Consider the following 40385-nt stretch of genomic DNA (forward strand, 5'->3'; position numbering starts at 1 on the left):
TAAAGAGAGAGAACATAGACTTTATGAAAATACCTAGCGCAAACGTTTCCAATGCCATAATTGGTGAATATAAAAAAAGGGACTAGCTGTTAACAGCTAGTCCCTTTTCAGTGCCTTTAAATTACGAACCGCAGGCCTCGCAGGCGTCTGGGTTATCCAGGGAGCAGGCCATGTCGGAGGCGTTCTGGGCGGCTACGTTCAGCGGCTCCAGGGTCTCGGCGGCTTGCTTCTGCACCGTGAACTTGATGGCATCCACGGCGGCTTTGGTGCGCAGGTAGTACATGCCGGTTTTCAGACCCTTCTTCCAGGAGTGGAAGTGCATGCTGGTGAGCTTGCCGAAGTTCACGTTCAGCACGTGCAGGTTCAGGCTCTGGCTCTGGCAGATGTACGCGCCCCGGTCGGCCGACATATCAATAATGCGACGCTGGGAAATCTCCCACACCGTCTTGTACAGGTCCTTGATGTTCTGGGGAATGTTCGGGATGTCCTGCACCGAGCCGTTAGCGGCAATGATGGCATTTTTCATCTGCTCGTTCCACAGGCCCAGCTTCACCAGGTCTTTGAGCAGATGCTTGTTTACCACCATGAACTCTCCACTTAGCACGCGGCGTACATAAATGTTGGAGGTGTACGGCTCAAACGACTCGTTATTCCCTAGGATCTGGGCCGTAGAGGCCGTAGGCATGGGGGCTACCAGCAGAGAGTTGCGTACACCGTGTTCTACTACTTGGGCGCGCAGCGTTTCCCAATCCCAGCGGCCGGAGTCGGGCGTTACGCCCCACAGATCAAACTGGAACTGACCCTTGCTTAGGGGGGAGCCGGGGAAGGTCTCGTAGTGACCGTCCTTGATGGCGAGGTCCTTAGAGGCCGTCATGGCCGCGAAGTAGATGGTCTCGAAGATGTCCTTGTTCAGGCCGCTGGCTTCGTCGCTCTCGAAGGGCATGCGCAGGGCAATGAACGTATCGGCCAGGCCCTGCACGCCCAGCCCGATGGGGCGGTGGCGGCGGTTGCTACGCTCAGCCTCTACCACGGGGTAGTAGTTGATGTCGATGACCTTGTTGAGGTTCATCGTGGCGTGGTAGGTTACCTCGTACAGCTTCTGGTGGTCGAAGATCAGGTTGCCAGCTTCGTCGGGGCGCACGTAGCGGGGCAGGGCCAAGGAAGCCAGGTTGCACACGGCTACCTCGTCCTTGTCGGTATATTCCATAATCTCGGTGCAGAGGTTGGAGCTCTTGATGGTACCGAGGTTCTTCTGGTTGCTCTTGTTGTTGGCAGCGTCCTTGAACAGCATGTAGGGCGTGCCGGTCTCGGTCTGGCTTTCCAGAATGGCAAACCACAGGTCCTGGGCCTTAATGGTTTTGCGGCCACGGCCTTCGCGCTCATACTTTTGGTAGAGGCGCTCAAACTCCTCGCCGTAGCACTCATCGAGGCCGGGGCACTCGTTGGGGCACATCAGCGTCCAGTCGCCATTGGCTTCCACGCGCTTCATGAACAGGTCGGGCGTCCAGAGGGCATAGAACAAGTCACGGGCGCGCATTTCCTCCTTACCGTGGTTCTTCTTCAAGTCCAGGAAGTCAAAAATATCGGCGTGCCAGGGCTCCAGATACATAGCGAAAGCGCCCTTGCGCTTCCCGCCGCCCTGGTCCACGTAGCGGGCCGTGTCGTTGAACACCTTCAGCATGGGCACAAGGCCGTTGGAAGTACCATTGGTGCCTTTGATGTAGGAGCCCGTGGCGCGCACGTTGTGCACGGCCAGGCCAATACCGCCTGCGCTCTGCGAAATCAGGGCGCAGTTCTTCAGCGTGTCGTAAATGCCCTCAATGGAGTCGTCCTTCATCGTGAGCAGGAAGCACGAGCTGAGCTGGGGCTTGGGCGTACCGGCGTTGAAGAGGGTAGGCGTGGCGTGGGTAAACCACCGCTCGCTCATCAAGTTATAGGTTTCGATGGCGGCGTTGATGTCGTGCTTGTGAATACCCACGGCCACGCGCATCAGCATGTGCTGGGGCCGCTCTACCACCTTGCCATCGAGGCGCAGCAGGTAGGAGCGCTCCAGGGTCTTGAAGCCGAAGTAGTCGTAGTTGTAGTCCCGGTCGTAGATGATGGCCGAGTCGAGGGTGGCGGCGTGGGCGTGCACGATTTCCCACACATCCTGAGCAATGAGGGAAGCGTTTTCGCCAGTCTTGGGGTCCTCATAGGTATGCAGCCGCTTCATAGTGCTGCTGAACGACTTGCTGGTCACCTTGTGCAGATTGCTCACGGCAATGCGCGCCGCCAGAATAGCATAATCGGGGTGCTTGGTCGTGAGCGAAGCCGCAGTTTCGGCCGCCAAGTTGTCGAGCTCTATTGTGGTTACGCCGTCGTAAATGCCGTCGATAACCTTCTTGGCCACCTCAATGGGCGACACGTACATCATATTGAGCCCGTAGCAGAGCTTCTCAATGCGAGCCGTGACTTTATCGAATTTCACGGACTCGCGGCGGCCGTCGCGTTTGATTACCAACATAGGCGTAGCAGGTAGAAGGGTGTTGGGATATGGAAAGACCGGGCGGAGCCGGTCGAAGCTGTCAGGCTAAATACGGGGCGTTACCGCGCCAGGTGGCAGGGTCAACGGTTCCGAATATATCCGTCCTGGAATCTCAGGACAAACCTTCTCTCTAGAAGTTTTCCACATAAGCTTAAAATGCTGCCAATCAACGCGTTTTTGTAATTCGAGGGCTGCTATATAGCTAACTAAAATGGTTAGAAATAAGGTTGCTGAATTCCGCCAGAAGTGGTATTGTCGGTGGGAGGTGGTCAAGCGTACGCAAGCACATCGGCGCCCAGTTCAACAACCTTGTTGAGCTGCGCCGATGGATAGAGCGGGTTTTGCCCCGCGGCTGGAATGCGTGATTATACTCCCAGGGTCCAGCCTTGGCGGTATTCCCGCTTCACGAAGCGGTTGGCCTCGTCCCAGTTGGTTACCTTCATTTGGCGGGCGTCCCAGTCCAGTTTCAGGTTGCGGCCTGGGTACGTGAAGCCGTTGCCTGCCGCATTGGCGTGACGGACATCGTAGCCCCGGATAGCCAGGTTAGCTACCAGTAGCGCCTCCGTAAGCGGCCCGGCCAGCTCGAAGGGCGAGCTTACCTCTTTATTGCCGTAACCGGCCAAGCACGCCTCCACCCATTGCGCATAGTGACCATCAGCCCCTCCCGGCACGCGGGCCAGTGTGGGCTTCACCTTCACTTTGCTGGTACGGGAAAGGGGTAGCAGCTGCGGGTTGGCAGAATAGGTGCTAGCCATCATCTTGCCTTTCTTGCCCACGAACAGAATGCCGTTGCCTCCATCGCCAAACAACTCGTTGGAGCCGAGTTCGGCGGGCCGTTCAGGCTGAATGCCTCCATCCATCCAATGTACCGTCACGTCGTGCTTGGTTTTCGAGGTTTTGGGGAAGGTGAGTATGACGTGGCTAGAAGGCGGACAGCTCTCGGGGAAGTAGCCGCGCTTGAACTCATCAACATACACGCTGCCCACGCTAGCCTGCACGGCCGTGGGGTACTGCAAATCCAAAACTCGGAAGGGAGCCTCCAGCAGGTGGCAGCCCATGTCGCCGAGGGCCCCGGTGCCGTACTCCCACCACCCGCGCCAGTTGAAGGGCACCAGCTTATCAATATAAGCAGTGTGCGGTGCCGACCCTAGCCACAAGTCCCAATCTAGTTCGGCGGGCACCTTACCCGGCGTGGAAGACCACGGAATGCCCTGTGGCCATACGGGGCGGTCGGTCCAGCAATACACCGTATCCACATCCCCGATAAGCTTGGCATCGTACCACTCCCGCAGCTGCCGCACGCCATCGTTGGAGGCACCCTGGTTTCCCATCTGCGTCACTACCTTGTACTTGCGGGCGGCCTCCGTCAGTACCCGGGCCTCGTAAATGTCGTGGGTAAGGGGTTTTTGTACGTACACATGCTTGCCCAGCTGCATGGCAGCCAGGGTCACGTTGGCGTGGTTGTGGTCGGGCGTCGATACGGAAACGGCATCAAAGTTCTTGGCTTCCTTGTCGAAGAGCTGACGCCAGTCTTTGTAGTATTTGGCCTGAGGAAAAGACTGGACGGATTTAGCCGCGCGACGGTCGTCCACATCGCAGAGGTAGCCAATGCGGGCTTTGCCGCTTTTAAAGAAGCTGGCCAGGTCACTTTCACCTTTGCCGCCCACGCCCACACCTGCAATTACTAGCTGGTCGCTAGGGGCCGTGTAGCCCTTACCGCCCAGCACAAAGCGTGGTACAATCATAATGCCAGCCGCCGCTACTGCGCTTTTGGTGATGAACTCTCGGCGTGAAACAACAGGGGGTGGGTTTTCAAGCTTGTTTTCAGACATGGTGGGACATATTAGAGGGAAGTAAGTTGGAGCAGGTAAGCACGTTGGCGTATCATTCCGAGTAAGTAGAATGCGCCTGTCATATCAGAGGCCAGAAGGTACAAATTTCAGCGAGTTTACCCAGGTCCTTGGTTTCAAGTAGTAGAGTAGCAAGCCCCTCACTAACAGGCCGTATTACCTTCCGCGCCTCAAACATCACTGCTAGCCAACGACCACAGCTGTAGCCCTAGCCACTAGAGCTCCGCGGTGGTGCCGCGCCGGTAGGTGGCGCACGAGCAGTTGGTGAATAGCAGTTCCGTGTAGCAACCGTTAGGGCTGGTTAGGTTGGTGCTTTATTGCGCAGGCGGTGTGTACACTAGTCCAAAGCGCTTAGCGTAGCTGGCTAAGGGTTCCATTCCGATGGCGGCGCGGCGCTCATCTACGTGGGCTTCATCTTCAATGGGGGAGAATACAGTTTTGCCCGTGGCAGAATCGGTGTGGAGTTGGCTGCCATAGATCTGCGGCTTGCCCTGTCCGATTAGAATACGATCCTGTAACAGCGCCAGAGCCGATTTCGACAAGTCGCCCCGCTCGGCCGCCTGTTTAGCCATGGGGAAATACTTCTCCATAACGGGTAAGTTAGAGTGCTGAATCACAAGGAATACGGTTGTCGTACCGGTGTTCCCTACCTCAGCTTTGGTCGGCCATCCATGCGTATCTAGCAGCTTTGTGATGCGTTGCAGGTTATGCGCATCAGTAGCATCTATTTCCTTCCAGAGCGCCGTCATCTCCGGGGACTTCATGCCGTACTGTTTTTCAATGGCATCATACTTCATCCGCCCGCCCTGGTCCAGGACGTGAATGGAGTCGAGCTGCTGCTTAAGGGGCTTGTTGTAGTTGGCCTCTATCTTGGCTACGCTGGCCTGTAGCTTCGTGAGCATGGGCTGCCAGCGCTTGTCGGTGTGCAGGGCCGTTAGATCGGTGTCCTGCTTCACGTGGGCCACGTTTTCCCAGCCGGCCGCGGTAGCTTTATCAAGGTACTGAAAGGCTTTGGTAGCGTCGCCGGCCTGGGACCAGCTGCACGCGGCGTTGTACAGGTCCGCGCTGCTCGGTTGGGCCTTGGATTGCTTAAAAGCTTGGTCGTAGAGCATACCCGAACTCTTATAATTCTTCGCCTCGTAGGCATCAGCGGCTTGCTGGTTTAGCTTTCTGAACTCGCTTTGGGCAAAGGCGAGGCTGCTACTCAGCAGGAAGGTGGCCAGAAGAATAGTGACCTTTTTCATAGGGTACGGAGCGTATAAATTGTGGAAATAAAGGGCAGACTGTCAAAATATTAATGGGCAGCTACTACGTGCTGCCGCGGTAATAATACGATTTTACTATGAACGCGAAAGGGGGCGCCAATCATATGATTAGCGCCCCCTTACATTGGTGGCATTCAGCTGTCTAATGCACTGCGTGTACTACGAGCTACTCCTCAGACTTGCCCCACAGCTAGCCAATTAAAAATCCTCGTCGAGGGAGAAGGCATTAGAAGTCCGCTCACTCATAACCCCAGCTTTCTGGTACTCGCCCACGCGCTTCTCGAAGAAGTTGGTTTTGCCCTGCAACGAAATCATTTCCATGAAGTCGAAGGGGTTAGACGCCCCGTAAATTTTGCTGTAGCCCAGGGCATCCAGCAGGCGGTCGGCCACAAACTCAATGTACTGCGACATGAGTTGGGCGTTCATGCCAATCAGGTTTACGGGCAGCGCGTCGGTCACGAATTCCTGCTCAATAGTCACCGCGTCGCGGATGATTTCGTGCACGCGGCTTTCGGGCAACTTGTTCTGCAAGTGGTCTTTGTAGAGCAAGCAGGCAAAGTCGCAGTGCAGCCCCTCGTCGCGGCTGATGAGCTCATTGGAGAAGGTCAGGCCGGGCATCAAGCCCCGCTTTTTCAGCCAGAAGATTGAGCAGAACGAGCCCGAGAAGAAAATACCTTCCACGGCGGCAAAGGCAATCAGGCGCTCGGTGAAGTTCTCCGAGTTAATCCACTTGATGGCCCACTCACCCTTCTTCGCAACGGCTGGTACCGTTTCCAGGGCATTGAAGAGGTAGTCTTTCTGCTTGGGGTCTTTGATGTAGGTATCAATCAGCAGAGAGTACGTTTCCGAGTGGATGTTTTCCATCATCACCTGGAAGCCGTAGAAGCAGCGAGCCTCAGCCATCTGCACTTCCTGCATGAAATTCACGGCCAAGTTTTCGTTTACGATACCATCGGAGGCCGCGAAGAAGGCCAGCACGTGGCTGATGAAGTGACGTTCGCCTTCATTGAGGTTTTCCCAGTCCTTTTGGTCCTGAGAGAGGTCAATTTCCTCGGCCGTCCAGAAAGAGGCCTCGGCCTTCTTGTACATCTGCCACACATCATTGTGCTGGATTGGGAAGAGGACGAAGCGGTTGGGGTTCTCGGTGAGCAGAGGTTCCATGGCAACAGGGTAAAAGTTGATACGAGAGAAGGATAGGGAGGCCCCAATGGGGGCGGCAGTTCTAACCCCGGTCCGCCGGGTTTGTTTGCGACCGTGTAGCCCGACGGTACTTCGGACAGGAAGCCAAAGATAGGCCCCGCTTCGGGGAAGCAGGACCACGCCCCACCATTTTTTGTGTGTTAATTTTTGGCTATGCCGCTAAGCAGGTGAGCATTAGCCAACCCCGATAAATCAGTGTGGATAAGATAAGAGTAGGGCGTATGAATAAAAGTTATCCACATTTTGCCTGTGGACAATTGTGGTTATCCACAAAAATTCTATTCGCGTACCCGCTGGCGCGTTCCTGCTTAGGTGTTTCTGAAAGCTTGTGGCACAGATGCAGAAGCGGGAGCAATGAGGTTTAATGAGTTAGGGTTTGGATTTGTAAAATCATACTTCTACTTTTGCCTTCCATTTTTCAGAAACCGCGAAGACGCCGATGTACGCAATTGTCAACATAGCCGGGAAGCAGACCAAGGTCGAAGCCAATAAATTTGTATACGCCCACCGTTTGGCTGGCAACGTCGGCGACACCGTAGAGCTGGGCAAAGCCCTGCTGACCGATGATAACGGAACCCTCACCATTGGAGCTCCTGAGCTGGACGTAACCGTAACCGGTACCATCCTTGCTCACGTAAAAGGCGACAAAGTGTTGGTATTTAAGAAGAAGCGCCGTAAGGGCTACAAGAAGCTGAACGGTCACCGTCAGCAGTTCACTAAAGTACTGATCAACAGCATCGGGTAATTGAGCTGCCTGTTTTATGTTGCCAGTTGCTAGTCTGCGTAAGATTCGGCAACACTGAACTGGCGACAGGCAACTAATAACTCTCAACTCAACAATACCATGGCACACAAGAAAGGCGTAGGTAGCTCCAACAACGGTCGTGAATCGCATAGCAAGCGTCTCGGCGTGAAAATTTTCGGTGGTCAAGACATCATCGCCGGCAACATCATCGTGCGTCAGCGCGGTACCAAGCACCACCCCGGCCAGAACGTGGGTATCGGCAAGGACCACACGCTGTTCGCTATGATCGACGGCACGGTGCAGTTCCGCAAAGGCCGCAAAGACCGTTCGTTCGTATCGGTAGTTCCGGCTGGTGTGGAAGAGGTAGAAGCAGTAGCTGTTTCGGCCGAGTAGCACTAAAAGAACTTCCGGGATTGACCGGAATTTTGAGCAAAGGGGACCGTCCATTAGGGCGGTCCCCTTTTCGCATTACGCGGGAATCTGTTTCAGCAGGCTTGTAGGGCTGTAGTATCTTAGCTTATATAAAAGCCAACTAGGGCTGTAAGGCGTACAGTACCGGCTTGCTAGGACTGGCGTCCAGGACTAAGCTAGTGACTTGCAGATTCAGCAGATACAGGCCATCCGCTACCGTATCGGGCACGAAGATGAGCTCAGTGATGGTAGCCGCATGACGGGTAGCGTAAGGGTACTGCCAGAAGGCATGATGTGCTAATAGCTCGCCCCCGTCTTCTTCCCGGTCTACGCTGGGCAAGTCGAGTAGCAGGTGCTCAATACCTTGCGCCACGAGGTAGTGTGCTACAGCAGGCTCCAGATAGGTAGGGTTGGTGCCAGAGTACTGCCGGCTGCGCTTAGCATCGTCGTTGGGTAAGGTGCGCAGGATAAGCGCTTCAGGACAGAAGGTCTCTGTTTGGTTCTTGGCCAACTCTTGGCGTACGTCTTCCAGTAGTACTACCGCGTCGCCATTGGCCAGCACGCGGGGCTGCACGCTTACTAGCCGAGCTACGAACAGAAACCGCCGCAGGCAGCGGTCCAAAGTAGCCTCAGGTGCGGGCGAGATATGTCCGTAGCACTCGGTATGGGTGCCATTGCCGTGTGGGGTCAGGTGCACGCGCTTGTAATTGGTGCTACCACCCTCGGCCACGCTACCCACAAAGCTCCCCACCCGAATTACATCGAACTGCACCGGCTCGGCCCAGAAGCAATTTACTTGCTGCTCGCCGGGCGCTAGGGGCAGGGAGATGTCGAGCGGGGTACTGGGGTCGAAGGAGTAGGTGTGGCCTTGGTAGGGATAGGTAGCAAGCATGGAGCGGGCGTGTGAAATCAACTAGTAGAAGCAGGTTAAAAGCAGTACTAGGTAGCAGGAGGATGGGAAGGGGCTTCTGCCAGCAAAGCTTGGTCTTCTTCTAGCAGTTGGTTTAGAATCTGGCTGATTTCGAGGGCGTGGCTAATCACCATGAAGTGGCCCCCGCCGCGGATTAGATGCTCAACGGGTGTGAGACCGGGCGGAAATACTCGGTCTTCGGTGCCTAGAATCTGGATGCTACGTCCCACGCCTGTGCTGTCCCAGTGCAGCAGGCGGTGAATGGCCCACCGGGTATACACGGGCTCCATGTCGCGAAGGATTTCCTTGAACAAGGAGTACTCGCGCTGCTTTACGCCAAAGTACCACTGTCCAGCCCTGGGAAATAGCTTAAGCCACTGAGGAGGAAACAAGCGGTACACACCGGTAGCTCGGATAAGGCGCAGCAAGGGAGGCAAACAACTTGCATCGGGAATACTGCTGATAAGTACGGTGCGTAGGCCAGGGTGCGTTCGGGTGATTTCTAAAGCCACCACGCCCCCGAACGACACACCCACGATGATGCCTTTCTGCTCCGGTGGAATGATAGCTGCCATGCGGGCAGCATAGTGAGGTAGGGTTTCGTTGGGCTCGGGGGTAAGCCAGAGCAGTACCTGCGTTTTGCCCCGCAGCAGGGGTAGCAGGTTCTGAAACACCCGCTCGTCGGCGCCTAGGCCCGGAATGAGGTAGAACACGGCAGGTCTGGCTAGTAGTAACAGCTAAAAATAGGTGCGCAGTAGCGGCAAAGGCGAACTGTACGAATGGCTCAGGGCTCAATGCGCAAAAACACGTCTTCCAGGTAGAAGATGTTATGCGGTTGGCCAGATTCGTATTCTTCAGCCTCTTCGCTATCGGCGTCGAGGCTAATGCCGAACGATTCCTCGTCGTCTTCCTCATCCTCGTCGCCGAAGGGACCGTCGGCCGGATAGGTACAGGAAAGTTTTAGGGCCACGTTGGGCAAGGCCACGGGCGGGTTCGCCTCTGTGTTGTATTCGAGTAGGCAGGGCCACTCCGTGACGGTAGCCAGGGCATCGGCCACGTCTTCCTGCACCGACTCGGCGCGGGCTCCGGCTAAGCGCAGGAGTAGGTCGAGCTGCTGAAACGGCAAGCCCAGGTGAAAGAAGTGCAGCTCCTGATCAAAAAGGGTAGTAGCCAGATAGTTACGTCGTCCGAGTTGTCGAAGACAATGGCCGTAAGCTGCACCTGTTCCACAAAGAAATCAGTATCATCAGCCAGGGCGTCAATCAATCTTCTCATATACTAGCAGCAGATTAGGTAGCAGGCCGGGGGCGAAAAGTGCAGGTGTGAATAGAAGAAAGGTGCCTCCCGGAGGGGAAATTAGGAGTTTACGGGCGTACTACTGCCTGTCGTTGCCGAATCTGAGCTCTGAAATAATTCTAGGGTGATATGATCTGCTAGTAGCTTGCCCCGGTTGGTGAGGCGTAGGATGCTAGGGGTGAGCTCTGCTAACCCGGTACGGTGCAGCTCCCGCAAATACACGGAGTGCTGTTGGTGTAAGTCTACCCCGAGGGTGTCGCGCAGGTAGGTGAGGTTGCACCCCTGAGCCGTACGGAGGCTGGTCATCAGGTACTCGTTGGCCCGATCCAAGGTAGTCAGGTGTTCTATAGTGGCTGGCACGTGGCCCTGCTCCAGCACAGCCTGTACATACTGGTGGTTGTTGGCGACGGTGTACTGCCGGTTGTGACCATCAAAGGAATGGGCACTAGGACCCAAACCCAGGTAGGGCACGCCCTGCCAGTACGCCGAGTTGTGGCGCGACTCGCGGCCGGGCTGGCAGAAGTTACTGATTTCGTACTGCTGGTAGCCGTGGCGCTGCATTTGCTCCAGAAGCATTTCAAACTGCTGAGCTACAAACTCATCGGGTGGGGGCAAGAAGCGGCCTTTCTTTGCCTGCCGACCAAACACTGTACCGGGCTCAATGGTGAGGGCGTAGCAAGACAGGTGAGGCACCTCCAGGGCGAAGGCGGCCGCCATATCCTGCTCCCAGATGAGATGGTCGGGGGCTGGCACTCCATAAATTAAGTCCACCGAGATATTCTCGAAGCCCGCGGCCTGGGCTTGCTGTACCGCTACCGTCGACTCTTGAGCGGAGTGGGCCCGGTTCATAAGCCGCAAGTGAGGCTCGTGGAAGCTTTGCAGCCCAATGCTGAGGCGGTTGATGGGGGAAGCCGCCAACTCCCGCAGCTTGGGCGGTGTCAGATCGTCGGGGTTAGCTCCAAGGTAATCTCGGCATCGGGGGCTACCGCAAAGTGCTTATGAATAGCCGCAAACAGAGCATCCAGCTCGGCAGTCGAAAGCAGTGAGGGAGTGCCTCCACCAAAGTAAATGGTGTTGAGCACCGCATGTGGCCCTAAGTAGGCATGGCGCAATGCTAGCTCCCGCACCACGGCCTCCACTACGCTGCCCTTCAGCCCCAAGGAGGTACTAAAGTGAAAGTCGCAGTAGTGGCATGCCTGCTTGCAAAAGGGAATATGGAGGTAAAGGCCGGACATGAGGAAAGCAAAAAACAGAAGCCGGCCCTGGATAGGTGGCGGCCAGCGCATACGGTAGTGAGTGGCAGTTTCGCCAGTAAGAGCAAGCCCCGTCCGTTGGTAAAGGTGACGAACGGGGTTTACACATAACACCTGAAACACCAGCGGAAGTTGCTTTTGCTGAGCTACTGCCTACAGCAAGGCCTCATCAGCGGCAGTGGAAGGCTGAGCAGTGAAGGGCAGGAACGTTATGGTAGGCCCCGGCGCAAGCAAGCCGCACTCCGGTGTACTTTCGGGAAATTAAAAGCGCGTTTTTGCGTTTCAGAGCACAAATGTACGTCCGCGCCCTCTTTCTTGCTTGGTTGAGTTGCTTAGTGCTGAGCACTGGGCCGTCGGCGTGGGCGCAGGTAAGCCCCGGCACGCCAGGCCAAACACCGCTACAAACGCCCCCGCTACCCCCTGCTACCGCCCGCCCCGATACGGCAAGCCGTCGGCCTATACCCGTGCGGCGGCCTATTGCTGTAATTGTGGCTGTGGAGGAGGCCGACCGCCCTGTGCTACGCCGCTACCGGTACAAAGCCAGTGCTGCCGATTCGGTGACGGCCCTCCGCGATGTGCGCAGCCTTGTGCTGGCCCTGCAAGCCGATTCGTATCTGACGGCCTCAGCCGATGATTTGCACTGGGGGCACGACTCCCTGCGGGTTCGGCTTTACGTTGGTGAGAAATTCCGCTGGGCGCGTCTGCGCAACGGCAACCTCGGCGACGGGCTGCTTACGCAGGCCGGCTACCGCGAAAAGCTGTTTCGGGGACAGCCGTTCAACCCTGTGGAGTGGGCCAGACTTCAGGAGCGCATCTTGCACGCGGCCGAAAACCAAGGCTACCCTTTTGCTACTGTGCGCCTAGATTCCCTGGAGCTGAACGGTGCCAACATAGCGGGACGCGTGGTGCTGCAGCGGGGCGCTCCCGTACTATTCGACTCCTTACAGGTTCTGGGTACCACCAAAACGCGCAAGCAATTTTTAACCCGCTACCTGCAGATTTTCCCGGGGCAGCCGTTCAGCCAGCAGCGCTTAGACGAAGCCACCCGCCGCCTTCGTCAGCTACCCTACGTGCAGCTCAAGGCCGATCCGGAGGTGCGTTTTGCCCGGGGGCGGGCGCGGGTGTACTTTCTCTTGGAAGATCGGGCCGCTAGTCAGTTCGATGCCATCGTGGGGGTACTACCCAACACAAACCCCGGAGTAGGGGAGAAGCGCGTGCAGATTACCGGCGACGTAACCATCAACTTGCGCAATATCCGGGGTGGGGGCAAGGGTATTGGTATTCAATGGCGCAAGCTCGACGCGCTGTCGCAACTGCTTGATGCCCAATATGTGCATCCCAGCTTTTTCGGAACGCCCTTGGAGCTTGGAGGCACCTTCAACTTGCTCAAGCAAAGCAACCAGTTCCTGACGGTGCGGCCCCGCCTACAGGTCACCTACCCCACGGCCCGCGCCGGGCGGGTTGCGTTTTTCACTGAGCGCCGGAGTTCCCGCCTGCTGTCCAACCCCTCGTTTAAAACGCTCACGGTCCTACCCGAAAACATCGATTCCAAGTTTAACTCCTACGGCCTAGACTACGCTTGGAGTAACCTAGACGATTTGTACTTCCCGCGGCGTGGCACGGCCATTACGGGGCAGGGGGCTATTGGTACCAAAAGCATCAGCAAAAACTCTGAGCTAGACCCTACCCTCTACGAAGGGGTAGCCCTGCGCTCGACGCAGGTGAGCGTGGGCGTGCGGGCCGAGCGGTATGTGCGCATTGGGGGCAATGGCGTGCTCCTTACCCGCCTCCGGGGCGAAGGACTGGTGAATGAACGGCTGTTCTTAAATGACCTGTTTCGGTTAGGTGGATTAGCTACCCTCCGCGGCTTTAGCGAGTTGGCGTTCTATGCCAGTCAGTACGCCGTGGGCACTGCCGAACTCCGCCAGTTCACCGGGGCCGATTCCTACGTGTTCGTGTTCGTTGATCAAGCGTGGCTGCGCCAGCGTATAGCCACGGAAACTGCCCTCGATACTCCTACTGGCTTGGGCGCGGGACTGAGCTTCCGCACCGGCGCGGGCATATTTCAGTTCGTGTACTCCGTGGGCCGCTCGGAAGAACTTAACCAGAAGATAGCCCTGGGCTCCTCTAAAATCCATTTCGGTATCACCAACCGGTTCTGAGGCAGCACGGGCTTCTTAGAATCAAGATCTGTGTATGGCTCATCTTGCTGGCGCTAAGAAGCAGCGCAGCATGTACAGTAATGGCCAGATTTGTCAAAAAGCAAAAAGCCCCGGCTCGGAAGAGCCGGGGCTTTTAGTGCGTGCGTAAGCCTTGGCTTACTGAAGGGCTTTTTTCAACTCGCCAGCGGCTAAGTCTTCGGCCTGCATAGCCTCGGGTACAACGGCGCCCATGCCAAAGAATTCATGGGTCACGTTTTCGTATAGCTTGTAGGTTACGGGAATACCAGCAGCCTGTAGTTTGTCAGCGTAGGTTTTGCCCTCGCTCATCAGCGGGTCGATGCCGGCGCCGATAACGGTAGCGGGTGCCAGGCCTTTCAGGTTAGGCGCCGTTACCAAGGAAATCATGGGGCTCTTCCCGTCGGCGGGAGTGCGCAGGTACTTATCAAAGAACCAGCCCATGAAAGGCTTACTCAGGGGCTTAGCGTTGGCGTTCTTCTGGTAAGAAGGCGTGTTCATGTCGTAGCCAGCAATGGGGTACACCAGCAGTTGGTGCTTAGGCTGCATAGCGCCCTTGTCGCGGGCCATCATGCACACAGCGGCGGCTAGGTTACCGCCGGCGCTTTCCCCTGCCACGGCTACGCGCTTGGGGTCACCCTTGATGGAAGCGGCATTCTTCAGCACCCACTGGTAAGCTGCAAAAGCATCGTTGTGGGCCGTGGGAAACTTGTGTTCGGGCGCTTGACGATACGCTACCGATACGAAAATGGCGCCCGTCTTTTCCGTCAGGGCCCGCACAGACGGGTCGTAGGTGTCGAGGTTGGCAATAACCCAGCCTCCACCATGGTAGTACACCACCACGGGCAGCGGCCCGGTAGCACCTTTGGGCATGTAGATGCGAGCTTTTACGCCCGGAGCTACTTCCTTGCTCATCGTGTCGAGGGGAGAAGGTGGCGAGGGTACATGGAAATCTTGCATCACGGCCATAGTAGCATCGGTAGCGGAAGGAGCCTTGCGCACTTCAGCTACGGGCAGCTTCTCTGGCGGAGTAGGACCTTGCAGCTTTTGCAGCTTTTCAATTACCGTGAGCATTTCCGGACCAATATTGGGTGCCCAGGCTGGTGGCGGGCCAGCAGGCTTCACCGCTTGCGGACCGGCCGTGGCGCTATCGGCGGGGGTAGTAGCCGCGCTATCGGTTGGGGTGGTAGTAGCAGTGGCACCGGCTTCGTTGTTCTGCGCGGAGTTGCAGGCAGCCAGTGAAAGACCAAGGGCAAGCGTTGGGAAGGCCCAGCGCAGCGTGTGAGGGAAGAGGTTCATACAAGTGTGGTTGTTGTTAGTAGTGCAGGTGCTCCCGTGTACGGTCCGGTAAATCAAACTGAGCGCTAGCTGCCAAAATCTTGCACACTTGTATAGTGCGTGTATTTAGATGGAAAATTATTCTGCCTGATAATCAGGTAGAAACCAATCAGGTGGTAGTATTTGTAACTACAAGTGCGGATTTAACGAAAAACTATCTACATTTGCATCACCAAACAGTGCGGGGTGGAGCAGTTGGTAGCTCGTTGGGCTCATAACCCAAAGGTCACTGGTTCGAGTCCAGTCCCCGCTACCTAAAAGGGCGTTTCCAATCTGGAAACGCCCTTTTCTTTTGTTCGTAGCACGCGTTGCACGCCAAATTCTGGCCTTCCAAATGCCTAGGTAGGCCAGCCTCTATAAGCTAGCACTAGGTTAAATCTTACCATGCTACTGGCCTATGTTCTCCTCCCCCAACCGAGTCGCGTCCTACCTGACTGCTGTGCTGTGCGCGGCAGGTACCCAGTTGGCAGAGGCCCAAACCAACGCCGTACCCGACCCGCAGTGGGGCTCTTGGCACATTGGAACGGTGATATTGCCGGGTGGACCGAAGCATTGGGGCGGCTACGCCGAAGTGCAGGCTCGTGCCAATGGCCTCTTTCGGCAGTATTTCTACACTGAGCTAAAGGGCGGAGTCAGCTACGACTTGGCCAAGAACTTCACCTTTATGGTAGCGGGTGGCCGCTACGCCACATCTGACTATCGGGACCTGAGCAATGGCCCGCTGAACGTGGAAAAGCGCCTGTGGGAGCAAGTAACGTTTACTCACTACAGCGCCCGCCTGAAAATAGAGCACCGCTACCGGGTGGAGCAGCGCTGGTTTTCTTTCCGCGACGATATCACGCCGGGAGGCTCTTACCGCTACCGGAACCGTATTCGCTACCGCCTCAACGGCTTCCTGCCCTTGAATCACCCAACCGTCACGAACAAGACAGTTTTTCTATCCGTTTACGACGAGGTGTTTTTCAACACGCGCGGCCCCTTTTTCGAGCGCAACCGGGTGTACGGGGGGGCAGGCTACCAGTTCGACCCGCACTGGACGGTGCAGGCTGGGTGGGTAAACCAAGCCAACTTTACGCCCGCCAGCTACCGGCAACATGTGTTTACTCCCCAAACAACGGCCACCAAAAACAACCTAGTGCTGTCGGTGATGTATCGCATCAACCGCCGCAATGGCGAAGTGCCTGCCGCGAGTACGTGCCTTCGCAGCCGGACTAACCAAGTCTGGGGCAGTAATAACTCAGAAATGGAAGCACTACTTGCCCAGCCCTACCCAGCCGCGCTGCATGGCGTAGTAAAGCGCCGTGCCCACTACCAAGCCAATAAGGTAGCCGTAGGGCGGCAATCCGCTACATAGTAGCCCCACTAGCAGGGCCAGCAGCAGATCGGGACGAGAGGTGCTGATGTCGCGGAGTAGGGTGGCTAGGGTAAGGGCCTCAAACAGCAGCAGAACTCCCAGCAGGGGCAGCGGAAAAATTTGCACCACTTGTTGAAAGCCTTGGCTAAAAAATAGCCCTAGTATTAGAAACAGCCCCCCGTAGAGCACCACCGAACCGCCCGTGCGCCCGCCGAATGTGTAGTGGCCTACCATGCCGCCCGAGCCGTGGCACACCGGAAAGCCACCCAGGAAGGGATTTACAAGATTCATGAGGCCGTAGGTGAAGCTGATTTGCCGCACCGACAGCCGCCGATCAGGAAAATAGTCTTCTACTACCTGCTTTGTAGCCAGCACGGAATTGCCGAGCGACAACGGAATTTGGGGCAAAGCCAGCAGCAAAGCGCCGTACTTTATATTGTCCCAGGTAGGGGCCTGCCAGCCGGGTAGGTGCAGGCCCACGGTGCGATGCGCGGTAGCCAAATCCAGCTTGAACGTTAGGCCATAGGCAACGCCTAGGGCCAATACTACCAGCGCGGCCGGCCAGCGCCGGTTGCCGAGCAGCACCGCCGTTACTAAAAAGGCGGCGGCCGCCAGCCAGTAGCCCGGCAGGCCATCGGCTGGCACATACTCCTTGAGGGCCAGCGTAGCCAGCTGTAAAGCCAGTCCAAACTGAATACCCCGAATAACGGGCTTGGGCACTAGCTGAGCCAGCTTATCAATCAGCCCCGATACTGAGAGCACCAACATGCTGACCCCAATGGCCAGCCCACCCCCAAAAATGACCTTGCCAGGAATCTTTTGGGCAATGACGAGGGCAGCAAAGGCCTTGAGCGGCTGCACCGGCATGGGCATACCGTACCACAGCCCGGAGAAAATTTGCATCACCCCAAACATCACCAGCACGCCCGCACTGTCTACGCCCGAGGCGGCAATGATGCCAATGAGCAGTGGCAAGTCGGTGCCTAAATCGCCAAAGGCCCCAGCCAGCTCATTTCGGTCAAATCGGATACGCGGACGAGAAGGCGGTGTGGCGGTAAGCGGCATTGGGGCAATGGGAAATAATCAAAAGAACGAAAAAGAGGGACAGCTAATTAAGCCGGCGAATGCGGGGCATTCGCCACGTTGAGAGCTTCTTGCCAAGCCAGAAAGCCTCCATCTAGGTTAAGCAGATTGGCAAAGCCGTACTGAGTTTGGAGACGCTCTACGGCTTGGGCGCTGCGGCTACCTGAGCGGCAGTACACTACTACGGGGTGTTGCTTAGGAACTGCGGCCACGCCCTTGTCGAGGTTGCTCAGGGGAAGCAGGGTAGCGCCCGGCAAGTGGCCTGCGGCATACTCGTGGGCCTCGCGCACATCCAGTAGAAACGGGGGAAAGTCGGACTCCAGTTGCTGCTGTAGCTCTGCCACCGAAATGCTCGTGACGCCTACCGCGCACAAGTCGGCGTAGTCTTGGGGGTTGGCATTGGTGAGGTTGATGGCGGCTTGCTCAGGCTGGCGGGCAAACTTGAGCGTGCGGGTTTGAAAAGTGAGGGCATCAAACAGCCACAGCCTACCTGATAGTACCTCGCCAATGCCTAGCACGACTTTGAGGGCTTCCGTAGCCTGGGCCATACCCACTAGGCCGGGCAGCACACCCAGGACACCCGTGGCGTCACAGTTGGGCGCTTCCGCCGACGAGGGTGGCTGCGGGAACAGGCAGCGGTAGGTAGGACCACCTTGGTAGTTGAACACTGAAACCTGCCCCTCGAACTTGTAGATGGCGCCCGAAATCAGGGGGCGGTTGAAGCTCACGCAGGCGTCGTTGAGAAGGTAGCGAGTCGGGAAATTGTCGGAGCCATCCACTACCACATCGTACTTGCTGACTAGCTCGCGCACGTTGCCTAGGGTGGCTCGGCAGCGGAAAACTTCCGTGTGCACCAGAGGGTTGATGCGCTTCACGGCGCGGGCCGCTGCCTCAGCTTTGGGCTGGCCCAAGTCGGCGGGGCCGTACAGAATCTGGCGTTGCAGGTTGCTACGGTCGACTGTATCTGCGTCCGCAATGCCCAGGGTGCCCACGCCAGCCGCGGCTAGGTATTGTAAAATGGGGCAGCCTAGTCCGCCCGCACCCACCACTAGTACGCGGGCGTTTTTTAGGCGGAGTTGGCCAGCTTCGCCAATCTCAGGTAGCTGCAAGTGGCGGCGGTAAATCTGACGTTCTTCGGAGGTTAGCATGTACACAAGATAACAGGTGCCGGGCTGACAACCGGGGCAGAGTACGGATAAATAGTAACTCAGCCGCAGGCTTCTCTCGTTACTTTGGCACGTGTGGGCCCTGGTTGCTTAGCTCAAACTTACTTCCCGCCCATAAGGTTAAAAGGAATATACCACTGCGTTCTGCCTACCCCCGCTTGAGTAAGGATCTGCGCGGTTCCAATACAACTTCAGCCAACTTCCTACCCCGTGCTCGTTGCAGGGTGAGGACCCACCCCGTTACGTATCACCATGTCTGCTCCTGTCTTTCTCCCGCCCACCAGCTACGATTACGTGACTGTGCATAAAGTGCAGGGCACTACCATGACTACCGCCTCCGACGTGCTGGCCGCCGAAGAACCTCTGGAAATCAGGGTGGGCTACGGGCCAACTGGGGAGCGGGAGCACCGCACCCTTTCCATTACCATGCGCACCCCCGGCCACGACTTTGAGTTGGCGGCGGGCTTTTTGCTTACCGAAGGCATCATCCATGGCCGCCAGGATTTGCACGGCGTCATTTACTGCCCTGATGTAGAGAAGGAAGATGAGCGCGAAAATGTGGTGCGCGCCGAGCTAGCCCCCACAGCCACGCCCGACCTGCCCCGCCTGGAGCGCCACTTTTACACCAGCAGCAGCTGTGGCGTCTGCGGCAAAACCAGCATCGACGCGGTGCACGCGGCCGCTTGCCCGGTGCTACCCACGGCCGGCCCCTACATCGACCCTGCCGTAATCCATCAGCTACCGGAGCGGCAGCGGGCGGCCCAGGCCTTGTTTGAGCAAACGGGCGGCTTGCACGCGGCCGCGCTGTTCTCACCGGCCGGCGAGCTGCTGTTGCTACGCGAAGATGTTGGCCGTCATAACGCCCTAGACAAAGTGATTGGCGCGGCCCTTTTCCAGGAAATGCTACCCCTGCACGATGCTGTACTGCTGGTAAGCGGGCGCGCCTCTTTTGAGCTGGTGCAGAAAGCAGCGGTGGCGGGCATTCCGGTGCTGGCTGCCGTAGGGGCTCCCAGCTCCCTGGCAGTACAGGCCGCCAACGATTTCGGGATGACCCTTTGCGGCTTCGCCCGCCAGGGGCGCTACAATGTTTACTGCCACGAATGGCGGCTTCAGTCTGCCGGGCAAGAAGTGGAGTAGTAGATTCCGTTACTGATAGCGCGCAGCCAGTGTCTCGTTACGCGCCGGTTACCACCAGTGGGGCAGCTCTGTTCCGGCCACCTACCACCATAGTGCACCCCAAACCAGGGCTGCTGCCAAGTAGCCAGCCACTAGCCGCCCGCCCAGTGGAAGTGCTGCCCGCAGCAGCAACCGCCGCCCTACCTGCTTCGCAAACAGCAAGCAGCTTGTAAAAAGCAACGCCACGTTCATCAGGCAAGCCGCCGCTACCAGGGTTCCACCCCAATAAACGGTAGTGACTAGTACTGCCATCCACTGGGTGTCAGCAACACGCAAGCCTACTACTAGCCAACAGTAGTGCAATGACTTCGCTATTCAGGGTGAATAGCAGCCAATAGGAGCGTATCGTTGCCACAAATCACACGGGAATACGGGGCAAGAGGAGGTGTACTGCTAGCTAACCCGCTGGATGGAGCCAACAGTACAGTTCTGCTTCCAAATAAAACCGTAAAATCGGTTCGTCTATTTCAGCAGCATGGGCGGGCATTTTACTGATTTTCCGGTCATTTCGCTAAGCGCCACCGCAACATCTGACGTGTTACCTGCGTCTGAATCTCATACCATTTCTTCTCATGAAACTTCGCATTGAAGACAACTCGTTGCGCCTCCGCCTGTCGGCGGAAGAGGTGGAGCAGTTTGCTACTGTGGGGCGGGTAGCCGCCCTGGTACCCCTTGGGCCTGCCGCCGCCGACAGCCTGACTTACGCCTTAGAGCGCGCCGAAACCGAGGAGTTTCGCGTCACTTACGGAGCCGGGGCCCTCACTGTGAAAGTGCCTGCTACGCTGGCCAACCATTGGACGAGTACTGACCAAAATGGCCTTTCGGCTACCCTCATGGTAGCCGAGAATCAACCCCTGAAAATCTTAATCGAAAAAGACCTGGACTGTCTGCATTGACGGGCTGGGCTACCACCCACACTGCTACTTCCCCTCCGCGCTATGGACAAATCTCCTGCTTACGACCCCAATCAGGCCGGTAAAATAGATCAGCAAACTGCTGGCAACAACGTTCCGAAGAGTGGTGAGCGCCCCGATCAGGGTGCCGCCCCTACCAGCGACAACTGGAGTACCTCACCCGAGCGGGAATCAATGGACGAGCGGCCCATGGAGGCGCCTGATACGCTAGGTGCCAAGCACAAGCACCCCATTCTGGCCCAGCCCCCCGAAGAGTTTACGGGCCTTAAGCTGAGCAAGCCTGCAAAAGTAGCGGCTGGCGTAACGGCAGTACTGAAGTCGGGAGCCTTTGCGTTTAGCGAAGATGGCCCCGTGCGTGGTACTCATGCCCTGCTTAAGCTAAACCAGAAGGACGGGTTCGACTGCTCGTCTTGCGCCTGGCCCGACCCCGACGACCACCGCTCCGTGCTGAGTTCTGCGAGAACGGCGCCAAGGCTACTGCCTCCGACGCTCAGTCGGACCCCGTGGGGCCTGATTTCTTTGCCAAGCACAGCCTCGCGGATTTGTCGCGCATGACGGACCGCGACCTGAATAATGCGGGCCGCATTACCCACCCCATGGTGCTACGGCCGGGGGCTACTCACTACACACCCATTGAATGGCCTGAAGCTTTTCAGCTGGTAGCCGATGAGTTGAACGCGCTGAAGTCGCCTAACGAAGCCATCTTCTATACGTCGGGCAAGGTGCCGAATGAGCCGCCTACCTCTACCAGCTGTTTGTCCGGCAGTTTGGCACCAACAACTTGCCCGACTGCTCCAACCTGTGCCACGAGAGCAGCGGCGCCGCCCTGAGCAATACAACGGGCCTGGGCAAAGGCTCCGTGACCCTGAACGACATGTACGAGGCCGAGGTAATCCTTATCATTGGGCAGAACCCCGGCACCAACCACCCGCGCATGCTCACGGCCCTGCAAAAGGCCAAGCGCAACGGAGCCAAGATCATCAGCATCAACCCCCTGCATGAGGCGGGCCTGCTGCACTTCAAGAACCCGCAGGACTTTATGAACCCCATCAAGGCCCTAGGGGTATTGCTGGGCGATGGTACCCCCATTACGGACGTGTACTTGCAGGTACGCATCAACAGCGACCAACTGGTGATGCGTGGGTTGATGAAGTGCTTGCTGGAGGCGGAAGCACTGAACCCCGGCCAGGTCCTTGATCAAGGCTTTATTCAGGAGTATACCACGGGCTACCCCGAACTGGTGGAGACTCTGAACAATACTAGCTGGGCCGATATTGAGGAAGCCAGCGGCGTTACGAAAGCCCAGATTCAGGAGGCCGCCAACTTAGTGGCACAGCACAAGAAAATCATTACCTGCTGGGCAATGGGCCTTACTCAGCAGAAGAATGGCGTGTACACCATTCAGGAGGTAGTGAACATGCACTTCATGAAAGGTGCTATTGGTATCCCCGGCGCCGGCTTGTGCCCGGTGCGTGGCCACTCCAACGTGCAGGGCGACCGGACCATGGGCATCTGGGAGCGGCCCACCGAAACCTTCCTGGCTTCGCTTGACAAGGAGTTCAACTTTACCTCTCCGCGTGAGTACGGCTACGATGTAGTAGAAGCGGTGAAGGCCTTGTATGATGGCCACGTGAAGGTATTTATGGGCCTGGGGGGCAACTTGCTCTCGGCCTGTTCCGACACGGAATTTGTGGCCGAAGGCATGCGTAAGCTGCGCCTCTCGGTGCACGTGACGCCCAAGCTCAACCGCGGCCACTTGGTAAACGGCGAAATGGCTCTAATTCTGCCCTGCAAAACCCGCATCGACATTGATATGCAGAAGTCTGGGCAGCAGTTTATGACCTGCGAGAACTCCATGGGAGTAGTGAGCATGAGCAAAGGCGTGTTAGAGCCTATTTCTGACCAAATGCTGAGCGAAGTAGCCATTGTGAGCGGCATCGCCATTGCTACGCTGGGTGAGCGCAGCACCGTAGACTGGGTGGGTTGCACCGAGAACTACGACCTCATCCGCGACTATGTGGCCCGTACTATTCCGGGTTTCGAGGAGTTCAACACCAAAGTGCGGCACCCCGGTGGCTTCTACCTGCCCAACGGCCCCCGCGAACGGAACTTCACCACCGAAAATGCCAAGGCCAACTTCACCAGCACTCCGTTGGAAAAGCACGTGTTTGAGCCCGGCCAGTTGGTGATGATGACCATTCGCTCGCATGATCAGTTTAACACCACGGTATACGACTACAACGACCGGTACCGGGGTGTGCATAACGAGCGGCGCGTTATCTTCTTAAACCCGAAAGACATGGCCGAGCGCGGTATCAAAGAGAAAGGCTTGGTAAATATTACCAGCCACTTTGCGGGCCAGGAGCGCCACGCCGAGAAGTTCATCGCCATTCCCTACGACATTCCGAAGGGCAACTGTGCCATGTACTTCCCCGAAGGCAACGTGCTGGTGCCTATTGGCTCGGTTGCCTACAAGAGCAATACGCCTACCTCAAAGTTTGTGATTGTGACGGTGGCTCCGGTGGAGCTGCCCATTGGTACCCAAATTCCGACTTCCGACCGAGTAGCAGTGCCAGCTTAGGCTTACCCGGAGTAATCCCAAATAGAGAAGCCCGATTGTGCAAACAGTCGGGCTTTTTGTTGTCTTGCTACTTTGGGCTAGTAGGCTTGCTGCCAAGGTGCTTGAGCGTTGGGCAACGTCACGATATAACGACCAATTCCGTAACCTCCACAGTTACTTCTGCGTCTGACATACTACGTATTGTGGAGTACACACACTGGTAGCGAGCGGTGTACAGGTGGCGTTGGCTGAGGTGGAATGCCGCAGTACGCAACCAACACAAGGTAAAGCGGTGTTGCCTTAGAGTGCTGGCAAACTGGCTCTTCACCTGGCTATCATCAAATGCTGCTTCTGTTGGCGGTTGGTTTGCTCGCTTACGTGAGTTGGTTTTAGAAATTTTCACCGGGAAGAAGGTAGGCCCGTTGCCAAAAAACAGCGGAGTTTCCTTATCTTTTTCCTTTCCCACCTGTTCTGTTTGTCATGGAAGATTCCCCGATCAACGACCCCAGCAAGGCTGGCAAAACTGAAGAGCAAAAGGCCGAGAATGCGCCCAAGAGTGGCGAACGGCCTGACCAAGGTACTGCCCCAACCAATGACCACTACCGCCCCGACCCGCAGCACGACCGGGACCAAACCGTAATACCCGCTCCCGACGTGGCCAACGCTAAGTACCATCACTCAATTTTGGCTCAGCCACCAGAGGGATTTACTGGCCTGAAGTTGGAGGAGCGCGCGAAAGTAGCCGCCGGCGTAACGGCCGTTATCAAGTCAATGGAGTTCAACTGGGGCGAAGCGGGCCTTACCCGTGGCACCAAGGGCCTGTTGAAAATGAACCAGAAGGACGGGTTCGACTGCTCGTCTTGCGCCTGGCCCGACCCCGACGACCACCGCTCCGTGGCCGAGTTCTGCGAGAACGGCGCCAAGGCTACTGCCTCCGATGCCGACGATAAAGCCGCCGGCCCGGAATTCTTTGCTAAGCACAGCCTGGCCCAACTGTCGCGCATGACGGACCGCGACCAGAATAATGCGGGCCGCCTAACTCATCCCATGGTGAAACGCCCCGGCGACAATCATTATTCACCCATTGAGTGGTCGGAGGCGTTTCAGATTGTTGCTGATAACCTGAACTCCCTGGCCTCGCCGGATGAGGCTCTGTTCTACACCTCGGGCAAAGTGCCAAATGAGCCGGCGTTTTTGTTCCAGCTCTTTGCCAAGATGTTGGGTACCAACAACCTGCCCGATTGCTCTAACATGTGTCACGAAAGCAGCGGCGCCGCCCTTAGCCCTACCCTGGGCCTAGGCAAAGGCTCCGTAACGCTCAATGACATCCACGAAGCTGAAGTAATCCTCATTATTGGGCAGAACCCCGGCACCAACCACCCACGCATGCTCACGGCCCTGCAAAAGGCCAAGCGCAACGGAGCCAAGATTATTGCGGTGAACCCGTTGCCAGAAGCCGGCCTGCTGCACTTCAAAAATCCCCAGGACTTCATGAACCCCTTCCGGGCGCTGGGCGCTCTGCTGGGCGACGGCACGCAGATTACCGACCTATTCCTGCAAGTGCGGGTAGATGGGGATATGGCGCTGCTGCGCGGCATCATGAAGCACTTGTTTGAGGCTGAAGACATGAATCCCGGTCAGGTGGTAGACCGGCCCTTCATCGAGAAGTATACCACGGGCTTCGAGTCGTTCGAGCAGAATATCCGCAATACTTCCTGGGAAGATATTGAGGAGCTGAGCGGTATTACGCGGGCCCAGTTGCTAGAGGCAGCCAATATGCTGGCCACTAAGCAGAAAATTATAACCTGCTGGGCTATGGGCGTAACTCAGCAGCGCCAGGGGGTGCAAACCATACAGGAGATTGTAAACCTACAACTCATGAAGGGCGCCATTGGCAAGCCGGGTGCGGGAACTTGCCCGGTGCGCGGCCACTCTAACGTGCAAGGCGACCGGACCATGGGGGTTTGGGAACAACCTACCAAAGAGTTTCAGGACTCCTTGGCAAAGGAGTTCAACTTCAAGCCACCGTATGAGCACGGTTACGACACGGTGGAGGCTATCAAGGCCATGTACAAGGGCAAGACCAAGGTATTCTTTAGCTTGGGTGGCAACCTGCTGGCGGCCGGCCCCGATACCGAAGTCATTGCTGAAGGCATGCGCAAGCAGAAGCTCACGGTGTTCGTAGGCACCAAGCTCAACCGCGGCCACCTGACCACCGGCGAAACCAGCCTGCTGCTACCCTGCTTTACCCACGCCGATATCGACATGCAGAAATCGGGGCAGCAGATGACTTCCTGCGAGAACTCCATGGGGGTAGTAAGCCAGAATAAAGGCGTGCTGGTCCCCTTGGCTGGGCAGATGATGAGCGAGGTAGCCATCTTGGCCGGAGTAGCCATTGCTACCCTGGGCAACAAGATCAACATTGCTGACTGGGTAGCCATGACGGAGAACTACGACGTCATCCGCGACCATATCAGCCGGGTAATTCCGGGCTTCGAGAACTTCAACGAGAAGCTACGCCGCGCCGGTGGATTCTACCTGCCCAATGGCCCGCGCGAACGGAAGTTCACTACCAAAAATGGGATGGCCAACTTCACTACTACCGAGCTGGAAAAGTACGTGAACGAGCCCGACCAGTTGATCCTGATGACAGTGCGCAGCCACGACCAGTTCAACACAACCATTTACGACTACAACGACCGGTACCGGGGCGTGCACAATGAGCGTCGTGTGTTGTTCATGAACCCGCAAGACATTGCCGAGCGGGGCCTGAACGCCAAGGACCTTATCGACATCACCAGCCACTACAAAGGCGAGAAGCGCACGGTAGAGAAATTTATTGCTATTCCCTACGATATTCCGAAGGGCAACGTGGCCGCCTACTTCCCCGAGGCGAACCCCCTTGTGCCGGTAGGTAGCGTTGCGAAAACCAGCAATACGCCCACCTCAAAGTACGTGGTAGTAACGGTGGAGGCCACCCGCAAAACCGTAGGAGCCCCCGTTGAGCTTCGCGTGGGTGCTGAAGCCTAGTACAGTAGCCGAACTACTCATACAAAGAAAAGCCCGACCATTTCCGGTCGGGCTTTTTCTTTGTATGAGTAGTTCGGCTACATCGGCCTTAGAAGGGGTAGCCAATACCGATATTCAGCTTGATGGCTTTGTAGCCGGTTTCGTTTGCACGGATGTTGTCGAGTTGTCCCGGAACAGTGGTGCTGGGTACCGTAAAGGTGCTGTTCTTGTAGGGGTACACCAGCGGATAGGCCGCATCCAGACGAATCACGAAGAACTGCACGTCGATGCGGATACCCGCCCCCGCCCCGATGGCCAACTGCTTCAGAAAGGTATTGAACTTGAACTGACCGTTCTCCCCATCGGCGTTGCCGTTTTCGTCGTACGTGGGGCGGCTTGGGTCGCCATTCACTAGCCACACGTTGCCAGCATCCACAAACAGGGCGCCTTTCACATACGGGAACAAGTCTTGGCGGTATTCTGCGTTGGCTTCTATCCGAATGTCACCAACCTGGTCGTAAAAGCCACTGTTCGACTCATTCTGCGCATCGGTAGGGCGGTAGGTGCCTGGCCCAATGCCGCGGGCGTTGAAGGCCCGTACGCTGTTGGGGCCGCCAATGCCGTACTGCTTCAGGTAGGGCATGGTGCTGGAGTTCAGGTAGGGTACGCCCGCCCCAATCAGCAGGCGGGTAGCAATCTTGTTGCCGCTGGTAGGGTTGGAGGAAGTCCGGTAGTAATTACGGAATTCCAGGTTTACTTGCGTGTACTGCGAGTACTGCTGCCCGAAGAGGCTGTATGCCCGGGTGCCGTCATCGTTGGTGGTTTTGCTAACTCCGCTTAAGTTTTGCAGCAGGTAGGCCAGGTTGCCGGAAAGCTGCAAGCCGCCGCTGAAATAGATTTGGTTGCGGCGCTGCTCTAGTACCTGCTGGTTGTAGGTGTAAGTATAGCCGCTACCCAGAATAAACTGCTGGCGGAAGCTCTGACGCAGGAAGGGACGCTCTTGCAGAAGTTGCTCGAAAACATCCTGCGTGTTGCTGAGGCGCAGGTACTGTAAGTCGATAGGCTGGAAGCGTTGCTCGTTGGTAATCTTGGTTTTCCAGGTGTAGCCGTAGCCCAGGTTGAAAATGTCCTCCCGGAAATACTGTGTGCGCGAAACCAGCTTATAGCCCGCCTCAAAGAAGGTGCGGGGCTGGAAGTCGGAGTTGACCAGCCGGATGTTGAAAGGGGGCGTAATCAGGCGCGGCACCAGCAGTTGGGCATCAAGGCCATACTGGGTAGATGTAACGCCGGACAGGGCACCCTTACCCGTTTCAAAGGAAGCGTTGGCATTAACAAGCAACTGCTCGGCTCCGCGCAGCGCCGACCGGTTGCGGTATTGTACCACAAAGGCCGGGCCGGTGAAGATGTTGGAGGTATTCATTTGCAGCTCCGCCCGAATAGACTTCTTGGGTACCTGCGTCATGCGCACAATGGCGTTCAGGTGCCCATATTCTGCCGAGTCGGGGACGTTGCGAGCGGGGCGGAACTGCATGTCTACGTACCGGAACGTGCCCAGGCTCATGAGGCGGCTCAGGGTTTGGTCGCTGCGGCGGCGTCGGTAGAGGCTGTCGGGGTACAGGAACACGGCATTGGTTATGGCCTTGGCCTTAAACATCGATTCGTCTGGGTAGTAGCGGTAGCCCCGGAACATCATAGGCGTCTTGTTCAGGGTCGTGTCGTTGAGGGTGTAGTCCGTATTCAGCGTCACCCGGTTAAGCACGTAGGGCTGGGCAGCCCGCTTCGGAATACTAGCCTTCACTTTCAGGTACACGTTCACCTGATTATTGAGGGTGCTATCTACTTGAAATAGCAGGTAATCGGGTGCGAAGTAGTAGTAGCCTTTGTTTTTAAGGGCCGCATCAATGCGCGTGCGCTCATTCACGAAGGTTTGCAGATTGTAGATGTCGCCTTCTTTGAGCAGGGTGCCCGCCTGGGTTGAGCGAATGTCGCGGTCCAGTAGGGTGTCGCGTTCTGGGAAGTGAATTTCCTTGATGGTGTAGGGCCGGTTTACGCGGGCCGTGTAATCTACGGAAGCCGTGCGGTCCTTCACCACTACTTTGCTGTGCACTACCGGCTGAAAGTAGCCGTCGTTGTTGAGACGGTTCACCATTAGGCCCTGCACCCGGCTAGTGTCTACCGTGCTCAAGAGCACAGGCTCTTCGCCGTACTTGTCGGCTAGCCAGTGCCCCAGGCCCTTGGTTTTGCCTTCGCCCATGTGCCAGAAGTAGAGCTTAGGCCGCAACCCCAGGATGGAGCTGTTGGGCTTAGGCGTAATTACGGCTTCCAAGTCTGCCTGTACCGTTGCTTCGTTGGGCAGCTTCTCCTTGGTGTTCGACACTAGCTTTACGGTGCTGCCCGTGTAGAGCTTGGAGCCTCCGGGATAAACTTAGTGCCACTACAGCTAGCTAGCAGCCCAAGCAGTAGGGCGCCGGCCACTCGGTGAGAGCGGAACGGAGTAGTGGAGAGCGAGAAAAAAGCAGTTGAAAGCACAGGTGGCAAGTATCAGGTAAATATCGAGGGCTTAGGAAAGCGGTTAGCGGCTGGTGGTCGTGCGGCGGGGCGCCACCCGCGACGAATCACGGCGAGGGTCGGTGGCTACGGTTTGCACCGAGTCTTTAGCGGCCTTGTCTTCCTGCTTTTGGCGCTTACGGGTTTCCTTATTGGCTTGCTTTACGTCCTTGTCGATACCCTTAAACAGGTCGGCCAGGTTCTGGTAGTCGCGCTGGAAAATCAGGGATGCCCCGTTGCGCACATACTGCCCGTCGATGTCGCCGTAGGCGTTATTGCGGTAAGCGCGCAGGCGTAGGCGGCCGTTGGCGAGCACGTCGTATTCCACGCTCACGTCGCCGGCAAAGCTACTCACGCTCTGCTGACCATTCGAGGCTTGGTTGCCGCCGGCCAGGGGCACGTCGGTACCCAGGCGCACCGTCACCCGGTCGTTGAACAGCTGGCGGCGCACGGCCACGTTCAGGTCGGTACGGGTTTTCTCCGAGCCAGATGAGTAGTCGGCCTGAGAGTTCACGCCTAGCTCTACCCCTAGGTTGGAGAGGTAGCTGCCCGTGAGGTTGTTGAGCTGCTGAGTGAGTACCTGACTGGCACTACCGCGCAGTTGGTCGGCCACAATGCTACCACTACTGCTATCGAAGGGGTTATCGGCCAAGAAGCGGTTGAGCACCAGCAGGGAGAACACCTGCTTGTTGAGCGCATCAGTCTGGCTGGGCTGGCGCAGTTGGGCGAGGCGGTTTTCAATTTGGGTGCGCAATTCTGTGCGCGAATCCTCAGGCAGACGAATATCAAAGCTGATGACTGGCTTTAGCAACTCACCCGTCACGTTCAGGAATACATTGAAGGGTAGCTGGTTGCGAGCCGTTGATTTCAGCGTCTCGTCGCTCAGGCCCTGGCCCGACAACAACTCGGAAGGAGCCGCTCGCACACTGTAGATAGCCGATACGTTGGCCTGGGCGTTGTATGGGTCGCCCGACCATACGATGTTGCTGCCCTTGGCAATGGTAAAGTCGCGCTCCGTGAGGTCGTAGAGCGACATGTGGTAGCTGCCGCTGGTCACGTCGAGGCGGCCACTGAGCGTGATGCTACCCACCGGGTCGATGGCCGTGCTGAGCGTACCGTTGGCCCGCACCTTCAGGTTGTCGCCGGAAGCTTCATCAATGATGATGGTGAAGGGTGTTTCATCGGTGACGGTGATGGTAGCGGCAATATCGAAGCCCGCGGCCGTACGCGCCGAGTCAATGGCCAGCTGGCGGGTCAGCATCGTATCGAGCGGGGCGCTCTTGTCCACGAACTCAACAATACCGTCGCTGCTCACCTTGTCGGCTTCGTCATTGGGCACGGCCAGAAACAAGTTAGAGCCATCATCAACGCTAGCCGTTGTGCGCACGCGGGGCAAGTTTAGGTCGCCACTAATGCGGGTGTCGGAGTCTACGATGAGCTTACCCCAGAACAAGGGGTTTTCGCGCTGGGTGCTCTGCACCGCAATAAAGTTCTCCGTTACGGCCCGCAGCTGGAAGCGGTAGTCCGTCACGTAGTCTCGGGTGAGCACGTAGCCGTTTACTACCGCTTCGTTGCGCAGGGAGTCCAGGATGGTGAAGTCATCGAACTTGATGCCCCGCTCATCAAACACCAAGCTCTCATTCGGCAAGGTAAATGGCGCACCCAGTTGCGTGAGCGTAAAGCCCGCCTCGTTGGTAGTCACGGTGCCCCGAATTTGCGGTGCGCTGGTAGTACCGCGTATGGCAAGCTCACCCGTGAGGTAGCCGCTGGTTTGCTGCAGTTGCCCTGCCGAGAATGGCTCGGCCGTATTCAGGTTGAAGCGCTGAATGTTGGCTTGCATATCCAAGGCGCCACTAGTAAAGTAATTGCCGGTTACTTGTACGTTGTTATTGTTTGGCCCCCCGGTGAGGGTGGCATTCACATTGTACCGATCGGTACTCGGGTTGGTAGCTTGCAGGCGCAGGTCGCCGATTACCGACTTATTGTAGGCAAAGCTGCCTAGGGTAGCGTCGGCGGTGAAGGCCATGCGCGGCTGCCCAATAGCTCTTACCACGGCCTGCCCGTTGAGTGTGCCTCCCACTAGCGAATCTTGGAGGCCGCCGGCCTTGGCCAAGGTGTTCAGGTCGAGGTTGGAAAGACGGGCTTGCAGGGGGTAGTCGGCGCCGGCTAGGGTTTGCAGCTCAATAAGCTGATTGCCCTGGCTCAGACGCACGTTTTCAGCCCGGATGGCCCCAGTATTCATGGTGTACTGTAGCCGGTTGTTGGGCTGCACACTCCACTGTTGGTCGTTGAGCACCAGCTTGGGGTCGAAGCTGAAGACGTAAGCCGCTCCTTGGTTGATTACTTGCAGCGCACCGGCCAAGTCGAGCATGGTGGTGCTGTCGTTTTCGGCAATGCGCAGGTGGGTGCCTACCTGGTTGTTGGCAATGCTACCCGAGAGGGTAGGGTTAGGCAGGCGCAACGTGGTGTCTTGGCTGATCTGACGTAGCCCCAACGCGTAGTCCAGCTTCTGTGGGTCAGACTGCACAGCCAGCTTCAAGGAGTCCAGGGCGTAGCCCATGTATACAATGCGTCCCACGCGAGTGTTCAGGCGCAGGTCGGCAGCGCGGCTGTCGTAAGAGCCCGTCAGCTTGAAGGGTGTAAGCTGCTTCAGGTCGGGTACCAGTTGTTGCAGCAGGCGCGGCTGTTTTAGGTTGGCCACGAAGTTGAACTGCCGGTACTCGTTGCTAGGCCGGTATTGCACGCCAGGCAAATCGAAGTACCGATCAATGTGGCGCTGCAGCTCCGTCGCAATATCACCGAGCCGAGTATTACCGCGCAAGGTTAGGTCGGCCACGCTGGAAGCGAAGTCTACCTCCGTGCGGCCCGTGCGCTGCACAATACGCCCACTCACCGAGTCGAGGGCGAAGGGCTGGTTGTTATTGACGATAACAATGCGGCTGCCGCCAAACGTGCCGTTCAAGGAGTTCAGGTCGGAGCCGCTAAGGTTAGCCGTGAGGTCGCCTTGCACGCGTAAGTCGCCGCCGGTATAGAAGCCCAGGGCCGTTAGGTTGGCCCCGCGCAGGTTAAGACGGTCCACGGTGTAGCTCGGGTTGGCGGCGTTGCGCAAGTCAATGGTAGCCAGCAAATCTAGGTTAAGGTTGGGGTCGTCTTTGCTGCTGGCATTCACTACGTAGCGGTTCCGGTCAATGTCCACATTGGCTTTGATACCGCGGTAGGTGTAGTTGTTATAAGTAGCCTGCTGTACGTTGGCCGTGAGGGTGCCGCGGAGCAAGTTGGGGTCAAGGCCACCCCGGCCGGTCAGCGTGCCATTAGCCGTCACTTTCCCAATAGTCGGGTCGCCCATAAACTTGCCCACGTCAAGGCCTTGGGTGCTAAACGTAGCACGTACGGGCTCCTGCCCAGCAGGCCCTTCGCCTACATTCACTTTGGCGGCTAGGTTGCCGTAGGTGGTGGTAGCGCGCAAGTCGGTATCGAAAACCAGCGCGGTGGGGCGGCCCCGGAAGGTACCCGTCACGGACAGGCGAGGGGGGAGGCTGTAGCCAGCCGGGAGGGTGCCGGCCGGTAGCACACCCTTGATATCGGCAGCAGTAGACGTGAACTCCTGAATGTTGAAGTCGGCGTAGAGGCGGCGGTCCGTGTTCGGCAATCCTTGGAGGCGGCCACTAGTACGAATGCGGGTACCTGTGAGGCCCTGGAAGTTGATATTTTGCAGGGCTAGGTTGCTGATGCGCCCCTTCACTTGCCCGCTCATAGTCATAGGGGCGTTGGGGTTGATGGCTAGCTCTGGTAAGGTACCGGCGGGCAACAGGCTGCGCATATCCGCCTCCGTGGTGCGTACGTAGCCCAAGTTCAAGTCGAGCACCAGTCGGTCGTCGGTGTTGGGTAGGCCCTGAATGCGGCCCCCACCGCGCACAATGGTATTGCGGAAGCCTACAAAGTCGAGGTTCTGCACGCGCAAGTCGCCCAAGCGTCCGGTTACCAAGCCTGTAATCAGGAAGGACTGGTTGGGGCCACTGCTGAAAGGCGGTGTATCAATAAGAGTAGGGGTGATGTACAGCACGTCGCGGAAGCCCAGGCGGGCTTCGCGCAAGTCGCCGTTCAGCTTTAGGTTGGGCAGGTCGTCGGCAATGCCCGCCAGGTCTTTGTAGCCAATGCCAATGCGCCGCTTCAGGTGGCTGTGCGGCGTCACTAGGTCTAGGTCGTTGAGTTGAATGCGGTGGTCATCGTAGTGCAGGCTAGCTGCGGCGCGCGTAATGGCAAACCCACTCTGTTCCTGACCTGCTAGCTGAGTAATTCGGCCAGTTGTGCTGTCGGCCGAATAGCGCAGATTCTCAGTGTTTAGAATCAGGTTGTTGAACTTCAGGTGGTTATAGTCCATACCCCGGATTTTGGTTTTCTGCCGGGGCTCATTAAAGTTGTCGAAGGCTACGTCTACACCGTTGATGTCCGACTGCTTCAACGTCACTACCCAACTGGCTTCCTGGCCGGTGGCATTTTCCACGGAGGCGTTTAGGTCGCGCACCGCCTCGGCGGGGTTTACTACGCGTTGCTCTACCGGCACTTCCTCGTTTTGAGCGTAGGCAATGCTGGTATTGCGCAGTTTCAAGGTGTTCAGGGCCACCCGGCTGTTAACCAAGTCAATGTTATCGGCCGTTACGTCGGCTTCCCCAATACGAGTGCTGATAAACTGGGCCGATGGGTCGTTTTTGTACGTGAGGCTGACGTTGTTGAGTAAGGCCCGGTTCAAACCAAACTCCAGCTTCAGAGCCGCCGTGTCCTCGGGAGTATCTGGCGGCACCTTGGTTTGCACAATGTTGATGCCCGTGTTGCGCAACGCCGCCTGATCTACCCGGTACGTAGAGCCATCCACGTCTACCTCGTCCATGTTGACAGCCAGCTCGCCTACCCGCGTGCGCACGTTCATGCCGTCCACTTGGTCGTTATATGTAAGCAGGATGTTAGTCAGGCGCAGGTCGCCGATGTTGTACCTAAAGCCCGAGCCTGTTGTGTCGGCAGGGGTAGTGGCCACAGTGGTTGTGTCGCCAGTATCAAAAGCATGTACAATGAAGTCGTAATTCGATATGCTGTCGGGCTCGGTGCGCGAAATGGCGAGGCGGCCATCATTGAGCTCCAAGCTCTGTAAGTTGATCTGCGACTTGGTAAGGGCCCAAATGTCGAGGTCTACGCCCAAGTGCCCCACAGACAGTAGGGTATCACCTTGCTGGTCTTCAATGTAGACGCCATCTAGGCTGATGCCGTGCTTAAAGTCTGTACGAAATTTGGCGATTCGTACATCAGTCTTAAGCTTATCCCGTAGATAACTTTCGGCTTTGCGGGCTACGAAATCCTGGCCTGCCGGAAACTGCAGAAACAGCACCACCCCACCCACAAGCAGGACGATTAACAACAATAGCCCAAGTAGGGCATAGAGAATACGGCGGACGGCAGGTGTCAAAGTACTGATAGCGCAACAAAGGGAAGATTTCTGCCTCAACCAACGGGAAAACTGGCCTGTAGGTTGGCTCAGTGTGCGTAGTGGGGCAGATGAAAAGGGCTAAAAGATCTACCAACTGGGCAGCCTTATCCACCAAGCACGACAAAAGGCCGATGGGTTGCACTTCGCGGATAAGAGATTGTACGCCTACGGAAGGATTTTATTGCCCGGTATCTACCCTGCCAACCTATCCTAGTATCTTTCCGCCCCAATCCCCGAAGTAACCCCCCAATGACCCTTCGTTTTACTCTGCCCTTTCGCACTGCCTGGGGCCAGCGCCTTGTTGTGTGTGGTTCTCTCCCCAGCCTGGGCCAGTGGAATCTCGATCAAGCGCTCAGCCTCCATTATCAACCTGAGTATGGCATCTGGAGCCAGGAGATTGACCTCCCCGAAGACCAAGCTGGCACAGTAGACTATAAGTACATTCTGCTAGACGACCAGGACGGCGGTAAGCACTGGGAGTGGGCCCAACCGGAGCGTGGCTTACGCGCCCGGCCAGTATGAGCGCATTGTGCTGGAAGATTTCTGGCGTGCCCCCGCCGAACCCGAAAACGAGCTGCACACGGCCGCGTTTACCCGCGCCTGATGCGACGGCCCGCGGCGGCCCCTGCGCCTGCTACCCCATCGGCCGCTCCCGTGGGTAGTTCTGTGGTGCGCTTTCAGCTCTCGGCCCCGCGCGTAGACTCCGACCACCAGATTTGCGTGCTCGGCTCCGATCCGGCCCTGGGCGCCTGGGATGCCACGAAGGCCTTGGTGCTGTCTGACGCTGACTACCCTACCTGGGTAGCGGAGGTAGCCCTGGCTCACCCAGAGCAAACAGCTCAATATAAATATGGTATATGGGAGCCGCGGGAGCAGAAGATTCTGTACCTGGAAGCCGGCGACGACCGATTCATCTACCGCTGGGTGGCCAGCAGCCCCTGCTACGCGTGAAGGCCGATGATCGGTTTGCCTATCCTACCGGCCCTTGGCGTGGTGCGGGGGTAGCCCTGCCCGTGTTTGCTCTGCGCAGCCGCAATGGCTTGGGCGTGGGCGAGTTTCCTGACCTCAAGCTGTTAGTAGACTGGGCGGTAGCCACCGGCCTGAAGCTGGTGCAAGTGCTGCCTATCAATGACACAGTAGCCACGCACACGTGGGTAGACAGCTACCCCTACGCAGCTATTTCGGTGTTTGCCCTGCACCCGCAGTACCTGAGTCTCGATGCCATTGCGCCATTGCAAGATTCGGCTGCGCGTCAGGAAATAGAGCAGCTCCGCGAAGAGTTCAACGCCAAGGACTTCGTAGACTATGAGCCGGTGATGAATGCGAAGTGGAAGTTCGTGAAGCTGCTGTACCAGCAGGAGAAAGCGAAGTTCCTGGCCGACCCCGAGTTTCAAGCGTTTAGGGTGGAGCAGGCCTCTTGGCTGGCTCCGTATGCCGCCTTCTCGGCCCTGCGCGACCGGTTTGGCACGGCCGACTTCAGCCAGTGGCCCGAGGAGTTCCGCACGCCAGCGCAGGTAGCCGAGCTTACGCGTGAAGACGGCCCAGACTTCGATGAGTTTGGCGTGCACTTCTTCACCCAGTTCCACCTCGATAAGCAGCTGCGTGAGGCAGTAAACTACGCCCGTCAGCACGGCGTAGTAGTGAAAGGCGACTTACCCATTGGTATCTACCGTCACTCCGTAGATGCCTGGACCCAGCCCGAGCTGTACCACATGCACCAGCAAGCCGGTGCCCCCCCCGATGACTTCTCGGTAACGGGCCAGAACTGGCGCTTTCCTACCTATAACTGGGAGCGTATGGCCGAAGATGGCTACGCGTGGTGGAAGCAGCGCATGGGCACCCTAGCGCGCTACTTCGATGCCCTGCGCATCGACCACATCTTAGGCTTCTTCCGCATCTGGGAAATTCCAGGCCATTCCGTGGAAGGATTGCTCGGGCACTTCTCGCCTGCTCTACCCCTGCACCAGCATGAAATTGAGCAGCGCATTGGCTGGTTTGATTATGGCCGCTTAGTAGAGCCTTACATCCGCTGGCACATGCTGCAACGCATTTTCCACGGCCAAGCGCAGCCGGTGTTCGACGAGTTCATGGAGGATGCAGACTGGCACGGCGCTATTCGCCTCAAGGACTTTGTGCGCACCCAGCGCCAGATTGAGCGCGTCTTCGAGGAAAAAATTGCGCAGGACCCCAGCAATGCCGACCACTACCGTTGGTTACGTACCGGCCTGTATAAGCTAGTAAACGAAGTGCTGTTCGTGCCCGATGATCAGCAGCCCGACTTCTATCACCCCCGTATCACGCTGCCGTTAAGCCAGTCGTTCCAGGAGTTGGACGAGCACACTCGCGGCCGTCTGCAGGATCTGTACGTGGACTTTTTCTACCGTCGGCATGAGGAGTTCTGGCGCCAGCAGGGCCTGGTGAAGCTGCCGCCCGTACGCTACGCCACCGACATGCTAATCTGCGGGGAAGACTTAGGTATGGTGCCCGCCTCAGTACCCGGAGTTATGAAGGCGCTTGGTATTCTAGGCCTCAACATTCAGCGCATGCCTTCCAACCCTGCCACCGAGTTTGGCCACCCTGGTACGGCGCCCTACCTCTCCGTAGTAAGCCTGGCTCCCACGATATGAGCACCGTGCGCGGTTGGTGGGAGGAAGACTGGGAGCAAACCCAACGCTTCTTCGAGAATACCTTGGGCCACTACGGCGAGCAAGCTCCGCAGTACTGCGAGCCGTGGGTAGCGCGTGAGATTACGGTGCAGCACCTGTATTCTCCCGCTATGTGGGCCATCTTCCCCCTGCAAGACCTGCTGGCAATGGACGGACAACTGCGCCGGCAGGATCCGTTTGCTGAGCAAATCAACGTGCCTGCCAACCCCACCCACTTCTGGAAGTATCGCCTGCACCTCAATCTGGAAGACCTGTGCAGTGCGCAAGGCTTTAATGAGGAAGTAGGCCAGTTGGTGGCTACGAGTGGGCGCGCCAAGACATATTAAAGCAAGTAGCTTACCTAGTACAAAAGCACAGAAAGCCCCGCTTATAGCGGGGCTTTCTGTGCTTTTGTACTGTATCAAATCCAGAAGGTTGGTACATTTCGTAGTTCGTTGAATCTCGGAATTATCCTGGGAATAGAAGAATAACACAAGTCCTTTACACCCGGAAATACGAGCCTTTAGCGAGGCTAGAGCTCGGTTTACCGAAAACGAACCCCGCATTTATAAGGTGGAAATAGCTTTGAGGTGTAAAAACCCTCTTCCGTTTACAGTCAATACGTCACATACCTCATTCACCATATGAAAACACTCTTACGACTCACAGTGTGGCTGGCGGGTCTGGTGCCGTTGGGAATAACTGGTGCTAAAGCCCAGAACACGCCAACACGGGATCTTGTCGGTTCATCGGCTGACCGGCAAACTGTTCGGCAAACAGCCAACCGCGTAGCTGCCAGAACGTGTCAAGACATAAACACGGCCGATTTTACAGGACGTACTTTAGGGGAGGACTGGAAAGTCAGCCGTACGCTTACCACTGAGGGTACGACTATTACCTCTAGCTACCTGTCGAACGTAGATCAGGCACAGTCAACTCTGGCTACAACGGATGATTTAGGGACTAGGTCGTTAGCTTGGACTGTGAACTATAGTGCCAATGGTACTACTCCAGTTGCCACCACACCAAACTATGTAACTACTACATTCAGCTTAAACCGCGCTGTTACTGGGTTTTCCTTTAGTATCAACGACATTGACCGGGTCGCAGGCACTGCAAGCAATAGCGGCTGGACTGACGTAGTTCAAGTGGACGGCTACCGAGCGGATAACTCTATCATCACCCTGAGTGCTGCTGATATTACCTTAAATGCCAACAGTACAAACACATACAGTGGGAATAATATTATTACTGGTACTGGCAATAACCAATCCATTGATGGTACAACCACCATCACGTTTCCAGAAGCAGTAACCAAGGTCGTTGTAACGTATAAAAACGGACAAACAACCCAAGCTGACCCCGGCTCTCAGGTAATTATTTTCACGGGCTTTAGCTGGTGCGCTCAGGCTGATGTAACAACAACCGTTAGCGGCCCGACAGCCGCAGCAGCCGGCAACCGAGTGATATACACGGCCACTACCACGAATACGGGGGTAGATGTTGCCACAGACATCCGGCCTACGCTGCAACTCAACCCGGGCCTAGCGGCTGCCAACGTAACCCTACCTGCTGGCGCAACTTACGACGCTACCTCGGGGGTAGTTACGTTTGCTGCTACTACTTTGGCATCTGGTGCTAATGCGACTAATGCTGTTACTTTCACGATGCCTAACTCGGGTAGCGTAACTGGTAAAGCAGCTAGCACGTCCATCACATTTGATGCAACGCCCACTAACAATAACGGTTCGGCGGCTAATGCCAACGTTACGACTGTGCAGAGCGTACCGAGCTGCCAACCGTCGTACCTTACCAACACAACGACTTCCAACGGTCTGACTGCTGAGTATTACCCTGGTGTGTTTTACAACCCAGGGAATAACTACGTAGCCACGGCTATTACTTTTTTCCAGCGTACTCCCTCTGTACGTCGCATCGACCCCCTGCTGGATTTCAGCGGTAGCGGATTCGGCAACATTGTTCCGCCAGCCTCCAACACCACGGCCGACCCAAACACGTTCAGTGCCCGCTACCGAGGGAGTCTCAACATTGCTGTAGCTGGTAGCTACACGTTCTACTTGAGCTCGGACGACGGCTCATATATGTGGATAGACGGTAACGCCATAGCTCCGGCGCCAAACGCTGACAATACCCTCATCAACAACGGCAACGACCATAGCTTGGTGGAGGTTTCAGGAACGGTAACTCTCAGCGCTGGCCTGCACGATATCTTAATTCTGTACGCCGAAAACGGTGGTGGCAATACACTGAAATGGGAATACGCAAGCGCTGCTGCCGGTTTGGCGCGGCAGGTAGTACCTACAGCAGCTTTGTGCGCAGGTCCTGCTTCAGCAGACAATGCCCCTACTGTCAGCAATGTTACCAACGTAACGCTGCCAAATACGGCAGCCGCAACTGTGCTTTCGTCCAACCTTTTGGGTACTGACGCTGATGGTAACGGCACACTTGCTTACTACAACATCGTTACGCTGCCGAACTCGGGAACCCTATCATTCAACGGTACAGCAGTAGTAGCTGGGCAAGCCATTCCCGCCAATCAGTTGAATTTGCTGACGTACACCCCAACTGCGGGTTTCGTTGGAAATGCGTCCTTCACTTACACAGTAACTGACAACGTAGGCCGCACGGCACAAACCAACGCGACCTATGTAATTCCGGTTGCTACGCCAACGACCCTCAGCGGTGTTGTGTTTGAGGATGTGAACTATGGTGGTGGTGCGGGCCGTGCATACTCAACTGCTAATACGTCTGCCACAGGCTTTACTAGCGGAGCAATTCGCCGGGCGGGTGCGCGAGTAGAGCTATATGATGCCAATGGCAACTTCTATTTGGCTACTACCACGGATGCCAACGGTGCCTATTCATTCAGCGTTGCTTCTAGTGCGGCATATACAGTTCGTGTGGTGAACTCAACCGTCACGTCCGTACGGCCAGGTAGTGTGGCTGGCCTATTGCCAGTTCAGACCTTTGCTAACGGAGCTACAGACCGCGTAGGAGGAGAAGCCCCTGAAAAGCAAGATGCTGGTGCTAACACCACCAGTCAGACCTTGAGTGCCCTGACGACAGGTACCCTCACGCCACAATCTATCAGCCGCTTCACGGTACCGGCCGCAGGATCTACCGGCGTTGATTTTGGTTTCAATTTCGACGTTGTTACGAATACCAATGATGCTGGGCAAGGCTCGTTGCGTCAGTTTGTTCTGAATAGCAATGCCCTGACAAATGCTGGCTTAGCTCAGGTAGGCCAAACGGCTGGTAAGGAAGTATCCATCTTTATGATTCCGGATGGTGGTGCAGATCCAGGCATTCGTACTGGCTTGACTTCCGGCCTGACGAATGGGGTAGCGTCTATTACCCTGGCAACAGCGCTGCCGACGATTACGGACGCCAACACGGTTATCGACGGCTCGACGCAGACGACGAACATTGGCAACACCAATAATACAACGCTGGGCACCGGTG

At 56.8% G+C, this 40385-nt stretch carries 25 protein-coding genes, 1 tRNA gene and 3 pseudogenes; 13 read left to right on the forward strand and 16 right to left on the reverse strand.

Going from position 1 to position 40385, the window contains the following annotated elements; all coding sequences use genetic code 11:
• Positions 1–121: 121 nt before the first annotated feature.
• From VI25_RS18440 to VI25_RS18455, 4 genes are all read right to left on the reverse strand, one after another.
• The gene (locus VI25_RS18440) at positions 122–2503 is read right to left on the reverse strand and encodes a ribonucleoside-diphosphate reductase subunit alpha (protein ID WP_045687472.1); all 2382 of its coding nucleotides are present in this window, start codon (positions 2501–2503) and stop codon (positions 122–124) included.
• A gap of 386 nt (positions 2504–2889) precedes the next feature.
• The gene (locus VI25_RS18445) at positions 2890–4356 is read right to left on the reverse strand and encodes a Gfo/Idh/MocA family protein (protein ID WP_045687471.1); all 1467 of its coding nucleotides are present in this window, start codon (positions 4354–4356) and stop codon (positions 2890–2892) included.
• A gap of 332 nt (positions 4357–4688) precedes the next feature.
• The gene (locus VI25_RS18450; RefSeq protein WP_236705123.1) at positions 4689–5618 is read right to left on the reverse strand and encodes a DUF6624 domain-containing protein; all 930 of its coding nucleotides are present in this window, start codon (positions 5616–5618) and stop codon (positions 4689–4691) included.
• A gap of 219 nt (positions 5619–5837) precedes the next feature.
• Positions 5838–6800 (reverse strand): ribonucleoside-diphosphate reductase small subunit, encoded by a 963-nt coding sequence (locus VI25_RS18455; RefSeq protein ID WP_072144860.1) that lies wholly within the window; start codon positions 6798–6800, stop codon positions 5838–5840.
• A gap of 478 nt (positions 6801–7278) precedes the next feature.
• Between VI25_RS18455 and rplU the strand changes: the two genes are divergently transcribed.
• Both rplU and rpmA read left to right on the forward strand, forming a co-directional pair.
• Positions 7279–7584: a 50S ribosomal protein L21 gene (gene rplU / locus VI25_RS18460; RefSeq protein ID WP_045687470.1), complete on the forward strand. Its 306-nt coding sequence runs from the start codon at positions 7279–7281 to the stop codon at positions 7582–7584.
• 99 nt (positions 7585–7683) lie between these two features.
• Positions 7684–7977, forward strand: coding sequence for a 50S ribosomal protein L27 (gene rpmA / locus VI25_RS18465; RefSeq protein ID WP_045687469.1), 294 nt, complete (start codon positions 7684–7686; stop codon positions 7975–7977).
• Between the two features lie 139 nt (positions 7978–8116).
• Here the strand turns inward: rpmA and VI25_RS18470 are convergent, their stop codons facing one another.
• The 6 genes and pseudogenes from VI25_RS18470 to VI25_RS29000 form a co-directional block, all read right to left on the reverse strand.
• Positions 8117–8887 carry a cyclase family protein gene (locus VI25_RS18470; protein WP_045687468.1) on the reverse strand — a complete coding sequence of 257 codons (771 nt, stop codon included), beginning with the start codon at positions 8885–8887 and terminating at the stop codon, positions 8117–8119.
• 47 nt (positions 8888–8934) lie between these two features.
• The gene (locus VI25_RS18475) at positions 8935–9618 is read right to left on the reverse strand and encodes an alpha/beta fold hydrolase (protein WP_045687467.1); all 684 of its coding nucleotides are present in this window, start codon (positions 9616–9618) and stop codon (positions 8935–8937) included.
• A gap of 71 nt (positions 9619–9689) precedes the next feature.
• Positions 9690–10031: a hypothetical protein gene (locus VI25_RS18480; protein WP_055562720.1), complete on the reverse strand. Its 342-nt coding sequence runs from the start codon at positions 10029–10031 to the stop codon at positions 9690–9692.
• Positions 9995–10180 (reverse strand): hypothetical protein, encoded by a 186-nt coding sequence (locus tag VI25_RS24845; protein ID WP_152981696.1) that lies wholly within the window; start codon positions 10178–10180, stop codon positions 9995–9997. The genes VI25_RS18480 and VI25_RS24845 overlap by 37 nt, the downstream gene beginning before the upstream one ends.
• Before the next feature lie 81 nt (positions 10181–10261).
• Entirely contained in the window at positions 10262–10918 is a 657-nt protein-coding gene (locus tag VI25_RS18485; RefSeq protein ID WP_410503443.1) for a hypothetical protein, read from the reverse strand.
• A gap of 90 nt (positions 10919–11008) precedes the next feature.
• Positions 11009–11487, reverse strand: a pseudogene (locus tag VI25_RS29000) (radical SAM protein); the annotation flags it as partial.
• A gap of 290 nt (positions 11488–11777) precedes the next feature.
• Between VI25_RS29000 and VI25_RS18490 the strand changes: the two are divergent.
• Positions 11778–13616, forward strand: a complete 1839-nt coding sequence (locus VI25_RS18490) for a BamA/TamA family outer membrane protein (protein WP_161806979.1) — start codon at positions 11778–11780, stop codon at positions 13614–13616.
• Positions 13617–13772: 156 nt separating this feature from the next.
• Here VI25_RS18490 and VI25_RS18495 read toward each other — a convergent pair whose 3' ends face one another.
• Complete coding sequence (locus VI25_RS18495; protein WP_045687465.1) at positions 13773–14930, reverse strand: alpha/beta hydrolase; 1158 nt, start codon at positions 14928–14930, stop codon at positions 13773–13775.
• Positions 14931–15149: 219 nt separating this feature from the next.
• Between VI25_RS18495 and VI25_RS18500 the strand changes: the two genes are divergently transcribed.
• Both VI25_RS18500 and VI25_RS18505 read left to right on the forward strand, forming a co-directional pair.
• Positions 15150–15222: transfer RNA gene (locus tag VI25_RS18500), tRNA-Met, on the forward strand.
• Positions 15223–15366: 144 nt separating this feature from the next.
• Positions 15367–16323: a DUF2490 domain-containing protein gene (locus VI25_RS18505; protein ID WP_055562722.1), complete on the forward strand. Its 957-nt coding sequence runs from the start codon at positions 15367–15369 to the stop codon at positions 16321–16323.
• Here VI25_RS18505 and VI25_RS18510 read toward each other — a convergent pair.
• Complete coding sequence (locus VI25_RS18510; RefSeq protein WP_045687464.1) at positions 16222–17388, reverse strand: putative sulfate/molybdate transporter; 1167 nt, start codon at positions 17386–17388, stop codon at positions 16222–16224. The genes VI25_RS18505 and VI25_RS18510 overlap by 102 nt on opposite strands.
• Positions 17389–17435: 47 nt before the next feature.
• Positions 17436–18554, reverse strand: coding sequence for a molybdopterin-synthase adenylyltransferase MoeB (moeB, locus tag VI25_RS18515; protein WP_045687463.1), 1119 nt, complete (start codon positions 18552–18554; stop codon positions 17436–17438).
• 270 nt (positions 18555–18824) lie between these two features.
• Here moeB and fdhD point away from each other — a divergent pair, with 270 nt between their 5' ends.
• Positions 18825–19709, forward strand: coding sequence for a formate dehydrogenase accessory sulfurtransferase FdhD (gene fdhD / locus VI25_RS18520; RefSeq protein ID WP_055562723.1), 885 nt, complete (start codon positions 18825–18827; stop codon positions 19707–19709).
• Positions 19710–19790: 81 nt separating this feature from the next.
• Here fdhD and VI25_RS18525 read toward each other — a convergent pair whose 3' ends face one another.
• Positions 19791–20000, reverse strand: a complete 210-nt coding sequence (locus tag VI25_RS18525; RefSeq protein ID WP_055562724.1) for a hypothetical protein — start codon at positions 19998–20000, stop codon at positions 19791–19793.
• Between the two features lie 320 nt (positions 20001–20320).
• Here VI25_RS18525 and VI25_RS18530 point away from each other — a divergent pair, with 320 nt between their 5' ends.
• The 3 genes and pseudogenes from VI25_RS18530 to VI25_RS18540 all read left to right on the forward strand — a co-directional run bounded on the left by VI25_RS18530 (position 20321) and on the right by VI25_RS18540 (position 26252).
• Entirely contained in the window at positions 20321–20644 is a 324-nt protein-coding gene (locus VI25_RS18530; protein ID WP_045687461.1) for a DUF7009 family protein, read from the forward strand.
• 42 nt (positions 20645–20686) lie between these two features.
• Positions 20687–23243 (forward strand): annotated as a pseudogene (locus VI25_RS18535) (FdhF/YdeP family oxidoreductase).
• Between the two features lie 459 nt (positions 23244–23702).
• The gene (locus VI25_RS18540; protein WP_082455679.1) at positions 23703–26252 is read left to right on the forward strand and encodes an FdhF/YdeP family oxidoreductase; all 2550 of its coding nucleotides are present in this window, start codon (positions 23703–23705) and stop codon (positions 26250–26252) included.
• Positions 26253–26340: 88 nt separating this feature from the next.
• Here VI25_RS18540 and VI25_RS18545 read toward each other — a convergent pair whose 3' ends face one another.
• Positions 26341–28608 (reverse strand): BamA/TamA family outer membrane protein, encoded by a 2268-nt coding sequence (locus VI25_RS18545; RefSeq protein ID WP_055562725.1) that lies wholly within the window; start codon positions 28606–28608, stop codon positions 26341–26343.
• A 195-nt stretch (positions 28609–28803) separates the two neighbouring features.
• On the reverse strand, positions 28804–34191 hold the full coding sequence (locus VI25_RS18550; protein ID WP_152981698.1) for a translocation/assembly module TamB domain-containing protein: 5388 nt from the start codon (positions 34189–34191) through the stop codon (positions 28804–28806).
• Between the two features lie 315 nt (positions 34192–34506).
• On the opposite strand from VI25_RS18550, the gene VI25_RS24230 reads away from it, so the two are divergent.
• The 4 genes and pseudogenes from VI25_RS24230 to VI25_RS18575 form a co-directional block, all read left to right on the forward strand.
• On the forward strand, positions 34507–34779 hold the full coding sequence (locus VI25_RS24230; RefSeq protein WP_045688964.1) for a CBM20 domain-containing protein: 273 nt from the start codon (positions 34507–34509) through the stop codon (positions 34777–34779).
• Between the two features lie 81 nt (positions 34780–34860).
• Entirely contained in the window at positions 34861–35208 is a 348-nt protein-coding gene (locus VI25_RS24235) for a carbohydrate-binding module family 20 domain-containing protein (protein ID WP_055562726.1), read from the forward strand.
• A pseudogene (locus VI25_RS24240) lies at positions 35115–37249 on the forward strand (4-alpha-glucanotransferase). The gene VI25_RS24235 and the pseudogene VI25_RS24240 overlap by 94 nt, the downstream one beginning before the upstream one ends.
• Positions 37250–37546: 297 nt before the next feature.
• The coding region (locus VI25_RS18575) for an Ig-like domain-containing protein (RefSeq protein ID WP_236705124.1) at positions 37547–40385 on the forward strand (2839 nt) is incomplete at its 3' end.

The organism is Hymenobacter sp. AT01-02, assembly GCF_000961955.2.
Classification (GTDB): Bacteria; Bacteroidota; Bacteroidia; order Cytophagales; family Hymenobacteraceae; genus Hymenobacter; species Hymenobacter mucosus.

Coding starts and splice junctions, on each gene's coding strand:
- VI25_RS18440 (WP_045687472.1), bottom strand. CDS start 2,503: ATGTTGGTAATCAAACGCGACGGCCGCCGCGAGTCCGTGAAATTCGAT.
- VI25_RS18445 (WP_045687471.1), bottom strand. CDS start 4,356: ATGTCTGAAAACAAGCTTGAAAACCCACCCCCTGTTGTTTCACGCCGA.
- VI25_RS18450 (WP_236705123.1), bottom strand. CDS start 5,618: ATGAAAAAGGTCACTATTCTTCTGGCCACCTTCCTGCTGAGTAGCAGC.
- VI25_RS18455 (WP_072144860.1), bottom strand. CDS start 6,800: ATGGAACCTCTGCTCACCGAGAACCCCAACCGCTTCGTCCTCTTCCCA.
- rplU (WP_045687470.1), top strand. CDS start 7,279: ATGTACGCAATTGTCAACATAGCCGGGAAGCAGACCAAGGTCGAAGCC.
- rpmA (WP_045687469.1), top strand. CDS start 7,684: ATGGCACACAAGAAAGGCGTAGGTAGCTCCAACAACGGTCGTGAATCG.
- VI25_RS18470 (WP_045687468.1), bottom strand. CDS start 8,887: ATGCTTGCTACCTATCCCTACCAAGGCCACACCTACTCCTTCGACCCC.
- VI25_RS24845 (WP_152981696.1), bottom strand. CDS start 10,180: ATGAGAAGATTGATTGACGCCCTGGCTGATGATACTGATTTCTTTGTG.
- VI25_RS18485 (WP_410503443.1), bottom strand. CDS start 10,918: ATGGCGGCCGCCTTCGCCCTGGAGGTGCCTCACCTGTCTTGCTACGCC.
- VI25_RS18495 (WP_045687465.1), bottom strand. CDS start 14,930: ATGAACCTCTTCCCTCACACGCTGCGCTGGGCCTTCCCAACGCTTGCC.
- VI25_RS18505 (WP_055562722.1), top strand. CDS start 15,367: ATGTTCTCCTCCCCCAACCGAGTCGCGTCCTACCTGACTGCTGTGCTG.
- VI25_RS18510 (WP_045687464.1), bottom strand. CDS start 17,388: ATGCCGCTTACCGCCACACCGCCTTCTCGTCCGCGTATCCGATTTGAC.
- moeB (WP_045687463.1), bottom strand. CDS start 18,554: ATGCTAACCTCCGAAGAACGTCAGATTTACCGCCGCCACTTGCAGCTA.
- fdhD (WP_055562723.1), top strand. CDS start 18,825: ATGTCTGCTCCTGTCTTTCTCCCGCCCACCAGCTACGATTACGTGACT.
- VI25_RS18525 (WP_055562724.1), bottom strand. CDS start 20,000: ATGGCAGTACTAGTCACTACCGTTTATTGGGGTGGAACCCTGGTAGCG.
- VI25_RS18530 (WP_045687461.1), top strand. CDS start 20,321: ATGAAACTTCGCATTGAAGACAACTCGTTGCGCCTCCGCCTGTCGGCG.
- VI25_RS18540 (WP_082455679.1), top strand. CDS start 23,703: ATGGAAGATTCCCCGATCAACGACCCCAGCAAGGCTGGCAAAACTGAA.
- VI25_RS24230 (WP_045688964.1), top strand. CDS start 34,507: ATGACCCTTCGTTTTACTCTGCCCTTTCGCACTGCCTGGGGCCAGCGC.
- VI25_RS24235 (WP_055562726.1), top strand. CDS start 34,861: ATGCGACGGCCCGCGGCGGCCCCTGCGCCTGCTACCCCATCGGCCGCT.